Origin of the sequence: Actinomadura formosensis (assembly GCF_050948385.1) — a bacterium.
In the GTDB taxonomy this organism is placed as follows: domain Bacteria; phylum Actinomycetota; class Actinomycetes; order Streptosporangiales; family Streptosporangiaceae; genus Spirillospora; species Spirillospora formosensis.
In genome coordinates, this window is record NZ_CP192011.1 from 1,587,753 (window position 1) to 1,645,423 (window position 57,671).

Consider the following 57,671-nt stretch of genomic DNA (forward strand, 5'->3'; position numbering starts at 1 on the left):
CCGGCCGGCCCGAGCGGCTCCAGCGCCGCCGCGGCGCCGTCCGGCCAGGCCGCGTAGGGCGGGCCGGACGCGGTGCGCATCGCCTCCTGGAGCCGGTAGTGCAGCAGGTCGAACCCGTTCGGGACGCCGCGGGCGAAACGCTCCCAGTCCCACAGGCGCAGCACGCCGCGGTGCCAGGCCATGTTCCACGGGGTCCAGTCGCCGTGCCAGGCGCCGAAGTCGAGCGGCAGGTCGCCGTGCGCCTTGCCGATCGTCTCGACGACCTCGCCGAACGCGGCGCGCTGCCGCTCGTCCAGGACATCGGCGGGGCTCGCGGTCATCGCGTCCCAGAAGCCGCTGTCGCGCAGCGCCGTCCGCTCGACGCCGCCGACCTCGAACAGCGCCCGCATCTCGGCGACCGGGGCCCGCCCGCGCGGGCGCCAGCCGAGCGCGCTCGTCGGCAGCGGCTCCAGCACGAGCAGGTCGAGCCCGTGCCACGTCCCGTGGTGCAGCAGCTTCGGGACGTGCAGCCGCGCACCGGAGCCGGAGCCGGCCAGGTGCTCGTTCAGATAGGTGAGCGCGGCCGCCTCCCCGTCGAGCAGGCCGCGGGCCGTCCCGGTGTCGCCGACCTTGACGAACGCGACGGGCTCGCCGTGCGGCGACAGCACGTGCAGGATCGGCTTGCGGTTGGCGCGGGCGCTGCCGAGGCCCACGCTGACCACGACCGGACGGCTGAGCAGTTCGGCCAGCCGGTCCTCGATGGAGGGGCCGCCGCCGGTGATGCGGAGCCGGTCGCGCAGCGTCCGCTCCGGCAGCCCGGTGCGGACGGCCGCGGCGGTGAGGCCGCGTGAGACGCGCTGCTTGACGCCGAGGTCGTGGCTGTAGCGGCGCAGCGCGGCGGCGGCGGCGCGGGGCAGGCCCGCCGGGACCAGCAGCCGCGGGTGATCGGCGTCCGGCAGGAACGCCAGCTCGCGCCGCGCCCCCGCGGACCGTCCGGGGCCGACGGGCTCGACGCTCGCGTCCGGCCACAGCTCCCGGGCCGCCGCGATCCAGGCGGCCCGGGTCTCCGCCCCGCTCACTGGGCCGCCTCGGCGGTCAGGGCACGGACGCGGGCCTGCGGTGTCCGCACCCCGTCGGCGTCCCGCCTGGCCCGCCACATCAGGGCCACCGCGATCATCACCGTGTACAGCGGTACCTCCACCATGTCGTAGGTGATCATGAAAAGGGTGCAGGAGATCAGCACGCAGCAGCCCGCCAGCGAATAGGCGCCCCGATCGCGCCAATGGCGCAGGAACCGGATGGTGAAGAACGCGCAGAACGCGATCGTCCCCACGATGCCGTTGGCGAAGATGAGCAGCCACACGTGCCCCTGGGTGCCGAGCGGCGGCGAGCCGCACGCTTTGCAGCCCACCTTGTCACCGCCCGATACCTGGCCGAGGTCGCCCTGGACGTTACGGGTCGACCCGAAACCGACCAGCGGGGACCCGATGAGCGCGCTGCGGGTCGTCTCCTCGGCGAGCAGCGCGCGGCGGTTGTTGCTGTGCGGGTTGTCGAGCCGGTCCTGGACGAGGCCGGGCAGCGGCGACAGCGCCACGACGATCGCGCCGACGGCGGCCATCCCGGCCGTCCACGCGATCACCCGGGGCCCGCCGACCTGCAGGAGCTTGAGGACGCCGAACAGCCCGATCGCGCCGAGCGCCCCCCACAGGCCCCGGTTCAGCGAGTACACGACCGGCCACAGCGACGCGGCGAGGACGATCACCCCGAACACCCGGCGCCGCAGCCGGGCCCGGACGATCCAGGTCAGCAGGAAGTACGGCAGGAAGAACGCGTAGGCGGCGCCCCAGGTGTTGGCGTAGGCGAACGGCGCCATCGGCCGGGACTGCTCGAAGCCGAGGATCGCCTCGATCTCGGCGACCTTCGGGTGGACGATGTCGCGGATGAAGGAGTTGCTCGTCAGCCCGTGCGGCAGCACCATCTCCACCGGCGACGTCAGCTGGATCGAGGGGAAGAACGAGCCGACCAGGCCGCCGATCGTCGTGACGATGAACATGTAGCCGAGCAGCCGGCCGATCGCGCCGGACGGCAGTTCCCGCTCGCTCATGTTGCCGATGTAGAGCAGCACGATGGTGAACGACAGGTACCAGGCGAGCCGGTAGCCGTACACGAGCAGCCGGCTGAATCCGCCGCCGGGTTCGGCGAGCGGCGCGTCCGCCCACAGCACCAGCACGCCCAGCACGACCCAGACCAGGAAGAACAGCCACGCGCCGAACCCGCTCGGTGCGACGAGCGTGCCGCGGCGGCGCCACAGCGTCATCGCCATCGGCACGTTGACGAGCAGCAGCATCACGTTGGCCAGGCCGAGGATCCACCACAGCGGGAAGCCGAGCAGGGCGACGCTGAGCGGCCAGCCCGGCCGCAGCCGCCACGGCAGCAGCCGCGGTGGCGCGAGAGGCATGCTCCCCGCGATCCCTCGCATCCCGGCCAATCACCGCTCCGTTCCCCTGGACGCACCGTCGGGCGCGCGGACCGCGCCGCCCGGCCCCGGACGCACGCCGCACGGTGGAGGACGCCCGGCCGCCCGCCTGGGGCGACACCGGCCTGTGGCCACATCCGGCCACCGATTCTGGTCGTCCGCTACGGTCCCGGGGGCGTCCTTCCGAGGTGCGCAGCGTACCTCGCGGGGCGCGATGAACATGCCCCGTAGGCGCGCGAACCACGTCGAGACCGGCCTGATCCACACGCCGTTCGGTTTTCGAGACCGGAAAGTTAGCGATCAGATCAGCAGGTCAACCGGCCGCTGGCTACGATTGCCCGGCCCTGTGCGCCTTGGTGCGCACAATACGGTGGTTTTACGTCTACATGGCACGGAGGGGTCGATGGGCAGACGCAGGTGGGGGGCCTTGACCGCGGGAGCCGTCCTCGCCCTGGGCACGCTGACGGGGAGCCTCGCCGTCACGTCCTCGGCGAGCGCGGACCAGCGGGGGTCCGAGCCCGGACACGGCAAGATCGTCACCGCCGACCCGGCGAACTTCACGCCGAACGTCGTGGACGGCGAGGTCAAGTCGATCATCAAGATCGGCGGCAAGATCTACGTGGGCGGCTCCTTCACGCAGGTGAAGGAGGCGGGGGCCAACAAGCCCACACTGACCCGTAACCGGCTGTTCGCCTTCGACGCCTCCACCGGCGCGATCGACCCGAACTTCACCCCGAGCCTCAACAAGGGTGAGGCGAGCGTGCTGCTGCCCGCCCCCGACGGCCAGTCCATCTACGTCGGCGGCACCTTCAGCGAGATCAACGGCGCGCGCAACTTCGTCCTCGCCCGGATCAACGCGCAGACCGGCGCGCCGATCACCACCTTCAAGCCGCAGCTCGACGCCAGGGTCCGCGACCTGCGGCTCGCCGGCGGCCGGCTGTACGTCGCCGGCACCTTCACCACCGTCGGCGGCGCCCCCCGCGTGGCCCTCGCCACCGTCGACCCGGCCACCGGCGCCCGTGACGACTTCGTGGACGAGAACTTCGCCGGCACGCAGACCGGCGACGGTGTCACGACGGTCTACAAGCTGGACATCAGCCCCGACGGCTCCAAGCTCGTCGGCATCGGCAACTTCAACTCCGTCAACGGCAGCACCCGCCGGCAGATCGTCATGCTGGACCTGGGCGGCCAGTCCGCACAGCTCGCGAACTGGGACACCGTCCGCTACGCCGACCAGTGCTCGCAGTCGTTCGACACCTACATGCGGGACGTGGAGTTCTCCCCGGACGGCAAGTACTTCGTCGTCACCACCACCGGCGCCTACGGCGGCACGGCCAAGCTGTGCGACACCCAGGCCCGCTGGGAGAGCGCCACGACCGGCGGCGGCCAGCAGCCCACCTGGGTGAACTTCACCGGCGGTGACACCACCTACGCCGTCGAGATCACCGACACCGCCGTCTACGCCGGCGGCCACTTCCGCTGGGCCAACAACCCGTTCGCGGGCGACAAGCCCGGCCAGGGCGCCGTCGGCCGCGAGGGCATCGTCGCGCTCGACCCGGTCAGCGGCCTGCCGTTCAGCTGGAACCCCGGCCGCGACAAGGGCGTCGGCGTGTTCGACATGCTGGCCACCGACGAGGGCCTGTGGGTCGGCAGCGACACCGACAACATCGGCGGCGAGTTCCACCAGAAGCTCGCGCTGTTCCCCGTCACCGGCGGCACCGCCATCCCGGCGTACAGCACGGGTGAGCTGCCCGGCAACGTCTACTCCGGCGGCGGCATCGGCGCCGGCGCGACCAACTACCTGCGGCACCGCTCGTTCGACGGCACCACCACCGGCGCCGTGGTCAACGACGGCACCGGGGGCATCGACTGGCGGTCCGCGCGCGGCGCGTTCATGATCAACGGTGAGCTGTTCTACGGCGGCTCGGACGGCTCGTTCAACCGCCGCTCGTTCGACGGCACCGCGCTCGGCTCGATCACCAAGATCGACGCCGCCGACCAGCTGGTGAACATGACCACCTGGCACTCGCAGGTGCCGAACATCACCGGCATGTTCTTCGCCAAGGGCCGGGTCTACTACACGCGCGGCCAGTCCGCGCTGTACTACCGGACGTTCAACCCGGAGAGCAACGTCGTCGGCGCGCAGGAGTTCACCGCGGTGACCAACCTGCCCGGCATGTCGTGGAGCTCCGTCGGCGGCATGTTCGTCGACGGCGGCAGCCTCTACTACGTCAACAACGGCAACGGCCGGCTCTACAAGGTCGCGTTCTCCGCGGCCGGCGTGCCGTCCGGGGCGTCCACCGAGGTCAGCACCGCCGACTGGCGCGGCCGGACGGTGTTCCTGTACGCCGGGACGCCGAACCAGCCGCCGACCGCCGCCTTCACCAGCAACTGCGACGCCCTGAACTGCACGTTCAACGCGTCCGGCTCGGCCGACCCGGACGGCTCGATCGCCTCCTACGCGTGGGACTTCGGTGACGGCAAGACCGGTACCGGCGCCACGCCGCAGCACGCCTACGACCAGGACGGCACGTACACGGTCAAGCTGACGGTCACCGACAACCGCGGCGGGACGGGCACCAAGTCCCAGACCCTCACGGTGGCGCCGAACCAGGCGAACATCGCCTTCCGCGGCGGGTCGGGCGGAAACGCGAACGTCAAGACCGCGTACGCGCAGATCCCGCAGTCCGTCCAGCCGGGCGACGGCATGATCCTGGTGCTGACCTACAACGCCAGCACCGCGTCGATGACGACCCCGCCCCCCGGCTGGACCCAGGTCGACAACCAGGCCGCCGGCACCGCCTCGTCCATCGTCTGGAAGCGGGTCGCGCAGGCGGGTGACGCGGGCAAGCAGGTCGACATCGGGCTGAGCGACTACACCAAGGCCGACATCAGGCTGCTGGCCTACGAGGGCACCAACACGACCGACCCGGTCGCGGCGGTCGCCAAGGGCAGCGACCCCGGTTCGGTGACCGAGCACATCAGTCCGTCCGCGCAGGTCGGCGCCGCCGGCTCCTGGGCGGTCACGTACTGGGGCGACAAGTCGTCCAGCACCACCTCGTGGACGGCGCCCGCCGGCGTGACGACCCGCGGCACCGGCATCGGCTCCGGCAGCGGCCGGATCACCAGCCTGATCGTCGACAGCAACGGCGCGGTCGCGACCGGCACCTACGGCGCCAAGACGGCGACCACGGACGCCGCCAGCCGCGCCGGCATGTGGACCATCATCCTGGCCCGCAAGTAACCCTCCGCGGCATCACCCGAGCCCGCCCCCGCCGGACGTTCCGGCGGGGGCGGACTCATGTCCGCGGCCCTGCACCGGACTCATGCCCAGGGCATACACGGCCCCAGGGCATACAGGCAGGGTGTACGGCGGTCGTCATCAGGCCGTCACGCACGACGGAGGGCGCCGGTGCTGAACGACGTCGCGGGCAGGTGCTTCCCTCCGCCGGCTCGCCGGCCAGGTGACGGGAAGCCGGAGCCTACGCCGGGCCGGACGGCTTCAGCAGAACTCCTGCCAAGCCTTGCGGCTCTGGGCGTCCAGGAGACGGAAGTCGCCGGTGCTCCAGTCGAGGTCGAAGTAGGCGACCCACAGGGCGTGGCGCTTGGCGAGGTAGGCGTTGGTGGCGCGGAGCCAGGCGGCGCGCCTGTCGCCGTTGTCGCCGGCGACGAGGTAGCTGCCGGTCTCGGCGATGCCGAACGGCAGGTTCTCGCCCTTGCTGACGGCGACGACACGGTCGTACATGGCGGCCGGGTCGTCGTAGCGGCGCTTCTTCCAGCCGAGGTTGTAGACGTCCCAGCCGAGGACCTGGATGACGTCGCGGCCCGGGTAGTAGTCGCGCCAGTCACGCTTGGAGAGCGGGTCGAGGCTCCAGCCCATGAGGACGAGGGTGGCGTGCAGCCGCGAGTTCCCGGCCCTGTCGGCGAGGGAGCGCAGGCGCCGCCAGGCGGCCCGGTAGTCGGCGGCGGTGAACTCGCCGGTGGCGATGTTGTCCTCGGGCTCGTGGTAGTAGACCCAGTAGATGTCGCGGTCGCGGGGCGCGGTGGCGAACCAGTGGGCCATCGCCTTGTCGTACTTGCCGGCGAGGACGTCCTTGGGCGCCATCTTGAACGAGATGATCGGCGGGCGGTTCCCGAGGTTCGGGTTGCCGGGCCACGCCGGCGGGACGCCCCGGTAGAACAGCCGGACGGTCTCCAGGCCGCCGTACCTGCCGTCCAGGCGGGTCAGGGCCTTCTGGAAGGACTCGCCCGGCTGGAGTTCGAGGGAGAGGCCGCAGAGCGTCCTGCCGCCGCCCGGGGACGTCTCGGGAGGCTTCGTGGGCTGCGGCACCTGCCACGTCGGTTCGTCGCTCGGCTCGGGCGGCGCCGCGGTGGCGGACGGGGTCGGCGTCGGGGACGAGGACGTGGACGGGCTCGGCGCCGGCCCGCCGCGGCGGGTCTTCAGCACGAGGCGGGGGCCGTCGCCGCCCTCCCGGGAGCGCAGCGAGGCTCCCGACCGGAGGTTCTGGTTGGTGATGGCGAACGCGTAGCGGCCGGGGCCGGTCACGATCGAGCCGACGTCGAAGGAGATCCGGTCCTTGCCGGTGCCGGAGGTCGCGACGACGGCGCCGGCGGACGGACGGTTGCTCCAGGACGTGTCGTTCTCCGTCCACGAGCCGGGCAGCGTGCGCAGCTCGACCCGCCGCGGCCGGTTGGCGGGACTGTCGAAGACGACCTCGACCCGCGCCTTGGTGATCGCCGGGGTGCCGTGCGGCACGTCGAACGCGACATAGGCCTCGGTGTGCCAGTCGGGCCACACCGAGGCGGTGATCTTCTTGGCCTCGCCGAACCGCTGGCCCGGCCTCTCCCGTGCCACATAGGTGTCGGCCGAGGCGGGCACGACGGTGGCACCGCCGGCGGACGCCGTCCGGGCGTCGTGGCTCGGGCCGCCGCCCGACAGCGCGATCGCGCCGATGGACCCGCCGACGACGAGCAGCGTGCCCGCGGAGGTGAAGTAGAAGGCCGGCCGCGGCCCGCGGCGGCGCGCCCGCCCCCGTCCGCGCGGCCGGGCCGGCGGGACGGGCCGCGAGCTGCGCGCGTCGGGTCGGTGGTGGCCACCGCGGAACGGGTCTCCGGCTTGCTGGTCGCGCACGGACGGCCCCTCCTCTCGGATGGTCATGGCCCCCTTTATCTCACATCCGTCACAGGGGGATCACGGCATCGGGAACATTCCGATGCGGCCGTGGTACTCGTGGCCGAGCTGATCGGTGTCGCTGCCGACGAGCAGGCCCTTCGGGTGGGCGACGAGCGCCTCGACGCCGTGCCCGAGCGTCCGCGTCGGGTTCCATGCCAGCGCCTTGCCCGTCGCCGGGTTGAGCGCGCCGATGCCGGGACGCGACACGGCGCCGGGGCCGGCGGAGTCGTGCCCGTAGGGGTTGTCCAGCCACCGCTGGTGCCCGCCGACGTAGACGGCGGCGCCGGTCGCCGAGGTGGACAGCAGCGTGTCACCGCCCGTCCAGTTGACCCAGGTGGGCTTCTGCCCGGAGCCGGTGCGGGCCGCCTCCCAGCGCGCGGCGGAGTCGCACAGCGTGGTGCGGCCGTAGGGGCCGCCGGTGGTGACCGCGACGAAGTACTTGCCGTCGGGGGAGAAGTCCATGCCGCGCATGTAGGTGTCGAACGCGTTGAGGTTGCACGCGTCGGCGTACTCGGTGGTCGACCAGGTCGACAGCTTCGCGGTGCCCGTGCCCAGGGTGATCATCGCGATCTGGTAGCGGGTCTGCCCGTTCACCCGGGTGAACGTCCCGTTGATCACCATCCGGGTGTCGGCCGGGTCGACCGCGAGCTTGTAGACCTTGAGGGCGCCGGACCGCGGCGTGGTGACGCTGAAGTTGAAGGAGCTGTCGGCGACGCCGGTCACCGCGTCGAGCCGGGCGACGGCGGTGCGCGCCTTCCCGCCGGCCTTGGTGAACGAGCCGCCGATGTAGAGCCGGGAGCCGCGGCGCACCATCGTGGTGACGCGGTAGTTGACGTTGGGCTTGAAGCCGGTGTGCACCTGGTTGGTCGTGGTCTTGACCGCGGCGACCGTGCCGGTCTTGACGCCGTTGACGGTCTTGAACGTCCCGGCCAGGTAGACCCAGCCGCTCGTCCCGGCCTGGAGCGCGTGGACGGTCCCGTCCACCTTCGGGACGAAGGCCGTGCTGATCTTCCCGGTGCCCATGTCGTAGGCGAACAGGTTGTGCCGCTTGAGCGTCGGCTTGCCGCTGCCGGCTTCGCGCACCTCTTCGAAGTTGCCGCCGACGACGACCAGGTCACCCACGACGGCGATGGCGCGGACGGTGCCGTCCAGCACGTGCGGGGTGTTGTTCACCGGGTTCGCCGAGACCACCGTCGGCTGGGCGATGTCGGCGGACGCCGCGCCCGCCGTGGCCGACAGGGTGAACGCCGCGAGGGAGGTGGCTGTAAGGCAGGCGATGAAGGGGCGCATGAAGGTGCTCCGGGATGCTGCCGGGAATGGTGATGGCATCTTGTCCTACCACATTGGTGAGGGATGGGCAGCGGTTCCGGGGAACCGCCACCGGAAAGAGACGCCGCTCACGCGCCGGCGGCCTTGCCGTGCCGGAGCCGGTGCCACAGCACGCGGCCGAGGTAGGCGCCCAGTTCGACGGTGTAGCGGCGCCACAGCCGGCGGGGTTCGCGGGCCAGCCGGTACAGGAACCCGACGCGCAGCCTGAGCACCCAGGCCGGGTAGTACTCGCGCCGCTCGGCGAGGTGCTCGAAGTACGCGCCGCACGTGATGATCACGGGTGCGGTGAGCCGGTCGCGGTACTCGGTGACGAACCGCTGCTGCAGCGGGGTGCCGAGGCCGACGTGCAGGATGTCGGGGGCCGCGTCGTTGATCTCGGCGACGAGCCGCTCGGCGGTCTCGGCGGGGATGCGGCCCTGCTCGTCCGCCCAGTATCCGTGCTGGGTGCCCGCGATGTTCAGGCCCGGATACCAGGTGCGGACGTTCTCGGCGGCGGCCTCGGCGACGCCGGGCGCGTTGCCGAACAGGAAGACCCGCCAGCCCTGCTCGGCGGGCTGCCCGAACAGGTCGTCGGTGAGGTCGTCGTTGGCCATCCGCCCGGGGACGGGACGCCCGAAGATCTTCGCGGCGAGCACGACGCCCCAGCCGTCCGGCAGGTTGAGGTCGAAGCCGTTCATGAGGTCGCGCAGCCCGGCGTCCTTCTGCGCCTTGAGCACGTAGTCCGGGTTGGCGAACGTGATGGTCAGCTTCGTGCGGTCCTTGACCGCCGCCGCGGTGAACGAGCGGAGCCGCGTTACGTCGATGCGGCTGACCCGCACCCCGAGGACGTCGACGGTGTCATGCGGCCATCGTTGGTCCACGCTGCTCTCCTGGTGCGCCGGCCGGGCCGGGGACTGGGACGGGAGAAGGCAGCGTATCCCGGTTGCGGGCGGCGCGGCGGCGCAGCGCGAGCGAGGCGACCGCGCCGGCGGTCAGCACGACCATCGTCCAGGCGAGGGGGACGGCGGGCACGCCGAACATCTTCAGCGACGACGCGACCAGCACCAGGACCAGGACGGGGCGGATCAGGCCGCCGGGGGCGCGGGAGGAGATCCGGGAGCCGAGGTAGACGCCGGGGATGGAGCCGGCGAGCAGCGCGGCGGTGACCTCCAGCCGGAAGTCGCCGAACAGCAGATGGCCGATTGCGGCCGCGAGCACCAGCGGGACGGCCTGCAGCAGGTCGGTGCCGACGAGCTGGCCCGCCTTGAGCGTCGGGTAGAGGGCGAGCAGCGCGACGATGATCAGGGAGCCGGAACCGACCGAGGTGATGCCGACGACGAGCCCGCCGACGACGCCGACCAGCACGGTCGGGACGGGGCGCACCTTGATCTCGGATGCGGTGCCGCCCGGGGCGCCGCCCCGGCCCCGGCGGACCAGGCGGGAGCGCAGGACGAGCCCGGCGGCGGCGATCATCAGCGCGGCGCCCATCGCCTTGCTGATGAGGTTCTCGACGGAATCGCCGTGGCCGAGCGCCTTGGCCAGCAGGACTCCGGAGAACGCGGCGGGCACCGAGCCCGCGCACAGCCAGCCGACGATCCGCATGTCGATCGTGCCCCGCCGGTAGTGGACGGCGCTGCCGACGGGCTTCATCACGGCGGCGGCGACGAGGTCGCTGGACACGGCGGCGAGCGGGCTGACTCCGAAGAACGTCACCAGCATCGGGGTCATCAGGGCGCCGCCGCCCATGCCGGTCAGCCCGACGATGACGGCGACGAGGAACGAGCCCAGCGCCATCGTCCAATCGAAGTCCATCGGCATGACCTACCTGTCATGTAGGAAATATCGTGTATTACCCTAGAGGAGGCCGCCTCGGTTCGATAACCCGGATGCCGAACTACAAACGAGACAATTGGGACTCTTGAGCTATTCGGGACGTACCCAGCCGCCCTCCACCAGCAGGCCGAGGACCGCGCCGACGGCCTCGTCCGGGGTCATCCGGGACGTGTCGAGCGTCAGATCGGCGTCCTCCGGCACCTCGTAGGGGTCGGAGATGCCGGTGAACTCCGGGATCAGCCCCGCGCGCGCCTTGGCGTACAGGCCCTTGCGGTCGCGGCGCTCGCACTCCTCCAGGGGCGTCGCGACGTGCACCAGGATGAAGTCGCCGACCGCGGACACCATCCGCCGCACCTCCGCGCGGGTCGCCGCGTACGGGGCGATCGGCGCGCAGACGGCGGTGCCGCCGTGCCGGGTGATCTCGGACGCGACGAACCCGATCCGCCGGATGTTGAGGTCGCGGTCGGCGCGGGAGAACGTCAGGCCCGCCGACAGCATCCGCCGCACGACGTCGCCGTCCAGCAGCGTGACGGTCCGCCCGCCGCGCTCGATCAGCGCGTCGGCCAGGCCGCGCGCGACCGTGGACTTCCCGGACCCGGACAGCCCGGTGAAGAACACCGTGATGCCGCGCGAGCGCTTCGGCGGACGCGCCAGCGCCAGCTCGGCGGCGACGGCCGGCGGAGTGAACCAGTCGGGGATGGGCTCGCCCGCGTCCAGCAGCTCGTTCAGCCGCTCCTGGGTCAGCTCCGCCTGGACGTGGTCGGGCTCGATCCGGGCGACCGGCCGCCAGACCTCCACATCGGCGTCGTAGGCCCACGGCTCCGGCACGACCAGCGGGATCGGGGTGCCGTCCATCTCCGCGTCGGCGAGCAGGTGGGTGGCGCCGTACGCGGCGGCGACGTGCGCGCGGAGCAGGACGTCCCGCTCGCGGTCGCCGCGCGGGGGCAGCGGCACGGGGATGATCTGCGTCCCGTCCGGCAGTTCCCTGCGGACGCCGAGCAGCGCCCGGACGAGGGACTCGTCGTGCTCACCGCCGAGCAGCGGCAGGACCAGCACCCGGGCGCCGAGCCGCTCGGCGACCTGACGCAGCTGGCCCAGCTGCTTGCGGTGCAGCGGACCGGCGGTCGCCACACCCAGCGTGCCGCCCTCCGCGGGGGCGAGTTCGTCGGGGCGCCGCCGCAGGCGGTGAAACGGTCCGTGCGCGGGGGCGCGCAGCGCCTCCAGCGGTCCCGCGAGCCGCCACGCCTGGGTCGTCGGGTCCTGCCACGCCTCGGTGACCGTGAGCACCGCGAGCGGCACGCCCTCCGGGTCCTGCAGGACGATCCGCTCGTGGCCGGTCAGCTCCTTCGGCACGGTCAGCGTGACCGGTGCCGGCCATGGGGTGCCGTCCGCGAGCCGTCCGCCGGCGATCACCATCGCGGTGTCGAAGGAGCCGAGGAACCCGGTCAGGGGGCGGTACGCCCCGGCGAGGATCAGCTCCAGGTCGGCGAGCTCCACCGGGTTCGGGGTCCAGGCGGGCAGGTCGCGCAGCGTGTCGGGAAGGCCGGCTTCGGCGGTCACCGCGATCTCCGATCCTGCCCGGCGGCGGGGTGCCGGGCTCATCCGTGTCAGTGGGGTTCCGCAGGAAAAATACTTCGCCCGCGGGAACTCGCGCACGCCGGGTGCGCGGCGGCCCGGATCAGATGATGCGGGCGAAACGGTTCTCCGGCTTGCGGATGACCAGCGTGATATCGCTGTGGTCGGCGGTGAGGCGGCCCCGGGTGACCGTCGACACCAGCCGGCAGAGCAGCTCGGCGGGACCGCTTCCGGCCCCGAGCGCCTCGATGGCCCGCCGGGAGGTGTACTCCTGGGAGACGACCAGCCCGCGCATCACGCAGTACCAGTGCATGCCCGCCCGGGACGCGACCCGCTCGTAGAGCGCCGGCTCCGGCGGACCCGGGGCCCGTCCGCCCGCCGGATGCGGGACGCCGCGAGCGTGGGTGCCGCGCGGGTCCCGGCCGGACATGCGCAGCCACCGGGGCAGCATCCGGTCCAGAAACCCGAACGCCGTGTCGCGGTCGCGCAGCTGGACGAGCAGCAGCCCGCCGGGCTTGAGCGCGGCCACGAACCGGTCGAGCACCAGCTCGGCGTGCGGAACGCGCTCGATCAGGTACGCGGCGTGGACGATGTCGTAGGCGCGTGGCGGCAGCGGCACCGTGCGCAGGTCGCCGAGGTGCCAGGCGTCCAGATCGGCCCGCTCGCGGGTGTGGGCGCGCAGCTCCGGGGCGTCCAGGTCGATTCCCGTGACGTGGTGCTCGTGGTCGCCGAGGTCCAGGCCCGTGCCCCAGCCGCAGCCCGCCTCCAGGACGTGGATCCGCTGCAGGGGCTTCTCTAGGGCGTACTGCCGGGCGCGTTCTGAGAAGAGATCGCCGTCGTTCACCGGAGGCGTACGCAGATCGGTCATAATCCCGCAGAGTAATTACCTGACTGCTTTCCGTTGGCTATTTGTCCAATCTTTGTAACCGTCATGTCGTCATGCGTTGCGGCCGGGGTGGTTCGCGGGTTGCGGCGGCGTCTGAACGGCGGGTCCGGCGGGCGCGTACTCTTGTACGCGGTACCGGGGTCCGCGCGGATTCCGGCTTTTCGGGCTGCCCTGCCTCGGGGTGAACGGCGAAGTTGCGGGCGAAGATGACGCTTTCTGGACTTGTTGATCTTGCATGCACCGATCCCGGTCTGCAGCGTGCCCTCTCGCGGGCGCGTGCGGACCAGGAGGTCGTCGCACCCGCCGCGCTGTGGCCGATCATGGCCGCCGCGCTGAGCCGCGCCCTGGGCGCGGACGGCGGCGGCACGGTGCTGGCGGTGACCGCGACCGGCCGGGAGGCCGAGGACCTGACCGCCGCGCTGTCGAGCCTGCTCGACCCGGGCCGCGTCGCGCACTTCCCGGCGTGGGAGACGCTGCCGCACGAGAAGCTGTCGCCGCGCTCGGACACGGTCGGGCAGCGGCTCGCGGTGCTGCGCCGGCTCGGCCACCCGGACGCGGGCGGCCCGCCCACCGAGGAGGGGTTCACCGGCAAGGGCGGCGCGCTGGACGTCGTCGTGACCCCGATCCGCGCGGTGCTGCAGCCGATCGTCGCCGGGCTCGCCGACCTGGAGCCGGTGCGGCTCGTCTCCGGCGAGGACGCCGACATGGACGACGCCGTCCGCAGCCTGGTGGACGCCGGGTACCACCGCGTCGACCTGGTGGAGAAGCGCGGCGAGATCGCGGTGCGCGGCGGCATCCTGGACGTGTTCCCGCCGACCGAGGAGCACCCGCTGCGGGTGGAGTTCTGGGGCGACACCGTCGAGGAGATCCGCTACTTCAAGGCGGCCGACCAGCGCTCCCTGGAGGTCGCGCAGGGCGGGTTGTGGGCGCCGCCGTGCCGTGAGCTGCCGCTGACGGAGAAGGTGCGTGAGCGCGCCAAGCTGCTCGCCGGGGAGCACCCGGCTCTGGAGGAGGTCCTCGGCCGGATCGCCGACGGCGACACCGTCGAGGGCATGGAGGCGTTCTCGCCCGTCCTCGCCGACCGCATGGAACTGCTGACCGACCTGCTGCCGGACGGCTCGGCGCTGCTGGTGTGCGAGCCGGAGCGCATCCGCACCCGGTCGGCCGAGCTCGTCCGGACGAGCCAGGAGTTCCTGGAGGCGAGCTGGGTCAACGCCGCCGCCGGGGGAGAGGCGCCGATCGACCTCGGCGCCGCCGCGTTCCGCTCGCTGGAGGAGGTCCGCGAGCACAGCACCGAGCTGGGGCTGCCCCGGTGGAGCGTGACGGCCCTCAATCCCGAGGGTGACGCCCTCGACCTCGGTGCGCGGCCGGCGGAGGCGTACCGGGGCGACACGTCCCGCGTGGTCGGCGACCTGAAGGGCTGGATCGACGGCGGCTGGCGCGTCGTGATGGTCACCGCCGGGCACGGGCCCGCCGAGCGGCTCGTCCAGCTCGTCGGGGAGGAGGGCCTCGGCGCGCGGCGCACCGACCTCGCCGCGCCGCCCGAGCCGTCGGTCGTCAACGTGACGACCGGGCTGCTGGAGAACGGGTTCACCTGGGAGCCGGTCAAGCTCGCGGTGCTGACCGAGACCGACCTGTCCGGGCAGAGGTCGTCCACGAAGGACGCGCGGCGGATGCCGTCGCGGCGGCGCGGCGGCATCGACCCGCTGCGGCTCAAGCCCGGCGACTACGTGGTGCACGAGCAGCACGGCGTCGGACGGTACGTGGAGATGGTCAGCCGGACGGTGCAGGGCGCCACCCGCGAGTACCTGATCCTGGAGTACGCCAAGAGCGACCGGCTGTTCGTCCCGACCGACCAGCTCGAAGAGCTCACCCGCTACGTCGGCGGTGAGGCGCCGAGCCTGCACCGGCTCGGCGGCGCCGACTGGCAGAAGGCCAAGTCGCGCGCCCGCAAGGCCGTCAAGCAGATCGCCGGGGAGCTGATCCGGCTGTACTCGGCGCGGATGGCGAGCCCCGGCCACGCGTTCGCGCCCGACACGCCGTGGCAGCGCGAGCTGGAGGACGCGTTCCCCTACAACGAGACGCCCGACCAGCTCGCCGCCATCGACGAGGTCAAGGCCGACATGGAAAGGCCCGTCCCGATGGACCGGCTGATCTGCGGCGACGTCGGCTACGGCAAGACCGAGATCGCGGTGCGGGCGGCGTTCAAGGCCGTCCAGGACGGGCGGCAGGTCGCGGTCCTGGTCCCGACGACGCTGCTGGTGCAGCAGCACATGTCGACGTTCACCGAGCGGTTCGCGGCGTTCCCCGTCGTGGTGCGGCCGATCAGCCGGTTCCAGACCGACGGGGAGATCGATGAGACGCTGCGCGGCCTGTCCGAGGGCACCGTGGACATCGTCGTCGGCACGCACCGCATCCTGTCGTCGCAGACCCGGTTCAAGGATCTCGGTCTCGTCGTCATCGACGAGGAGCAGCGGTTCGGCGTCGAGCACAAGGAGGAGCTGAAGCGGCTCCGCACGCAGGTGGACGTGCTCGCCATGTCCGCGACACCGATCCCGCGCACGCTGGAGATGGGCCTGACCGGCATCCGGGAGATGTCGACGATCCTCACCCCGCCCGAGGAGCGCCACCCCGTCCTCACGTTCGTCGGCCCGTACGAGGAGAAGCAGATCGCCGCCGCGATCCGCCGCGAGCTGCTGCGCGAGGGCCAGGTGTTCTTCGTGCACAACCGGGTCCGCTCGATCAACAAGGTCGCGGCGAACCTGGCGCGGCTCGTCCCGGAGGCGCGGGTCGCCGTCGCGCACGGCCAGATGAACGAGAACGAGCTCGAAAAGGTCATGGTCGACTTCTGGGAGAAGAACTACGACGTTCTCGTCGCGACCACGATCGTGGAGTCCGGGCTGGACGTCCCGAACGCCAACACGCTCATCGTCGACCGGGCCGACATGTACGGGCTGTCGCAGCTCCACCAGCTGCGCGGCCGGGTCGGCCGCGGCCGGGAGCGCGCGTACGCGTACTTCCTCTACCAGCCGGAGCAGCCGCTGACCGAGACCGCGCACGAGCGGCTCGCGACGCTCGCGCAGCACACCGAGGTGGGCGCCGGCATGTACGTCGCGATGAAGGACCTGGAGATCCGCGGCGCGGGCAACATCCTGGGCGCCGAGCAGTCCGGGCACGTCGCGGGCGTCGGGTTCGACCTGTACGTCCGGATGGTCGGGGAGGCCGTGCGGGAGCTGAAGGACGGCGGCGGTGAGCCCGAGGCCGTGGAGACGAAGGTCGAGCTGCCCGTCGACGCGCACCTGCCGCACGAGTACGTGCCGGGGGAGCGGCTCCGGCTGGACGCCTACCGCCGCATCGCCGCGATCACGTCCGAGGAGGAGATCGGCGCCGTGCACGACGAGCTGAAGGACCGGTTCGGGCCGCTGCCCGTCCCGGTGCTGAACCTCCTGGAGGTCGCGCGGTTCCGGGCGAAGGCGCGCAAGGCCGGGCTCACCGACGTCACCGTCCAGGGCAACTTCATCAAGTTCACGCCGGTGGACCTGCCCGACTCCAGGCAGGTCAGGCTGCAGCGGCTCTACCCGAAGAGCATCCTGAAGCCGGCGACCGACACGCTGCTGGTGCCGGCGCCGAAGACCGCGCCGCTCGGCGGCCGGCCACTGCGTGACCAGGAACTGCTGAAGTGGGCGACGGACCTGGTCGAGGCCCTGTTCCTCGAACCCGCGACCACCGCGGGCAGGCGGTAATGTTCTGGGGGGACGATCCCCCGCGCCCGGGAAGGGCTTCTGGGACCGAGGCGCCCCCCACCCGATCCATGACGAGACGAGGATTCCGTGCCTGGTAAGTCCGTGAAGGCGGCGGTGGCGGTCGTGCTGGCGGCCGGCGCCCTCGCCGGCTGCGGCGGCTCCCCGAAGGTCGGCACCGCCGCCCTCGTCGGCGACGACCGCATCACCGTCACCGAGCTCAGCCAGACCGTCCGCGACTGGCGAACCCAGTTCCGCGCGGACCCGGCGGCCAATGAACTGCGCGCGAATCCCGCGGGCCCGGCGCCGCAGCTCGCCGGCGACTCCGAGTCCGACCTGCAGGGCGCGCTCACCCTGCTGATCAATTTCAGGGTCGCCGACAGGGTCGCGCGCAAGGCCGGCGTCACGGTCACGGGCGGTCAGGTGGACACCGCGGTCCAGGCGCTGAACCAGCAGGGCGGCGCCGGCTCGATCACGCTGGCGAGCGGGCTGCCCCGCGGGCACACCCGCGACCTGGCGCGTCTCATGGCGACGCAGATCGCGGTCATGCAGCGGTTCGGCGCGGACCTGACCAACCGGCTGAGCCCGGCGACCCAGCAGGCCGGCAGGCGGTGGAACGAGCTGTTCCAGAGCACCGCCGGCGACATGCACATCAAGGTCAACCCGCGCTACGGGAGCTACGACCCGGGCAAGTTCGGGGTGGGCCCGATCACCTACCGGCTGTCCAGCCCCGATTCGGGCATCTGAGGCGTATGAGCCTGACATTGCTCGCGACCACGCACCGGGTCGCGCCGGGCCTGCTGACGTGGCGGGCGTGGGACGCGCTCCGGTCGGCCTCCGCCGTGCGGCTCGCGGCCGGGCATCCGCTGCTGTCCTCGCTGCGCGACGCCGGGATCGCCGCACAGCCGGCCGAGGCGCCGGACGCGGCCCGGCTGGTCGCGGAGGCGCGGGACGCCGACGTCGTGTGGGTGGCCGCGCCGGAGGGCGACGAGGCGCTGATGCGCGAGATCGGCACGCTCGTCGTCGACGACCCGCTGGACGTCGAGGTCCTGCACGGCTCCTACGACCTGCCGGGCGCGCGGCTGCTCGATCTGGTGGCGGTGATGGACACGCTGCGCCGCGAATGCCCGTGGGACCGCAAGCAGACGCACGCCACGCTCGTCCCGTATCTGCTGGAGGAGGCGTACGAGGTCCTCGACACGATCGAGTCCGGCGACCTCGGTGCGCTTCGCGAGGAGCTGGGCGACGTCCTGATGCAGGTGGCGTTCCACTCGGTGGTGGCCGCCGAACGCGACGACGAGACCGCGTTCACCATCGACGACGTGGCGGGCGCGATCGTCGACAAGCTCGTCCGCCGCCATCCGCACGTGTTCGGGGACGTGACCGTCTCCGGCGCGGACGAGGTCAACGCCAACTGGGAGCAGATCAAGGCGGCCGAGCGGGCGGAGAAGAGCGGCGCTGAGGCGTCCGCGCTGGACGGCGTGCCGATGGGGCAGCCGGCACTGTCGCTGGCCGCCCAGCTCCAGCGGCGTGCCGCGCGGATGGACGCCCCGGCCGACCTGGCCGCCGGCCTCGCGCGGGACGCCGAGGCGGACAGCGGAACCGGCGCCGGAAGCGACGTCGGGGAGCGGCTTTTCGCGCTCGTCCGGGAGGCGGTGGAGCGGGGAGCCGATCCCGAAGCAGAGTTGCGCGCGGTTTCCCGGGTATTCCGCGATCGTGTCCGAGCGTGGGAACGACGGGGGCAGCGCGCCTGATTCGCGCGGAATCGACCGAAATATTGCTGACGGGGTAGTCCGGCCGGGGGCGCACGTTTACGCTGGGCGCGTGCCTGGCGGGGCTGGTGGTGTCACAGGGAATCGCGGTGCAGGGGGCGGCAGCCCGGCCGCGCCGCGCCGCACCGGCCGCCCGCGCCGCCCGCGCCGCGTCCTCAGCCCGTCCACGACCCGCGCCGAGAAGGCCCGCGCGCTGCGCGGGCTGGGCGCGCTCGGCGGTCTCGCCGGCGTCCTCGTCGCACTCATGCTGCTGCCCACCGCGTGCACGGCCGGGACCGGCGCCCGCGACGCGGCCGGCTGGTTCGACGGCGAGCCGGTGAACCTGACGACGTCCGGCGTCCCGCAGCGCTCCAGGATCCTCGCCGCGGACGGCTCCGTCATCGCGACGTTCTTCTACCAGAACCGGGTGGACGTCCCGCTGGACAGGATCGCCCCGGTCGCCCGCACGGCGGTGCTGGCGATCGAGGACAGCCGGTTCTACGAGCACGGCGCCATCGACGCCCAGGGCACGCTGCGGGCGCTCGCGAGCAACCTCAGCCACGGTCAGGTGACCCAGGGCGGCTCCGGCATCACCCAGCAGTACGTGAAGAACCTGCTGCTCACCCAGGCCGACAACGCCGAGGAGCGGGAGGCGGCCAACGAGGTCACCGCCGCCCGCAAGATACGCGAACTGCGGTACGCGGTGGCGATGGAGAAGAAGTTCAGCAAGGACGAGATCCTGCGCCGCTACCTCAACATCGCCTACTACGGGGACGGCGCCTACGGCATCGAGACCGCGTCCCGGCACTACTTCTCCAAGCACGCCTCCCAGCTGAACCTCGCCGAGGCGGCGCTGCTCGCCGGCATCATCCGCTACCCCTACGCCTACGATCCGATCCGGCATCCCGGCGAGGCGCGACAGCGCCGCGACACCGTCCTGGACCGGATGGCCGGCCTCGGCTGGGCCGACCCCGCCACGGTCGCGGAGACCAAGAAGCAGCCCATCAAGCTGGACGTCGACCGCGTGCGCAGCGGCTGCGTGACCAGTAAGGCGCCGTTCTTCTGCGACTACGTGCAGCGCGAGATCCTCACCAACCCGGTGTTCGGCAAGACGGCCGGGGAGCGGGAGAAGCTGCTCAAACGCGGCGGCCTCACGATCCGCACCACGATGGACCCGCGGGCGCAGAAGGCCGCGCAGCGCGCCGTGGACCGGCACGTCCCGCCGCGCAACTCCGCGCACAAGGCCGCCGCCGAGGCGATGGTGCAGCCGGGCACCGGCGAGATCAAGGCGATGGCCGTCGACCGCGCGCTCGGCCCCGACAAGGAGCGCGGCAAGACCTGGATCAACTTCGCCGCGGACGCCGGCCACGGCTCCAGCATCGGCATGCAGGCCGGGTCGACGTTCAAGGCGTTCACGCTGGCCGCCGCGCTGGACGAGGGACTGCCGTTCGGCACCCGGCTGATGGCGCCGCGCGCGTTCACGCCCGTCGGCTTCCGCAACTGCCGCGGTGAGCGGGTCGGCGATCCCGGCGCGTCGCTGCGCAACGCCGCCGACGGCGAGGGCGGCAAGGAGTTCAGCATCGTCACCGGGACGCACCACTCGGTCAACACGTTCTTCCTCGCCCTGGAGAAGAAGGTCGGCCTCTGCGACACGGTCAAGATGGCCGAACGGCTCGGGATGAAGCAGGCGACCGGCAAGCCGCTGGAGCAGTACCCGGCCTTCACGCTCGGCTTCAACCCCGTCTCCCCGCTGCGGCTCGCCGCCGCGTACGCGGCGTTCGGCGCCCGCGGCGAATACTGCGAGCCGATCGCGATCAAGGAGATCAAGGACGCGGGGGGCCACCGGCTGAAGGTGCCGGGCCGCGACTGCGCGCAGGTGATCGACCAGGGGGTCGCGGACGCCGTCAACTACGTGCTGCGCGGCGTCCTCACCAAGGGCACGGCGCGGGGGATGGGCATCGGCCGTCCCGCCGCCGGCAAGACCGGTACCGTCGACGACTTCTCCGCCGCCTGGTTCGCCGGCTACACCCCGGACCTGGCCGCGGCCGTCTGGGTCGGGGACCCGCGCGGCGGCTACCGGTACCCGATGGGCGACCTCTGCATGGACGGACGGTGCTACGGCCCCGTGTTCGGCGCGACCATCCCCGCGCCGATCTGGCAGCAGAGCATGAGCGGCGCGCTGCGGGGCACGGACCCCTCGCCGTTCCACCGGCCGCCGTCGCACTACTTCAGCAAGGGATCCGGTGAGGACCGCGCGAAGGTTCCCGACGTACGCGGCATGAAGCCGCGGAACGCCGTCGCCAGGCTCCGCGCCGCCGGCTTCAAGGTCGCCGTCGGCTCCCCGGTCGCGTCCCGCCGGTACCCGAAGGGCACGGTCGCCCGCATGTCCCCCGGCCCGGGTCCGGCCGAGCCCGGCACCACCATCACGTTGCGTATCAGCAAGGGCGGGAAGAAATCCGGCGAGACCGGGAGGAACAGGCCGCGTCCGCCGCTGCCCGGCGGTCCGGGGCGGTAGGCGCCCGCCTGACGCCCCCCGGTGCCGGGGCCGTCCGGCCCGCGCGTGTGATCATCCGGCCGGTCGGGTAGAGCAGTGCGGGGGGTGACCTCCGCGAGAGCCGATCGGGGGACGATCGTCATGCGAGCCATCGCCGTGTCCGAGTACGGCGCCACACCGGCGCTGATGAACCTGCCGCGTCCGGAGCCGGGACCCGGGGAGATCCGCGTGAAATTGATCGCGGCCGGGCTGAACCCGCTCGACTGGAAGATCGCCGACGGCATGCTCAAGGACTCCCTCGACGTGCCGTTCCCGCTCATCCTCGGCCAGGACGGCGCGGGCGTCGTGGACGCGGTCGGGGAGGGCGTGACCCGGCTGCGGCCAGGAGAGCAGGTCTACGGGTCCTTCTTCGGCGCGGAGCGCGGCCTCGGCAGCTACGCCGAGTACGCGATCGCCCGCGATGACGGGCCGGTCGCCAGGATGCCGGCGGGGATGATCTACACGCAGGCGGCGGCGGTGCCGACCGCGAGCATGACCGCGCTCGCCATGGTGGACCAGGCGCGCGTCGACACCGGGCAGACCGTCCTCGTCGTGGGTGCGACCGGCGGCGTCGGGCAGGGCGCGGTGCAACTCGCGTCCCGCGCGGGCGCCAAGGTCATCGCGACCGCCCTCGACGACATGGCAGGGACGATGCGGCGCCTCGGCGCGGACGAGACCGTCGACCACTCCAAGGGCGACCTCAACCGGCAGGTGCTCGCCGTCCACTCCGACGGGATCGACGTCGTGCTCGACATGGTCAGCGACACCGCCACGGCCGAGCACATCGCGCAGATGCTCCGTCCCGGCGGTACGTACATCAGCACGATCTGGGCGGTGAACCCCGACGCGATGGAGGCCAGGGGGCTGCGCGGCGTCAACTTCCAGGGCACGCCCTCGTCCGCGCTGCTGGAGCGGCTCTCCGCCCTCATCGACGCGAGCGCGTTCCGCGTCCGGGTCGAGCGCGAGGTGCCGCTCGCCGGGGCGGCCGGCGCGCTGGCCGGCAACCGGGCCGGCGGCGCCCGCGGCAAGACCGTGCTCCGCATCTGACCGCCGGACGAAGTGAAGACCGCCCGGTGCGGGGCATGCAGAGGCCGAGCCCGCGTGGGGCGGGCCCGCACTGACGGGAGGACACGATGGACCAGTCCGAGGACGAACGACGCACCCGGCTCCGCGAGCTCGAGGAGTCCCTCGCCCGGCTCCGCGCCGACCTGCCCGCGCCGCCCGCCGACGCGGGCGACTTCGTCGACTCCGGGCAGTACCTCGCCCAGCGGGAGGAACTGCAGGGCCAGATCGAGGTGCTGGAGGCCGAACGCGAACGCCTCCGCGACTCCCTCGGCCTCGGCTGACCGCCGGCCGGGGACCCCGCGGGAACAAAGGCCGGGTGCCCCCGGTTGTGGGTGGTGCCAAGCAACCGAGGGGAGGCGCGGTATGACCACCTACGAGCAGTTCGAGCGCGCGACGCTGTTCTTCGACGCCAAGGACTACACCGGCGCGGCGCGCCTGCTGGTCCCGATCGTCCAGGACGCTCCCGGCAACCGCGCCGCCGTCGAGCTGCTGGGCCGCGCCTACTTCCACAGCGCCCAGCTCGGCCGCGCCGAGACGACCTTCCGCCGGCTCGTCGACCTCGACCCCTGCAACGGCTGGGCCCACGAGGCGCTGGCCCGCACCCTGGAGCGGCGGGGCCGCGCGGACGAGGCGGTCGTCTTCCGCAAGCTCGCCCAGGCCATGGGCGTCGCCCCCGCCCCGGGAGCCGAGGTCTCCGTGACCGCCCCCGACCGCTGTCCCGCCGCCCCCGAGCGGGGCTAGCAGCTGGGAAGGCGCAGGACGAAGCGGGCGCCGGAGCGGCCGTCCACCCGGTCGGTGAGGATCAGCGACCCGCGATGCGCCCTGGCGATGTCCCGGGAGATCGCGAGGCCGAGGCCGGTGCCGCCGGCGTCGCGGTGCCGGGCCTCGGCCAGCCGGGTGAACCGCTCGAACACCCGCTCGCGGTCCTCCGGCGCGATGCCGGTCCCGTCGTCGATCACCTCGACGACCGCGGTCGCGGGCGGCTCCCTGCGCAGGATCACCGTCACCTCGGACGTGGCGTGCCGGTCGGCGTTGTCGAGCAGGTTGGTCAGCAGCCTGGCCAGCTCGCTGCGCCCCCCGTGCACCGTCACCGGCCCCTCCGACAGGATGGTCACCCGGGTGCGGCGGGGGCGGCGCAGAACCTCCTCGTCCGTCAGCGCGGTCAGGTCCACGCGCTCGCGCTGGAAGGTCCGGTCGGCCTCCAGCCGGGCCAGCGCCAGCAGGTCGTCCACCACCGCCGACAGGCGCTCGGTGTTGTTCAGGATGGTCCGCAGCGTCTCCGGCACGTCCGTCTCGTCCGGCTCCGCGAGCGCCAGTTCCAGTTCCATCCGCAGCGCGGTGAGCGGACTGCGCAGCTCGTGCGACACGTCGGAGACGAACGCCCGCTGCCGCGCGACCGCCTGCTCCAGCCGGTCGAGGGTCGCGTTCACGCTCTCGGCGAGCCGCCCCACCTCGTCGCGGCGGCCCGGCGCCGGTACCCGGCGCTCCAGGTCGGTGGCGGCGATCTCGTCCAGCTTCCGGCGGATCTCGTCGACCGGCCGCAGCGTGCGGCTCGCCGACAGCCACGTCCCGTAGCCGACGAGGCCGGTGATGAGCGGGATGCCGAGCGCGAGCAGCGCCGCCGGCAGCGGGCGGGGCAGCAGCCCGGGCTTCGGGGCCAGCGCTTTGACGAACAGCGCGGACTGCCCGATGCCCTCCTGGAATTCGACGATCAGGTAGCAGCCGTTCCCCGGGGCGTCGACGCCGCACACGGTGCCCTCGCGGCGGGTCGCGTCCCTCGGCGGCGCGGGGAAGCGCACCGCCGGGCGCCCCTGCATCGCCGACGTGGCCGCGAGCACCCGGCCCTGCCGGTCCGTCACCTGGACGAGGTCGCCCGGGGCCCCCGAGAGCGGGTTCCGCAGCCTCCCGATCTCTATCACGAACGAGGTCCGGCCCGCCTGGCGCGTCAGCTCGTTGAGGGTCGTGCGGGACGCGTCCTGCGCGAGCAGGAGCAGCATCGCCGCCCACAGCGCGGTCGACAGCACCAAGGCGACCAGCGAGGCCGTCACCGTCACCCGGACCCGGATCTCCGGGTGACGCAGGACGGTCCGCCAGATCCAGTGACTCGGCCCCGTGAGCGGACGGCGGGGGCGGACGCGTATGGGAGACCTCCCGGGTACGTTCCTCCAGTACCTGAAATCCTTGCCTGAATAGCGCAAACGCCACCGTCGCGGACGGGTAAAACCCTGTCATGGCGCGTCCGCGCCCCCGCGCCGCCGCACGGCGCCGTCCGCGACCCGCGCGCCGCCGGTCCGAACCCTTCCTCGCGGGCCGCCCCCGGAGAACGGCGAGCCCGTTGGGCGGCCCGAGACCGACGTGGATAGGCTCGGAGATCGCACCAGACCAATCCGTACTATCAGGGGGTTCCCCGTGTCGTCGATCGAGGCCGTACTCGCCCGGGAGATCCTGGACTCCCGCGGCAATCCGACCGTCGAGGTCGAGGTCCTGCTCGCCGATGGGACCGAGGCGCACGCCGCCGTGCCGAGCGGGGCCTCCACCGGCCAGTTCGAGGCCGTGGAACTGCGCGACGGCGGGGAGCGCTACGGGGGCAAGGGCGTCCGGGGCGCGGTCAAGGCCGTCAACGAGACCATCGACGAGAAGCTCGTCGGCTACCCGGCGTCCGACCAGCGGCTGATCGACCAGCTCCTGATCGACCTGGACGGCACCCCCGCCAAGTCCGCGCTCGGCGCCAACGCGATCCTCGGCGTCAGCCTGGCCGTCGCCAAGGCCGCCGCCGACTCCGCGGGCCTGCCGCTGTTCCGCTACGTGGGCGGGCCGAACGCGCACCTGCTGCCCGTCCCGATGATGAACATCCTGAACGGCGGCGCGCACGCCGACACCAACGTCGACATCCAGGAGTTCATGATCGCCCCGATCGGCGCGGCCACCTTCGCCGAGGCGCTGCGCTGGGGTGCCGAGACCTACCACGCGCTCAAGTCGGTGCTGAAGTCCAAGGGCCTGAACACCGGCCTCGGCGACGAGGGCGGTTTCGCGCCCGACCTGCCGAGCAACCGGGACGCGCTCGACCTCATCCTGGAGGCGATCCGCAAGGCCGGCTTCACCCCCGGCCGCGACATCGCGCTCGCCCTGGACGTCGCCGCCACCGAGTTCCACGCCGACGGCCGGTACACGTTCGAGGGCGCCAAGCGGTCCGCCGACGACATGGCCGCCTACTACGGCGAGCTGCTCGGCAACTACCCGCTCGTGTCGATCGAGGACCCGCTGGACGAGGAGGACTGGGCCGGCTGGGAGGGCCTCACCGCCGCCGTCGGCGACCGCGTCCAGCTCGTCGGCGACGACCTGTTCGTCACCAACCCCGAGCGGCTCGGCCGCGGCATCAGGTCCGGCGCCGCGAACGCGCTGCTGGTCAAGGTCAACCAGATCGGCACGCTCACCGAGACCCTCGACGCCGTCTCGCTCGCGCAGACCAGCGGCTACCGCTGCATGATGAGCCACCGGTCCGGCGAGACCGAGGACACCACGATCGCCGACCTGGCCGTGGCGACCAACTGCGGCCAGATCAAGACCGGCGCCCCGGCCCGCAGCGACCGTGTCGCCAAGTACAACCAGCTGCTGCGCATCGAGGAACTGCTGGACGACGCCGCCCGCTACGCCGGCGCCGCCGCGTTCCCGCGCTTCGACGCGCAGGGCTGACCAGCCGGGGAGTGCGACCGGCGGCCGGGGCGACGTTCCGGCCGCCGGAAGACCGGGCCACAGGCAGGGGACACGATGGCGCAACGTGAGGACCGGGCGGGCCACGACGACCAGGACGACCACGACGACCACGGGGCGCATCGCGGCAATCCGGCGTTGACCAGCCGCGCCGCCATCCTCGCGGTCGTGGTGTGCGCGATCGCGCTGAGTCTCGCCTACCCCGTCCGGGAGTACATCGCCCAGCGCAAGGAGATCGCCGACCTGCGGCGCAAGGAGGCGGTGGCCCGCCGCCAGGTGGAGATTCTTGCCCAACGTAAACAACAATTGGGTGATAAGTCATACATTGAGCGTGAGGCGACGCGAAGGCTCCATTACTGTCGTCCTGACGTAAAGTGCTACATCGTGCTGGACGGCGGCGGTGGTACGGACCAGCAGACCCACAAGGGCGGACCACCGAGCAAGCCGCCCTGGTACGAGACGCTGTGGCGGTCGGTGGAGGCCGCCGACCGGCGGCGCTGATCCCCCCGGGGGCGGCGCGGCCGCCGGCCACGGCGACGCAGCAGAACGGATCACCGATCCGCAGGTGGGGAGATGATCGAAGCAGGTGACATGGCCGCTGTCGCGGCCCAACTCGGGCGGGAGCCGCGCGGCGTCCGCGCGGTGGCGAGCCGCTGCCCGTGCGGGCGGCCCGCGGTGATCGAGACCGCGCCGCGGCTCGCGGACGGGACGCCGTTTCCCACGCTGTTCTACCTGACGTGCCCGAAGGCCGCCTCGGCCATCGGGACGCTGGAGGGCAGCGGCGTCATGCGCGAGATGCAGGCCAGGCTCGCCGAAGACCCCTCCCTCAGGGAGAAGTACGCCGCCGCCCACGAGGACTACCTGCACCGCAGGGACGAGGCGGCCCGCGACGAGGGCATCGAGCCGCTGCCCGCGGGCACGCAGAGCGCGGGCGGGATGCCCGACCGCGTCAAGTGCCTGCACGCGCTCATCGCGCACGAGCTGGCGGTCCCCGGCGTGAACCCGTTCGGCCGTGAGGCGCTGGAGGCGCTCCCGGAATGGTGGCGGTCCGGCCCCTGCGTCCAGGCGGGGCCGTCCGTCCAGGCGGTGCCCGAACCGGGGGAGCCCGAACCGGGGGAGGCGCGGTGACGCGCGTCGCGGCCATCGACTGCGGGACGAACGCGGTCCGCCTGCTGATCGCCGACATCGTGCCCGGCGAGGACGGCGGCTCGCTGACCGACGTCGAACGCCGGATGGAGATCGTCCGGCTGGGCGAGGGCGTCGACGAGACCGGCCGGCTGTCGCCCGCCGCGCTGGAGCGGACGTTCACCGCGATGCGCGGCTACGCCGAGCTGATCGAGCGGCACGGCAGCGGCGCCGGGCGCGACCCGATCAAGACCCGGGTGGTGGCGACCAGCGCGACCCGTGACGCCGCGAACCGGGCCGACTTCGTCCGCGGCGTCGTCGACATCTTCGGCGTCGTGCCCGAGGTGATCAGCGGGGACGAGGAAGCCGAGCTGTCGTTCAGCGGCGCCACCCGGGAGCTGGCGGCGCTGCGTCCCGCCCGCCCCTACCTGGTCGTCGACATCGGCGGCGGCTCCACCGAGTTCGTGCTCGGCAGCTCGTCGGCCGGCGCGGCCTCCTCGATCGACATCGGCTGCGTGCGGATGACCGAACGGCACCTGGCGGACGATCCGCCCTCACCGCAGCAGATCTCGCACGCCGTCGCCGACATCGACACCGCGCTCGCCGCCGTCCGGGAGCGGGTGCCGGTGGACGAGGCGCGCACGCTCGTCGGGCTCGCCGGGTCCGTCACCACCGTCGCCGGGATCGCGCTCGACCTGCCGGAGTACGACTCGTCCCGCATCCACCTGTCGCGCATCACCGCCACGCAGGTGCACGAGGTGACGCGCCGGCTGCTGCACGCCACCCGGGCCGAGCGCGCCCGGTTCGGCGTCATGCATCCCGGCCGCGTCGACGTGATCGGCGCGGGCGCGCTGATCCTCGACCGCATCATGCGGGAGTACGGGTTCGGCGCCGTCGTCGTCAGCGAACACGACATCCTGGACGGCGCCGCCTGGTCGCTCGTCTGACGCTCGCCAGAGCCTCAGCGTCCGAGCTGTGCCAGCAACGCGGGGATCAGCACCGCGTTCGGGTTCTGCTGCGGGACGTAGAGGCTCGGCGAGTTGCTGCCGGTCTGCTGGATCCACACCCGTCCCCGGTCGACGGTCGCGCCGGAGAGCGACGACCAGCTCAGCGACACCCGGCTGCCGCGCACACCGCCCGGATGGACGGTCAGGCCCTGCGCCACGTCGATCGACTCGCCCGCCCGGACGCGCCGCACCAGCTCGGCGACGAGCCGCCGCTCGGCGTGCTCCTGGCACAGCTGGATCAGCCGCCCCCAGATGCGCTCGGGCTCGGCGTCCCGGGCCGGCAGGGCGTCCGCCTCGATCACCACCTCGACGCGCGGGCCGCCGCGGAACGGGAACCGGCCCGCCTGGAAGATCCACTGCGTGCCGGGGACGCGGCCGGATCCGGCTGGGCGCTCCGCCGCCCAGTACGCCACCCACTCCACCCGCGCCCAGGTGAGCGACGCGCTCCCGTACGCGACGCCCCGGTCATCGGCGTACAGGTGCAGGCCGCGCACGCGCACGTCCAGCGGACTGACGGACGGGGCGTGCTCCCAGGCCGGCTGCTGTACGTGCGGGGCCGCATGCGGGCTCGCGGGCTCCGCGCCCGCCGCGGACCGTTTCGGCCGCGGCGGCCGCGGCCGGGGCGGGCGGTCCGGCTCGGGGTTGAGCCGCTCGGTCCAGTTCCGCCCGTCCCACCAGCGCAGGCTCCCGGTGCCGTACGGATCGGGGTACCAGCCCGGTTGCGACACTCCTGCCTCCCGCTTCGCCCGATGGCAGTGCCGGACACCCCGCCCCCCAACCGGCGAACGCATCGTACCGACCGGACCCCGCTCCGCACCGGTCATGGGCGCATCCCGGCCACCGCCTGTGGCGTGGGACGATCGGTGGTATGCCGACCGCCAACGCCCCCTTCGTGCCGCCCGGGTCGGGCTGGCCGGGGGACCCCGCGACACCGGACACCCCCGTCGCCCGCGGCACTGGCGAGGTCGTCGAACTGGCCGCCAAGGCGCCGGACCTGGACGAGCTGTGCGCCCGCCAGTCGGTGTGCCGCGCATGCGACCGGCTCGTGGCGTGGCGGGAGAAGGTCGCCGTCCAGCGCCGCCGCGCGTTCGCGGACGAGGAGTACTGGGGACGCCCCATCGCCGGGTGGGGCGACCCGGAGCCGCGCATCCTGATCGTCGGGCTCGCCCCCGCCGCGCACGGCGGCAACCGCACCGGGCGCATCTTCACCGGCGACCGGTCGGGCGACTGGCTGTTCGCGTCCCTGCACCGGGTGGGGCTCGCCACGCGGCCCACGAGCGTCCATGCGGGCGACGGGCAGCGGCTGATCGGCGCGCGGATGGCGGCGACCGTCCGGTGCGCGCCGCCGGACAACAAGCCGACGCCGCTGGAACGCACGACCTGCCTGCCGTGGCTGGCCCGCGAGGTCGAGATGGTCGCGCCGAGCGTCCGCTGCGTCCTGTGCCTCGGCGGGTTCGCCTGGCAGGGCGTGTGGCCGGCGCTCAAGCAGGCCGGCTACGGGGTGCCGCGCCCCCGGCCGAAGTTCGGCCACGGCGCGGAGGTCGAACTGGTGCCGCCGCCTTCGGCGGCCCGGCGCGACCCGGTCCTGATGCTGGGCTGCTACCACCCGAGCCAGCAGAACACCTTCACCGGCCGGGTCACCGAAGACATGCTGGACGCGGTCCTCACCCGCGCCCGCGACCACCGCTAGCGGGGCTCCGGGTTCGTCGTGCCGGGCCCGAGACGAAACCGCGGCTGCGGAGAGCGGCGGCGGCCGACGGCGGGGCAGGGCCTGGACCAAGCGGCCGAGGCGCGGTGACCGCCCCTGTCCCGGTCTGCCGCCCGCGGCCGCTTGGCGCCCCCGTTCGGCCCTGACCCGCCGTCTGCTTTCTGGTGGTACATCCGGTGAGATGCCAGAAGAGGGCAGGAAGTTCGCGAGCCGGGCAGGCGGGTAACGCTTCCGATATGCCTTCTACAACTGTCTCGGAGGGCGCCCCTTCGGGCCGTCCGGCGAACGCTCCGGGGACCGCGAAGCGGATCGTGATCGTCGGCGGTGGGTACGTCGGCATGTACACGGCCCTGCGCCTGCAGAAGAAGCTCCGCCGCGAGCTGCGCCGCGGCGAGGTCACCGTCACCGTCATCGATCCCCAGTCGTACATGACCTACCAGCCGTTCCTGCCCGAGGCGGCGGCGGGAAACCTGGAGCCACGGCACGTCGTCGCGCCGCTGCGCAAGGTCCTCGGACGCTGCCGGATCGTGAACGGGTACGTCACCCGGATCGACCACGCGTCCCGGCGGGTCACCCTCTGCCCGGCCGGGACACGGACCGACGGCGCCGCCGAACGCGACATCGGCTACGACATGCTCGTCGTCGCGGTCGGCTCCATCTCGCGCACCCTGCCCATCCCGGGACTCGCCGAATGCGGGATCGGCTTCAAAACCGTCGAAGAGGCGATCTACCTGCGCAACCACGTCCTGCACCAGCTCGACATCGCCGCGGCCAACCCCGACGACGAGCAGATCAGGAAGCGGGCACTGACCTTCGTGTTCGTCGGAGCCGGATTCGCGGGCGTCGAGGCCATGGCCGAACTGGAGGACATGGCGCGGGACGCGTGCAAGTGGTACCCGTCGATCGACCCGCGTGAGATGCGCTGGATGATGGTGGAGGCGACCGACCGCATCCTGCCCGAGGTGGGCCCGGAGATGGGCCGCTGGACCGCCGACGCCCTGCGCCGCCGCGGCATCGAGGTCAAGCTGAAGACGCTGCTGAAATCCGCCGAGAAACGGCACATCGTGCTGAGCGACGGCGAGGAGTTCGACGCCGGCACCCTCGTCTGGACGGCCGGCGTGAAACCGCACCCCGTCCTCCAGGCCAGCGATCTGCCCCTGGACGACAAGGGACGCCTCAAGGCGACCGCCGAGCTGACCGTCGAAGGGCTGGAGCACGTGTACACGGCGGGCGACAACGCCGCCGTCCCCGACCTCAGCGGAAAAGGCGAGTTCACCGCGCCCAACGCCCAGCATGCCGTCCGGCAGGCCAAACGGCTCGGCGACAACATCGCCGCGGATGTGCGCGGCGAACCGAGGAAGCCCTACGAACACGCCTACGTCGGCTCGGTGGCGAGCCTCGGCCTGCACAAGGGCGTCGCGAACGTCTACGGCGTCCAACTGCGCGGCCTCCCCGCCTGGTTCATGCACCGCACCTACCACCTGTCACGGATGCCGACCGTCAACCGCAAGTTCCGGATCACCATGGACTGGACGCTCGCGCTCTTCTTCCACCGCGAGATCGTCTCCCTGGCCGAACTGGAGCGGCCGCGCCAGGAATTCGAGCTCGCCGCCGGCCGCACCCGGGAGAACGCGACCGCCTGACCCGTCCACCGAGGTAAGCCCCCGGTCACGGGCATCCGGGGGTCTCTTGACTGACGCTGTGAAACTGGCCGGACCCGGCCGTGCTCGTCTAACCCAGGAAAGGAAGCGCGTGTCCCGGACCCTGACTCGATATGATGACGCCGCCCCTGTAGCCCAATGGCAGAGGCGGGCTCCCTAAAAGAGCCAATGTGTCGGTTCGAGTCCGACCAGGGGCACGCGCCGGTCGACCCTGCTCGCCGGCCTTCGGTCGGCTTCGCCGGGGGCCCGCAGTGTTGGCCCAGGGGGGCGACCCCCTGGAACCCCCGGTGCGAGGGCTTCGCCCTCGCGGGGTGGGTGGCTGGGGTTGGTGCGGGGCTTTCGGTGGGTGCAGTGAGGTGCTCGCCGACCTTTCGGTCGGCTTGCAGTGTTGGCTCAGGGGGCGACCCTTTGGGGCTCCCGGTGCGAGGCTTCGCCCTCGTGGGTGGGTGGCTGGGGGTGGTGTGGGTCTTTCGGCGGGTGCGGCTTGGTGAACTGAGCGTGGTTTGGGCTGATCATGCGGGGGTTTCGCGCTTACACTGGGGGGCCACGTCGGCCGAAAGTGGAGACTCTGATGGAGAGCAGAAACCCCGCGTTCCGGGGGAACGCCTTCGACCAGCGGGCCGGAGGGCCGGGCTACGGTCCGCCCGGCCATGGAGCACAGCCGTACGGGGCGCCGCAGTACGGGGCCGCGCCCGGCTACGCGCCACCGGCCACCCGACCGATGACCATGGACGACGTCGTCGTCCGCGGATTCCTGACCCTGGCCACCCTCGTGATCACCGCGGCGCTGGCGTGGGTGCTGGTGCCCACCGAACTCGCCGCCCCCGTGCTCGTCCTGGCGCTCGTCGCCGAGATCGGGATCTGGGCGTTCATCACGTTCGGCCGCAAGGCCAACGCGCCGCTGGTGCTGGCGTTCGCGGGCGTCTACGGCGTCGTGGTCGGCATCATCAGCCACGCCTACAACGACCTCTACCACGGCGTGGTCTTCCAGGCCGTGATCGGGACGGCGCTCGCGTTCGGCGCCACCCTCGCCGTCTACGCGCTGCGCATCGTCCGTGTCACGCCCAAGTTCGCCAAGTTCGTCATCGCCGCCGGTGCCGCGCTCATCGGGCTGATGATCATCAACCTGGTGGTGCACCTGTTCGGCGGCGACCAGGGCATCGGCATCCGCGACCCGGGCAGCCCGCTCGCCTACATCTTCAGCGTCGTCGCGATCCTGGTCGGCTGCTTCTTCCTGCTGCTGGACTTCGACTCCATCGAGCAGGGCGTCCGGCGGCAGGCCCCGGAGAAGTTCGCCTGGTACTGCGCGTTCGGCCTGGTGCTGAGCCTCGTGTGGATCTACCTGGAGATTCTCCGCCTGCTCAGCTACTTCAGCGGACGCGACTAGCCGCCAACGCAGTGATCAGCCCCGCGCCAGGCGGTGCGGGGCTGATCCGTGTGGGATCTCTGCGCCAGAGTCGTGTCGGCTCAGCCGCACGATGGCGGGGGCATCCGCTGGCGGGATCCCACCGGGTCCGTGTGAGATTCGCTTGGTGCTGCCATCAGTAGTGGCGCGCGCGGCGCGTGCGCTCGTGCTCGCGCACCAGTGCCGCGGCGTAGCCGTGTGAGAGGTTGTGCTCCTCGGCCAGCCAGGAGCTGCGTTCCTCGCAGCGGGTGAACGAGGGGCCGTTCTCGATGGCGGTGAACCACTCGGGGATGTCACGTCCGGTGACTTGCGGGATGCGGGCGATCAGCTTGCTGTGCGTCTCCGGCGAGTGGTTCAGTGACAATTGGCACCTCCAGGTCGCGGGGCTCTTCCTGCTGACTCTGCAACACCTCTCCGCATGTGACAAGACCCTAACGGGGACCTATCTTTTGCGTTACGTAGATCATTTATAGCGGGGATATTCCCCGGAAACGCGCAGGTGGCCCGCATGAAGGCGGCACGGGGCGCTCTCATGCGGGCCACCGCCCGAAAAATCAGGAAAGGCGCTCCAGGACCATCGCCATGCCCTGGCCGCCGCCCACGCACATCGTCTCCAGCCCGAACTGCTTGTCGTGGAACTTCAGGCTGTTGAGGAGCGTGGAGGTGATGCGGGCGCCGGTCATGCCGAACGGGTGACCGACCGCGATCGCGCCGCCGTTGACGTTCAGCTTGTCGAGGTCGATGCCGAGATCCTCGGCGGACGGCAGCACCTGCGCCGCGAACGCCTCGTTGATCTCGACGAGGTCGATGTCATCGATGGTCATGCCGGCCTTGGCGAGCGCCCTGCGGGACGCCTCCACCGGGCCGAGGCCCATGATCTCCGGGGACAGGCCGGTGACGCCGGTCGACACGATCCGGGCCAGCGGGGTGATGCCGAGCTCGGCGGCCTTGGTGTCGCTCATGATGACGACCGCGGCGGCGCCGTCGTTCAGCGGGCAGCAGTTGCCGGCGGTGACCGTCCCGTCCGGGCGGAACACCGGCTGCAACTGCGACACCTTCTCGTAGGTGGTGCCGGGCCGGGGGCCGTCGTCCTTGGACACGACGGTGCCGTCCGGCAGGGTCACCGGGGTGATGTCCTTCTCCCAGAAGCCGTTGGCGAGCGCCTTCTCGGCGAGGTTCTGCGAGCGGACGCCGAACTCGTCCTGCGCCTGCCGGGACACACCGCGCAGCCCCGCCACGTTCTCGGCGGTCTGGCCCATCGCGATGTAGATGTCGGGGACCTTGCCGCCCTCGCGCGGGTCGTGCCACACCGGTGCGCCGCCCTCGGCCGCCTTCGCGGTACGGGCCTGCGCCTCCTCGAACGTCGGGTTCTGGGTGTCGGGCAGGCCGTCGCTGCTGCCCTTGGCGAACCGGCTGACGGTCTCCACACCCGCCGAGACGATCACGTCCGCCTCGCCCGCCTTGATCGCGTGCAGCGCCATCCGGGTCGTCTGGAGCGAGGACGAGCAGTACCGCGTGATGGTGGCGCCGGGCACGTTGTCCCAGCCCAGCAGGACGGACACGACGCGCCCCATGTTGTAGCCCTGCTCACCGCCGGGCAGCCCGCAGCCGAGCAGCAGGTCGTCGATCTGGTCCGGCCCGAGCTGCGGCACCTTCGCCATCGCGGCGGTGACCATCTGGGCGGTGAGGTCGTCGGGCCGGATGTCCTTCAGCGACCCCTTGAAGGCGCGGCCGATCGGCGAGCGCGCGGTGGCGACGATGACTGCCTCGGGCATTGCGGGTCTCCTGTCTCAGCGGCCAAAACGGTGCAACTTACTCACCGGTCACCTGGTCAATCTAATCGCTGGCCTCCCGCCCCGTACACGCCGCCCCCCGGACTCCATCGACGGCGAGTCGAATAAGTACGGGTTTATCCGGTGGTAGGGGAATCCCGGCGCCGTGATGACGGCCGCCCCATGTGCCCGGGACGTCGGGCGCCCCACGCTGAGACCCACGCCACCGGCCGGCCGCCGTGAGCGCGGACGGAAGGCCGGCCGGCGGGCGCCCAGGTCGGCCGTGGGCCCGTCCTCTGGTGACCGGACGGGTCCCGGTCCTTCTGCGCTCAGCCGTCGGCCTCGGGGGCCGGCGACCGCCAGCGCTGCGAGCGCGTCCGAAGGCGGTTTCGGGCCTGCGAGAAACCGGTCGCGCAGTGAGCCGCCAGGCGGACCGGAGCGAGTCCCGCGACTGCCGCCTCCTTCAGGAGAGAAGGACGCCCCAGCGCCCGGCGCCAAGGGCGGCGCAACGGATACCGCAGGGTGGCCCAGCGCCCGCGGGGGCCGCGGTCGTGGCCGGCCACGGAGGCGCCGCTGACCTCGGTGCCGGCCTGCTCGGCGGCTTCGGCGGCGGCCAAGGACACGGGGAGAGCGACCTCGCCGGCCGGCTCCGGTTCCAGGCCGAGGGCGGACGCCACCGACGGGAGGACGGCGGCGGCCGCGGCGGCGTAGCCGCGGGCGGACGGATGGTAGCGGTCCTCGCTGAACATCGACAGCGGGTCGGCGGCGAACTCGCGGCCGAGCAGGTCGCCGAGGGACACCGACCGGCCGCCGTGCTCGACGACGGCGATCGTCTGCGCGGCGGCGAGCTGGCGGCAGGCGCGCCGCGCGAACCACCGCAGCGGCTGCAACAGCGGCTCGACCGAGCCGAGGTCGGGGCAGGTGCCGACGACGACATGGCTGCCGGCGGCGCGCAGCCGCTCGACGGCGTCCGCGAGATGCCGGACGGACTCGCCGGGGGAGACCCGGCCGATCACGTCGTTCGCGCCGATCATGATGACGGCCATGTCGGGACGGGTCTGCAGGGCCTGCTCGACCTGGCCGCCGAGGGCCTGCGACCGGGAGCCGGAGCGGGCCACGTTCGTCAGCCGGACGGGGCGGTCCGCCATCGCGGAGAGCCCGGTCGCAAGGACGGCGGCGGGTGTCTCCTCCGGCGAGTGGACCCCGAGACCGGCCGCGGTCGAGTCACCCAGCATGACCAGTGACATCGGTGCGCCGCCGAACGTCTCGCCGTACAGACCGTCCGCCACGGGCGGGGCGCCGTTGGGCGTCGCCTGGATGATCCTGCGGGCGAGCTTCGCCTCCGCCACGATGAGGCCGAAGGTGATACCGCCGAGGGCCGTGACGCCTCCGCCGCCGTACGCCGCGGCGGCCGCGATCCGGCGCGCGGTGAATGCTCTCAACATACTGGCTTGACCCTCCGTGATTAAGTTCCTACCCCGGTGTAAAGCCGTTGATGCCTGCGGGTACCGATCTCGGCTACCGTCAGAAACGGGAAACCTTCCGGACCCGCGTCCGTTCCCGCGCGTCAATGGCTGCGGAACAAGGACGGCACACGCATATCAACACACTGGACAAGGAAGTCGCGGTGCACGTACACGACTCGCTCGTCGAACTGATGGGCAACACCCCGCTGGTTCGGCTGCGCAAGGTCACCAGTGGCCTGCGGCCGCAGGTGCTCGCCAAGGTGGAGTACTTCAACCCCGGAGGATCGGTGAAGGACCGCATCGCGGTCCGGATGATCGACGCGGCCGAGAAGTCCGGTGAGCTGCGGCCGGGCGGGACGATCGTCGAGCCGACGTCCGGCAACACCGGGGTGGGGCTCGCCATCGTCGCGCAGGAGCGCGGCTACCGCTGCGTCTTCGTCTGCCCCGACAAGGTCGGCAAGGACAAGATCGACGTGCTGCGCGCGTACGGCGCCGAGGTCGTCGTCTGCCCGACGGCGGTCAACCCCGACCACCCCGACTCCTACTACTCGGTGTCGGACCGGCTCGCCGCCGAGATCCCCGGCGCGTGGAAGCCGAACCAGTACACCAACCCGCAGAACCCCCGGTCCCACTACGAGACGACCGGCCCGGAGCTGTGGGAGCAGACCGAGGGCCGCATCACCCACTTCGTCGCGGGCATCGGCACCGGCGGGACGATCAGCGGCACCGGCAGGTACCTCAAGGAGGTGTCCGGGGGCCGGGTGCAGGTCATCGGCGCCGACCCGGAGGGGTCCGTCTACTCCGGCGGCAGCGGGCGTCCCTATCTGACCGAGGGCGTCGGCGAGGACATCTGGCCCGACACCTACGACCGCGACATCTGCGACGACGTCATCGCGGTGTCCGACAAGGACTCGTTCCTCATGACGCGGCGGCTCGCCCGCGAGGAGGCGCTGCTCGTCGGCGGGTCCTGCGGGATGGCGGTGGTCGCGGCACTGCGGGTCGCCGAGAAGGCCGACCCGGACGCGGTCATCGTCGTGCTGCTGCCGGACAGCGGCCGCGGCTACCTCGGCAAGATCTTCAACGACGGCTGGATGGCGGACTACGGCTTCCTCACCCCGAACACCGAGGAGGCGTGCGTCGGCGAGGTGCTCACCCGCAAGGGCGCCACGCTGCCGGAGTTCGTGCACGTCCACCCGCACGAGACCGTGCAGACCGCGATCTCCATCATGCGCGAGTACGAGGTGTCGCAGGTCCCGGTGATGAAGGAGGAACCGCCGGTCATGGCCGCCGAGGTCGTCGGCTCGGTGGGGGAGAGCGACCTGCTCGACATCATGGTGAAGGGCCGGGCGAAGATGTCCGAGCCGGTCGAGCTGCACATGTCGCCGCCGCTGCCGACGCTCGGGTACGGCGAGCCGGTGAGCAAGGCCGTCGGCGTGCTGGAGAAGTCGGGGGCGGCGGTCGTCCTCGTGGACGGCAAGCCGAAGGGCCTCGTCACCCGCCAGGACCTGCTGGCGTTCCTGGCGGCGTCCACCACCTGACGAGCGGCGGAGGGCCCGGAGATCGCGATGATCTCCGGGCCCTCCGTGTGACGAGGTGCCGTGCCCGAGAAGGTGCCGGGTTGCGGAGCGCCGGCCGGTGGGCGGCGTTTCTGACCGGGCTCCGCAACCCGACGTTCGGGTGGGTGCCGCTAGGCGCGGTACCCGCTCGGGGCGAAGTCCTCCCGCGTGTCGGTGGCGAGGGGCCGCTTCTTCGGCTCGTCCCCGTGCCCCGGCCACCAGGCCCGGTGGCCCAGCATCGCGGTGATGCCCGGCACCAGGAACGTCGACATGACGAACGCCGACAGCGCGATGCCGATCGCGACGGAGAAGCCCATCTGCTGGAGCATCGAGACCGGCGCGAGCATCATCACCGAGAAGGTGCCGGCGAGGATGAGGCCCGCCGCGGCGACGGTCGGGCCGCCGTGCTGGACGGCCAGCGCCGCGGCCGTCCGCGGGTCGTGCCCCTCCTTCGCCTCCTCGCGCAGCCGCGCGGTCATCAGGATGTTGTAGTCGGTCCCGATGGCCAGCACGAACAGGTAGAGGACGATCGGCAGCTGGAAGGTGACGCCGGGTTCGCCCATCGCGCCCTGGAAGACGTACACCGCGGAGCCGAGCGTCGCGGCGAAGCCCAGCAGGACGGCGATGACCAGGTAGACGGGCGCGACGGCCGACCGCAGCAGCAGGGCCAGGATGAGCGCGATCAGCACCGCCGCCACCGGCAGGATGACCGACAGGTCGCGGTTGTTGACGGCGTTGATGTCGGCGAAGATCGCCGTCTGGCCGCCGACGTAGGCGCGGGTGCCCGCCGGGGCGGCCTTGTGCACGGCCGGCGCCAGCTTGTCCTTGACCAGGCTGATCGACTCGTTGGACGCCGGGTTGGTCTTCAGCACCAGGTCGACGCGGGCCACGGACTTGTCCCGGCCGGGGACGGGCTGCTGCACCCTGCCGACGCCCGGCGCGCTCTTGGCGGCCGCGCTGAAGGACGCGAGCTGCTCCTGGGTGACCGGCTGCCCGTTCTCAGACTTGATGAACACCTGCACCGGGGTGGTCAGGCCGGGCGGGAAGCCCTTCTCCATGTCCTTGGTCGCCCGAGCCGACTCGGTGTCCTGCGGGAAGCCCGCGGCGAAGTCGTAGTCGGCCTTGAACCCGAGCGAGCCGAGTGCCAGCACGACCAGCACGAGACCGGACGCGGCGGCGGCGACCGCCGGACGCTTGCCGACGGCGCGGCCGATGGCCGTGGAGACCGAGCCCTTCGGTTGCTTCTTCCACGCCTTGGACGGCCAGAACACGGCGGTGCCGAGCAGCGACACGAGCGCCGGGAACAGCGTGAGCGAGGTGATGCCCATGACGACGACGGCGATCGCGAGGGACGGGCCCCAGGCGCTGAACACGCCGAACGTCGCGAGCAGCAGCACCAGGAACGTGACGGCGATGGCGGCGGCGGCCGAGGAGATGACCTCGCCGACCCGCTCCACCGCGGTGATCATCGCGGTCTTCTTGTCGTCGCCGGCGCGCAGCCGCTCCCGGAACCGGAACATCAGGAACAGGTAGTAGTCGGCGCCGATGCCGAAGAGCACGATCAGGATGATGGTGCTGAGGCTGTCGTCGCCGGAGAAGCCGAAGACCTTCGAGGCGGCGCCGATCAGGCCCATCGCGACCTGCATCGTCACCATGATCACGATGATCGGCAGCACCGCCGCCAGCGGGGCCCGGAAGATCAGCAGGATCAGGCCGATGATCAGCACGAAGGTGGCGATGCCGACGATCTCGAAGGACTTGTTGAAGGAGTCCTCGTTGTCGACGAAGCCGGCCACGTTACCGCCGACCTTGGCCTCCAGCCCGCTGCCCTTCAGCAGCGCCGGCAGGTCCTTGCGGATCTCCTTGACCGCCTCGCCCTGCTTCTTGCTGTCGGCCTGCGAGGTGCCCTTCATCGGCACCATGATCACCTGGACGGCCTTGTTCGGCGCGACGGCCTGCGGGCCGGTGAGGAAGTTCAGCACCGTCGGTGGCTTGGCGGAGTTCAGGGACGTGGCGGCCTCGTTGACCTTCGCGGTGTCCGGCGCGGTCAGCGGCCCGCCGTCGGTCCGCTTCACGACGATCAGCGAGGAGGTGTCCTCCTGCGCCGGGAACGCCTTCTCGGCGATTTTGATCGCCTGCACCGACTCGTACTTCGAGGGCAGGAAGTCGCCCTGGTCGGACTCGGTGGTGAGCTTGGGAGAGAAGGCGATGATCAATGCCGCGGCCACGAGCCACGCCACGATCGTCCACCACGGGTGTCTCACGACGAAGCGCGCGAGCCGAGCGAACATGGGACTTCCTTAATCAGGGTCGTTGGGATACCTGTAAAACGGTAGAGATCACATGGGGCTTTGAGGTCACCCCCAGCGCCGAAATAGCGGCTGATACCTGCGGGGGAGTACCTCCTCCTCTAGGAGGGGCGAGGGGTGGATAGCCTCGTACCCATGGACAACGAGGTTCAGCAGGGGTTCGAGACCCTGGCCATCCACGCGGGGCAGGAGCCCGACCCCACGACGGGGGCGGTCGTCCCGCCGATCTACCAGGTCTCCACCTACAAGCAGGACGGCATCGGCGGGCTGCGCGGCGGCTACGAGTACTCCCGGTCGGCCAACCCGACCCGTACCGCGCTTGAAGTATGCCTGGCGGAGACGGAGGGCGGCGCCCGCGGGCTCGCGTTCGCGTCGGGGCTCGCCGCCGAGGACGCGCTCCTGCGCACGGTCTGCCGGCCCGGCGATCACGTCATCATCCCGAATGACGCCTACGGCGGCACCTACCGGCTGTTCGCGAAGGTCGCCGAGCCGTGGGGCGTCGCGTTCGACCCGGTTCCGCTGGGCGACATCGCCGCGGTGCGGGCCGCGGTCCGTCCCGAAACGAAGATCATCTGGGTGGAGACGCCGACGAACCCGCTGCTCGGCATCGCCGACATCGCCGCGCTCGCCGCCGTCGCGCACGAGGCGGGCGCGCTGCTCGCCGTCGACAACACCTTCGCCTCGCCGTATCTGCAGCGTCCGCTGCAACTCGGCGCGGACGTGGTCGTCCACTCGACCACCAAGTACATCGGCGGGCACTCCGACGTCGTCGGCGGTGCGCTGATCGCGGCGGACCCGGGACTGGGCGAGCGGCTGGCGTTCCACCAGAACGCGATGGGCGCCGTCGCGGGTCCGTTCGACTCCTGGCTCACCCTGCGCGGGATCAAGACGCTCGGCGTGCGGATGGACCGGCACTGCGCGAACGCCGAGAAGATCGTCGAGATGCTCACGCGGCACCGGTCGGTCCGGCAGGTCCTCTACCCGGGGCTGCCCGACCATCCGGGCCACGACGTCGCCGCCAAGCAGATGAAGGCGTTCGGCGGCATGGTCTCGTTCCGCATGGAGTCGGCGGAGGCCGCCGTCCGGGTGTGCGAGCGGACGAAGCTGTTCACGCTCGGCGAGTCACTCGGCGGCGTGGAATCGCTGATCGAGCACCCGGGCCGGATGACGCACGCGTCGGCCGCCGGATCGCCGCTGGAGGTGCCGTCTGACCTGGTCAGGCTGTCCGTCGGCATCGAGGACGTGGACGACCTGCGCCGTGACCTCAAGCAGGCGCTCGGGTGAAAATCAGCTGACCATTCCCCACCGGACTTGATCAAAACATCTATACTCGGCGCGCCAGGTTCGTAAAGGAGGGGCCCGGGTGCGCAAGGTACTGGTCTGTGGGGCGGCGTTCGCCGCGACATGTCTGGCCGCCGTGGCGGTTCCCGTGGGCGCCCACGCGGCCCCCCCGGTGCCGGGGGCGTCGTCCGGCCCGTCCGCGCCGCCGGCCGGGGAGCCCGGGACGGCGGCTCCCTCCGGCGAACCGCAGACCGGCGACTCCGGCTCGCAGTCGCCGTCGGCGTCCGCCACGACCCTGCCCGGGAACGGGCGGCCGGGCGCGGACGGTGAGCCGGACGGCACCGCCACGGCGCGGGCCGTCATGGTCACCCCGCAGCTGCCGAAGTTCCGCACCTACGCCTACGGCAAGGACGCCGCGCAGAAGATCGACGCCTACTGGCGGCAGGACGCGCGGCAGGCCGGGCCGCGCCCCGTGGTGCTGATCCTGCACGGCGGCTACTGGCTGCAGGGCGACAAGGGCGGCGGCTGGAAGTACTTCGCGCGGCGGCTGACCGAGGAGGGCTTCGTCGTCCTGTCGGCGAACTACCGGCTCTCACCCAAGGCGCACTGGCCCGCGCAGCGGGACGACTCCCTGGCCGCGCTCGCCTTCATCAAGAAGTACGCCCGGGTGTGGAACGCCGACCCGGCGCGCGTCGCCGTCGTCGGGTCGTCGGCCGGCGGCCAGCTCGCGACCCAGCTCGGCACGCTCGGCACGGGCACCCGGCAGGTGCGCGGCGTGGTCGCGCTGTCGCCGCCGAACAACCCGTACCTCGCCTACCAGGACGGCGCGAAGCCCGGCGCCACGCCCGGACAGCGCAAGCTGCGGCGGGCCGTGGTCGACCTGATGAACTGCGAACCCGGCGTCACGGTCGGCGCCGAGCCCGATCCCGAGACCGGTGCCGAGCCCGAACCCGGCACCGTGACGGGCGAGGTCTGCCTGCCCCTGCTGGACGACGCCAGCACCGTCACGCACGTCTCGCCCGGCGACGCGCCGATGCTGCTCATGCACGCGACCGGCGACTTCGTCCCGGTCACGCAGAGCACCGGGCTGGCGGCCGCGCTGCGCGCCGCGGGCGTCCAGGCGACCGTGAAGACGGTCGAGGGGCACATGCACGCGACGGACATGCTGAGCGACGAGCAGACCTACCCGACGATCGTCGGCTGGCTCAAGGGCCACCTGAAGCCGGGCGAGTAGCCCCGGCCCACGGGCGGGCGAGGCTCAGCCGTTCCAGACCATCAGGACGAGGATCGTCAGCCAGATCAGCGAGACGACGCCGGACATCGCCGCCAGCCGCCCGCGTTCCACCTGCGCGATCTCCGCGCCGGAGGCGGGGGCGGGCGGGGCCTGCGCGGTCTCGGTCTTCTCCGCGCCCTCGGCCGTCCGCGCGGCGGCGGGACGGGCCGGGACCGCCGCGCGTCCCTCCTCGGCCGCCGCGACCTCCAGCAGATGCGCGGCCTTGCGCTGGTCGCGCTCGATGATCAGCAGCAGCGCCAGCGCGACGACGAACAGCGTCATCGACACCGTCAGCCATATCTCCGCCAGATCGCCCTTGGCCAGTGCCAGCCCGAACAGGAAGATCCCGAGCGTGGCGAGGCCGTAGATCTGGGTGGTCCGGTGCAGGTACCGCACGACCGTGACGTTGCGGTTGCGGATGTAGCGGGGGGTGGACATGGTCGCGGCCGTCAGCGGCCCCAGCGTGAAGATCGCGAACCCGATGTGCAGGAACAGCAGCAGGCGGTCGGAAGTCGACATGCCCCGACCCTAGCCGCCTCCGGCGATGGATGCTCAGCGGCCGCGGCGCACCCGCAGATAGTCGCTCACCACGTACTCGCCGAGCCGTTCGGCGTCGGGCGCGAACACCCGGCCGCCGTTGCGCCGCGCGACCTCCTCCACGAACGACACGAGCCGCCGGTCCTCGGCGAGCATGAAGAAGTTCATGCAGGCGCCGCGCCGCGTCATCTTGTCGACCTCGGCGAGGGTGAGCACGAGCGTGTCGGTGGACGGCGGGTAGTCGAACAGCGAGCGGCCGTCCGGGCGCAGGTGCGCGGTCGGCTCCCCGTCGGTGACGACCAGGACGATCGGCTCGAAGTCGGGGTGCCGGTCCAGATGCCGTCCCGCGATCATCAGCGCGTGGTGCAGGTTGGTGCCCTGCACCATGTCCCAGTCGAGACCGGCCATCTCCTCGGGGTGCAGCACCCGCGCATAGTTGGAGAACCCGATGATCTGGATCGCGTCCTGCGGGAACTTGCTGGTCACGAGCGTGTGCAGGGCGAGGGTGGTCTGCTTGGCGACGGCCCACGTTCCGCGCAGCACCATCGAGTACGACAGGTCGACCAGCAGGCAGACGGCCGCGCCGGTGCGCCGCTCGGTCTCGTGCACCTCGAAGTCGTCCACGCCCAGCTTCACCCCGCCGGACGGCACCCCGGCGGGCCGCGGCACGCCGGTGATCTCGGTGACGTCGGCCGTGCCCGGCTCCGCGGCCTGCGCCGCCGCCGGACGGGGCACGAGCCCCGCGCCGCCTTCCATCGCGCCGCGGCGGATCGCGTTGCTCACCGTCCGGACGACGTCGAGCGGCTGCTCGTCCCCGAACCGCCACTCCCGGCTCGCCCCGGTCAGCTCCCCGGCCTGGCCCGCGTCCCGCTGGTCGTGGTCGCCCTGCCGGCCGGAGGTGAGCTGGGAGAACACCCGGCGCAGCGCGGTCTCGCCGAGCCGCCGCACCGCCTTCGGGGTCAGCTCCAGCTTGCCGCGGTTGCGCCGCAGGTAGCCCTGGCGTTCCAGTTCCTTCTCGACGCGGCGCAGCGCCTCCAGGTCGTCGACGGCCTGCCGGCCGAGCGCCCGCCGGACGGCGTCCTCGTCGATGTCGTCGAGCCGCGCGCCCGGATAGTCCTGGCCGAGCGCCGCCTCCAGTTCGCTCAGGTCGGCCAGTTCCGCGAGCGCGGTCGTGGCGTCGCCCATGCCGAGCGGGTCGTCGCCGGTCATCTGCTCGGGCCGGCCCCAGCCGAGGTCGGGACGGCGGGCACGCAGCGCGTCCCCGAGCCGGGTCATCTCCATGGCGAGGCCCGCGTCCTGCATGGCCTGCTCCATCAGCCCGGCCAGCTCGGCGCGCTGCTCCGGGCTGAGCGAGGCGAGCAGCCGGTCCATCGCGGCGGCGCGGCGGGCGAGGGAGTCGACCAGTTCCTCCAGGTCCTGCGGATCGTCGGGGAACATGTCCCCGTACTGGTCCATGAACCGGTCGAAGTCGTCCTGGGTGTGCTCGCCGCGCGCGTCGCGTTCCAGCATCTCGTTGAGCGCGGCCATCATGTCCTTGACCCGCCGCATGGCGGCCGGGTCCTGGTTCTCCAGGGCCTGCTTCATGCCCTGGAACTGCGCGTCCAGCACTTCGCCGCGCAGCAGGTCCTTCAGCTGCTCGAAGGTGCGGCGGGCCGCGCCGGACCGCCAGTCGTAGTCCGACAGCCGGCGGATCGCCTGGGAGGTGTCGGACGGCAGCGTGTCCAGCTCCGCCTCGCGCAGCCGCGCGTCATCGCCCGGATCGGGGAACAGCTCGGCCCGTTCCTGCCCGATCGCGGTGTCCAGCAGCGCGCGGGCCCGCTCCAGCGTGCCGTCCAGCCGGCCCCGGTCGCGCACCGCGCGGCGCCGCTCGCGCACCTGGCGGAGCATGTCGTCGAGCCCGCGGTGGCCCTGCGCGCCCGGCAGGCCGCGGCGCAGCAGCTCGCGCAGCGCGTCGTCCGGGCGGGTGCCGTCCAGCACCGCGTCGCCCACCGCGTCCAGGGCGTCGCGGACGTCATAGGGCGGGGCGAGCGGGTCGGGCCCGTCCTCGTAGGCCCCGTAGCGATATCGGCTCATCGAACCTCCTTGCGCGTGGAGACCGCACGTCCGGGCATCAGGTCCGGTAGGTGGCCGTCCCGTCGGAGCGTCCCTCGGCGACGTCCTTGGAGAGCCGCCGGGTGAGGAACAGCCCCTCCAGGGCGAACTCCAGCGCGGCCGCGGCCTGCCCGGGGGACTCCCCGCTCAGGCCGAGCCGTTCCATGATCTTGGCGAGGCCGGGGACCCGGCCGACGCGGCGCAGCAGCTCGGTCGCCGAGACCAGCTCGCCCGACTCGACGCGCTCGCCGGAGTCGAACTTGTCGAGCAGCCCGGACAGGTCGACGGGGCCCAGCGTCCGCCGGTAGGTTTCGGCGGTCGCGCGGCGCAGCAGATGCTCCAGCACCTCCTGCTCGCGGCCCTCTTCGCTGACCTCGAACTCCACCTTGCCCATCAGCGACGGCACGATCGCGGGCAGGTCGCAGACCCGCGCGACCGCGTGCTCCTCGCCGGTGATCGCGGCGCGGCGCACCGCGCCCGCCGCGACGGTCTCCGCGCCCGCGAGCGCGAACCGCGCCGACACGCCGGACCGCGCGTCCACCGCCGTCGAGTCCCGGACGAGCCGGGTGAACCGCCCGATCACCTCGATCAGGTGCTCGGGCACTTCGGCGGGCAGCCCGGCGAGGTCGGCGAAGTCGGACTCCTGCTTGATCAGCGCCAGCTCGGCGTCCAGTTCGAGGGGATAGTGGGTGCGGATCTCGGCGCCGAACCGGTCCTTCAGCGGGGTGATGATCCGGCCGCGGTTGGTGTAGTCCTCCGGGTTGGCGGACGCGACGAGCAGCACGTCCAGCGGCAGCCGCAGCGCATAGCCGCGGATCTGCACGTCCCGCTCCTCCAGCACGTTCAGCAGCGCCACCTGGATCCGCTCGGCGAGGTCGGGCAGCTCGTTGATGGAGAAGATGCCGCGGTTGGTGCGCGGGACGAGCCCGAAGTGCACGGTCTCCGGGTCGCCGAGCGTGCGGCCCTCGGCCACCTTGATCGGGTCGACGTCGCCGATGAGGTCGCCGACGCTCGTGTCGGGTGTGGCGAGCTTTTCGCCGTACCGGTCGTCGCGGTGCCGCCATTCGACCGGCAGGTCGTCGGCGAGCTCGGCGGCCAGCCGGCGGCAGCGCACGCACACCGGCGCGTACGGGTGGTCGTTGATCTCGCAGCCGGCGACCACCGGAGTCCACTCGTCCAGCAGCCCGGTGAGGGTGCGGATCAGCCGCGTCTTGCCCTGCCCGCGTTCGCCCAGCAGCACCAGGTCGTGCCCGGCGAGCAGGGCGCGCTCCAGGTGCGGCAGGACGGTGTCGTCGAACCCGAGGATGCCGGGGAAGCGCGGCTCGCCGGATCTCAGCCGGGCGAGCAGGTTCCGGCGGATCTCGGCCTTCACGGAGAGCCGGACGTGACCCGCGGTGCGCAGTTCGCCCAGAGTGGATTCACGTGGTGTGGATGGACGCACGCGATCGACACTACGTCGCCGGTGCGCCGAATCGCACCCTCCGGCCGCGGATTCGTGTGCGCCCGGAATTTCGCCCGTCTTGCCAGTTTTGCCGGTTTTCGACCCGTCTTGCCGGTGTTTGGGTGGACGGCGTACCGCGGGGGAGACTGGAAGTGTGAACGCAGCCGGTGAACGCAGTGAGGGAGGCGGTGCCGATGGCGCGATTCGGTGATGGCCTGGCCCTCGGACCCGATCTGTCCAGCGCCGCCACGTCGGCGGTCGAGCAGGCGCTCGCCCCGCTCAGCGCGGCGCCCGATCTGGTGTGCGTGTTCGTCACCGGGGACGACCCCGACGAGATCGAGGCGGCGGTGCTGGCCGCGGAGCAGGCGGCCGGGCCCACGATGCTGCTCGGCTGCAGCGCGTCCGGGGTGATCGGCGCCGGCCGCGGGGTGGAGGAGCGCGGCGCGGTCAGCGCGTGGGCGGCGGTGCTGCCGGGCGCGCGACTCGACGCGTTCCGGCTGGAGGCGCTCAAGGCCGACGACCGCCTCATCGTGGTCGGCATGCCGGAGGGGCAGGACGACGACGTCGTCGGCGTGCTGCTGGCCGACCCGTACACCTTCCCGATCGACGCGTTCGTCGAACGGTCCGACGAGGCACTGCCGGGGCTGCCGCTGGTCGGCGGGCTCGCCGAGGGCAGTGGCGCCGCCGAGGGCGGGCGCGGCGAGGCGCGGCTGTTCGTCGGCGGCGAGATCTACCGGGACGGCGCGGTCGGCGTGGTCATCGGCGGGCCCGTCGCCGCCGCCACGGTGGTCAGCCAGGGTGCCCGCCCGATCGGGCCCGACATGGTGGTGACGAAGGCGGAGGAGAACGTCCTCTACGAGCTGGCGGGCGTCCCCGCGCTGGAGAAGCTGGAGCAGATCGTCCTCGGGCTGCCGGAGGAGGAGCAGGAGCTCGCCGGCCGCGGCCTGCTGATCGGCGTCGCGATGGACGAGTACGCCCACGAGCACGAGCGCGGCGACTTCCTCGTCCGCGGGGTGGTGGGCGCCGACACCGACAGCGGCGCCATCGCGATCGGCGACGTGGTGGACGTGGGCCGCACCGTCCGGTTCCAGGTCCGGGACGCGGGCGCCGCCGAGGAGGACCTCACCGCGCTGCTGGAGCGGTTCGATCTCGTGCCGGTCGAGGGTGCGCTGCTGTTCTCCTGCAACGGGCGCGGGCAGGCGATGTTCCCCGACTCCGACCATGACGCGAAGGTCCTCGACCGCGCGTTCGGCCCGGCCGGGGTGGGCGGGTTCTTCGCCGCCGGCGAGATCGGCCCGGTCGCCGGGCGCAACCATGTGCACGGATACACCGCGTCCATCCTCGCGTTCGGCCGGGCCGGGGACGCTTCTTGAGCGCGTCCCCCGTCCTCGCCGTGGACATCGGCGGGACGAAGCTCGCCGCCGCACTGGTCGATCCCCGCGGGTGCGTCACCGCCGCCGGCCGCGTCCCGACCCCGAACCGGCCGGGTGTGGACGGTGAGGAGCTGTGGCGGGCGCTGGAGGCGCTGCTCGGCGATCTCGTCGCGGGCGCCGGTGACCCGCCGCTCGCGGGCGTCGGGGTGGGCTGCGGCGGGCCGATGACATGGCCCGCCGCCGAGGTGTCCCCGCTGAACATCCCGGCGTGGCGGGGCTTCCCGCTGCGGGAGCGGCTCCGCGCCCGGCACCCCGGCCTGCCCGTCCGCATCCACAACGACGCGATCTGCGTGGCGGTGGCGGAGCACTGGCTCGGTGCGGGACGCGGGCACGGCAACGTCCTCGGCATGGTCGTGTCGACGGGCGTCGGCGGCGGACTCATCCTCGGCGGGCACCTGGTCAACGGCGCCAGCGGCAACGCCGGGCACATCGGGCACATCGTCGTCGAGCCGGACGGGCCGCCGTGCGGCTGCGGCGGCCGCGGCTGCCTGGAGGCGATCGCACGCGGCCCGGGGCTGGTCGCCTGGGCGCGGGAACAGGGCTGGCGGCCCGGCGCCCGCGGCGCGACCGGTGTCGAACTGGCCGCCGACGCCCGCCGCGGCGATCCGGTCGCCGGTGCGGCGCTGCGCCGCGCCGGCCGCGCGATCGGCATCGCGATCGCGTCGGCGACGCACCTGTGCGATCTGGAGATCGCCGCGATCGGCGGCGGCCTCTCCCAGGCGGGCCCGCTGCTGTTCGACCCGCTGGAGGAGGCGTTCCGCACGCACGCCCGGATGGAGTTCGCGCGCCGCACCCGCATCGTCCCCGCCGCCCTCGGCCAGCAGGCCGGGCTCGTCGGCGCCGCCGCCCTCGTGCACGCCCAGGACCGCTACTGGAGTGCGGGGTGAGCGCGGCGGGTGCGAGGATCGGGGAATGCAGGATCCACGCATGACCTCCGTCACCGTCGACGACGTCCGCGCCGCCCGCGAGCTGCTCCGCGCGGTGGCCGTCACCACCCCCCTCCTCGCCTCCCGGGTCCTGTCCGAGCAGATCGGCGGCCCGGTCCTGCTGAAGTGCGAGAACCTGCAGCGCACCGGCTCGTTCAAGACCCGCGGCGCGTACGTGCGGATCGCCCGGCTGAGCGAGGCCGAGCGGGCCGGCGGCGTCGTCGCCGCCAGCGCCGGCAACCACGCCCAGGGAGTCGCGCTCGCCGCGTCCATGCTCGGCTGCAAGGCCACCGTGTTCATGCCGGTCGGCGCCCCGCTCCCCAAGATCGCCGCGACCCGGGGCTACGGGGCCGAGGTCGTGTTCCCCGGCCCGACCGTGGACGACTGCCTCATCGCCGCGCAGAAGCACGCGGACGAGTGCGGTGCCGTGTTCATCCATCCGTTCGACCATCCCGACGTCGTCGCCGGGCAGGGCACGATCGGGCTGGAGATCCTGGAGCAGTGCCCGGACGTCCGGACGATCGTCGCGCCGGTCGGCGGGGGCGGCCTGATGTCCGGCGTCGCGGCGGCGGCGAAGGGCGCGGTGCGGGAGACCGGTGACCGGGAGATCAAGCTGCTCGGCGTGCAGGCCAAGCGCGCGGCGGCCTTCCCGGTCTCGCTCGCGGCCGGGAGGCCCACGCAGGTCGAGATCGAGCCGACCATGGCGGACGGGATCGCGGTCGGCCGTCCCGGCGAGCTGACCTACGCGATGTTCACCGAACTGGTCGACGCCGTCGTGACGGTGACCGAGGAGTCCATCTCGCAGGCGCTGCTGCTCTGCCTCGAACGCGCCAAGCAGGTCGTCGAGCCCGCCGGCGCGGCCGGGGTCGCGGCGCTGCTGGAGCACTCGTACGCGGTCGAGCCGCCCGTGGTGGTGCTGCTGTCGGGCGGCAACATCGACCCGCTGCTGCTGTCGAAGGTGCTGAGGCACGGGCTCGCGGGCGCCGGACGGTACCTCGTCGTCCGCTGCCGGCTGAAGGACCGTCCGGGCGCCCTCGTGACCCTGCTCGGCGAACTCGCCGACCTGGGCGTCAACGTCCTGGACGTGATGCACGAGCGCGTCGCGGCCCGGCTGCACGTCGAGGAGGCCGAAGTCCTCATGCACCTGGAGACGCGCGGCGCCGACCACTCCGAAGACGTGATCGGACGCCTGCGCGAGAAGGGCTACACCCTCACCCTGAGCTGACCGTCACAGGGACGGCTTGCCCTCGGAGTAGAGCCACGCCTTGGCCCAGTCGTCCAGGTCCTTGTGCGAGAGACGCTCGGCGAAGCGGACGAAGTCCGCCGTCGACGCGTTGCCGTAGCGGTAGGCGGCCGGCCACTCCTTCAGCAGCCGGTGGAAGGCCGCGTCGCCGATCGTCTTGCGCAGGACGTGGACGGCCATCGCGCCGCGGTCGTAGACGAGCCCGTCGAAGATGTGGTCACGGCCCGGGTCGGCGACCTGTCCCTTCCACAGGCCGTCGCCCGCCGGGGTCGCGTACACCTCGTCGAAGCTCTGCTGGACGGGTGTGCCGTCGGCGTGCTCCGCCCACAGCCATTCGGAGTACGTCGCGAAGCCCTCGTTCAGCCAGATGTCGGCCCACTTCGCCGGCGACACCGCGTCCCCGAACCACTGGTGACCCAGCTCGTGTGCGAGGAGCCCGGCGCGCGGGATGGCGCCCGGCCGGCGTCCGAGGTCGTACACCGGACGGCCCTGCGTCTCCAGCGCGTAGCCGACGCCCGCCTTGACCACGATCCCGCCCGTCGAGGTGAACGGGTAGCGGCCGTAGACCGACGACTGGAAGTCGGTGACCTCACCGGTCTGGTCGTGGAACTTCTTCGCGTCGTCCGGCTTGATGGCCATCGCCTGGTCGGTGGCCGTCAGGTTCGGGATGCCCGACTCGGTCCGCCCGGCGCGGACGTCGTACCTGCCGATCGCGAGCATGGCGAGTTCGCTGGCCATCGGGTTGCGGACGTCCCAGCGCGTGGTCGTCCAGCCCCGCAGGGTCCGCTTGCCGCGCAGGTCGCCGTTGGCGAGCGTGGTCAGACCCTGGGGCGCCGTGAGCGTGAACGTGTACGTCGCCTTGTCGGTCGGGTGGTCGTTCACCGGGTAGACGGTGGCGGCGCCGAACGGCTGGTTCAGCATCACCGCGCCGTCGGGCGTCGGCACCCAGCCGGACGTGCCCAGCGTCGCGTCGTCGATCGTCTGCGGGACGCCCGAGTACGCGACCGTCACCGTGAAGGTCCGGTCCTTCCGCAGCCCCGTGCGCGGAGTGATCACGAGCTCCTGGGCGCCGGTCCGCGTGTAGGACGCCCCGTGCCCGTCCACCCGCAGCGAGGAGATCTTCAGCGGCCCGAGGAAGTCCAGGTTGAACCGGGACAGGTTCTGCGTCGCCCGTGCCCTGATCTTGGTGACGGCCTGGATCCCCTTGGTGCCGGGGTCGTATTTCAGGCCGATGTCGTAGTGGGCGACGTCGTAGCCGCCGTTGCCCATGTCGGGGAAGTAGGGATCGCCGGCGCCGGGCGCGCCGGGGGTGAACGTCGCGGTGGTGGCGCCCGCGGGCGCGGCGGTCACCGCCAGGCTCGCGGTGACGCCCAGCGACACGGCGGCCAGGACTCGTGGTGCTCTGCTCATCGACCTCGTCCTCGGTTACCTCGGTAAGCCGTCACTACCGTGATCAAGACTTTCCTGTGAGCCGGGGTCGGTACAAGCGCGATTTGGTATCGAATTTGTTCGACCGAAAGCTTTTCGTGACCCGCGGCCACCGAGGACGGACGATCAGACGGTCATTTGGCCGGACGGCCCCTCTTATACAGCCAGGCGTCGAAGAAGCCGTCGAGGTTCTTGCCCGACACCTTGTTCGCCAGCGCGATGAACTGTTCCGTCGTCCCGCTGGAGTGCCGGCGCTCCTTCGTCCACGCCTGGAGGATCCGGTAGAAGGCGGCCTCGCCGACCCGGCCGCGCAGCGCGACGAGCGTCATGCCGCCCCGGTCGTACACCGAGCGGCCGAACATCTGCCTGCGTCCCGGATTGCCCGGCGGGACGTCCCACAGCTCCCGTCCGCCCAGCGAGCCGTACGCCTCGTCGAAGTGCTCCTGGACGGTCTGGCCGCCGGACTTCTCGTCCCACAGCCACTCGGCGTAGGTCGCGAACCCCTCGTTCAGCCAGATGTCCTGCCACCGGGTGAGGCCGACGCTGTCGCCGAACCACTGGTGCGCGAGCTCGTGCGCGACGATCGTCGGCTGCAGGCCGAACGCCCCGTACACCGGGCGGGTCTGCGTCTCCAGCGCGAAACCGACGTCGGCGTTGTCGATCAGCCCGCCGGTGGAGGAGAACGGGTACGGGCCGAACAGCTTCGACCACTGCTCGGTGATGTCGGCGTTCAGCCGGTGGAACTGGTCGAGGTCCACGGCGGGCACCGACGGGTCGACCGCGGTGATGACCGGGACGCCGCTCGGCGTCTTGCCCGTCCGCACCCCGAACCGGCCGACGTCGACCGTCGCCAGATAGGTGGACATCGGGCTCTTGACGCGCCACTTCGACGTCGTCATGCCGCGCTGCGCGACGGGGACGATCCCCGGGCCGTCCGTGGCCGGGCCTCCGGTGGGCGGCGTGCCCGGCGGCAGCGGCGTCCCGCCTCCGGTCCCCTCCAGCGGTGTCTCGGGCTCCCCGTTGGCGATCACCGTCAGCCCCTGCGGGACCGTGATCTCGAAGTCGAACGTGGCCTTGTCGCTCGGATGGTCGTTGCTCGGGAACCAGGTGTGCGCGCCGCTCGGCTGGCACGCCACGAACACGCCGTCGGAGGTGCGGATCCAGCCGTACCGGCCGAGCACCGGGTCGGACACCGGCCGCGGCGTCCCCGAATACTCGATCACCGCGGTGAACTTCGCGCCCTTGCGCAGGGGCTTGGCCGGGGCGACCTCCAGTTCGCTGCCGCCACGCTGCTGCCGCGCCGGCCGGCCGTCCACCTTGATGGACGTGACGTCCAGGCCGGTCAGGTCCAGGTTGAAGCGGGCGAGCTGCTCGGTCGCGGTCGCGGTGATCGTCGCGGTGCCGGCGAGCTGGTTCGCGCCGTCCGGGGTGATGGTGAGCTTCAGCCCGTAGTGCTGGACGTCGTAACCGCCGTTGCCGTCACCCGGCACGTAGGCGTCGCCCGCGGTCGTCGGTCCCGCCGGCCCGGTCACCGCGCCCTTCGGCGATTCGCCGGGGCCGTTCGGGTCGTCGTCGCCGAGGGGGACCTGGCAGGCCGCGGTCAGCGAACCCGCGACGGCGAGGGCGGCCAGCCCCGCGACACCACGGACGGCCCGCGGACCGTGCGGGCGGGGACTGGGGAGGTTTCCGGCCATATGCACCCGCCCAGCCTGCCCGGACCGAGCCCCGCGGGCAACTCGGATGCCGGCCGGCTCCCGGGTCAGCGGTAGTCGTAGGGGTTGGGGAGCCGGGGGTCGGCGGTGACGACCACGGTGTGCGCCACCTTGCAGTGGAGGGCCTGCTTACGCGGGTCCCAGAGGATCCACGCGATGTCGATAAGGCCGATGCAGCCGCAAATGCCGCCCAGGACGCCGTAGAACGCCGCGCGTCCGAGGGCCTGGCCGTTGGTGATCGCCTGCCCGTTGTCGTCGCGGACGACGCGGATGCGCAGCAGCATCTTGCCGAGCGTCTGCCCCCACTTGGCGTGCATCAGCCAGAAGTAGAGGAACGCCAGGACGATGCTGATCGCGTTCGTTCCCACCTGGGCGCCGCTGTACATCGAAGTGCCGGGCTCCGGGTTGATGACGCGGTTCCAGTTGACGAACGGGATCGAGATGAGGCCCGTCACGATCCCGATGATGATCAGGTCGATGACGCCGGCGCCCAGCCGCGCCCAGCGTCCGGCGAGCACGGCGGAGGGAGCGCCGTATCCGGGCCGACCTCCGTACGGCTGCTGCCCATAGGGCTGCCCGTAAGGCTGCTGCTGCCCGTAAGGGGGTTCGCCGTAGGACGGCCAGCCGCCGTAGGGCTGCCCTTCGTGCGGTCCCGGCCGGTTCTCCTCCGGCTCTCCCCCGGACGCGGGGTCTCTCGGCGGTTGCGTCATGTCGTCAAGGTGGCCATGCCGCCGCCGTCCAAACCTCGCCGCGCCCGGGAGGACAGAAATGCTCACCCGCGGGTGATCAGAACTTGCCGGGGTCGCCAGGGCCGGGCGCGGGGGCGTACGGGTTCGGCGTCCAGGGCGTCGCCTTCACCACCATCGTCTTGGCCACCTTGTCGTGCAGGGACTGGCGCCGCTCGTCCCACAGGATCCAGGCGTTGTCGATCAGGCCGACGAGCCCGAGGATGCCGGCGGCGGGCGTCAGGAAGTTGAGTACGACCGTGACGATGGTGATGGCGTACACGAACGCCTGCCTGGCGATCGCCTGACCCCACGTCACCGCGGAGTAGTCGGCGGCCTTCACCAGCCGGATGCCGAACGCCTTCTTGCCGAGCGTCTGGCCCCATTTGGCGTGCAGGACGGTGAAGTACGCGAAGCCCAGCACGAAGACGATCAGATACCCGGTCAGCAGCCGCGGGATGTCGTACAGCTCCAGCGGGTCGGTGATCGGCTCGCCGGACGAGACGGACTCCTCCATCTTGTCCCAGCGGATGGAGAACAGCGCGGCCGGCACGGCGGCGATGCTGAGGAGGACGCTGTCCAGGATGGCGGCGCCGAGGCGGGCGGGGCGGCCGGCCACCGCGTCCTGCGGGCCGCCGGGGACGCCGTAGCCGGGCAGCGGCGGCGCCATGGGCAGGGGACCTCCCGGCCGGCCGTACCCGGCCGCGGGCGGGGGACCGCCGTAACTGCCCTGGTACGGCGGCGGACGTTCGGGTGAGGCGGGCGCCTCGGCGGCGGGGGCCTGCGGGGCGGGGGCCTCCTGGGCGGGGGTGTCCCGGCCGGTGACCCGGGGGTCGGGGGCCTGCCATTCGCCGTCCGGGGGCCGGGGGGTGTGGGGCGGTTCGCTCATGCCCCCACAGTGTGCCGGTAACCTGCCGCGGCCGGTGAGCCGGAAGGCGTCCGGCCTCGGACGCGGGCCGCGTCCGAGGCCGGATCCCGGGGTCCGGGCGGGCGTCACAGGTTCCCGCGCCGCTCCTGCTCCCGCTCGATCGCCTCGAACAGGGCCTTGAAGTTGCCCTTGCCGAAGCCCAGCGAGCCGTGCCGCTCGATCAGCTCGAAGAACACGGTCGGCCGGTCCTGGACGGGCTTGGTGAAGATCTGCAGCAGGTAGCCGTCCTCGTCCCGGTCGACGAGGATGCGCCGCTTCTGCAGCTCCTCAATCGGCACCCGCACCTCGCCGATGCGCTCGCGCAGCTCGGGGTCCTCGTAGTACGAGTCGGGGCTCTCCAGGAACTCCACGCCCGCGGCCCGCATCCGGTCGACCGAGGCCAGGATGTCGCCGGTGGCGAGCGCGATGTGCTGGACGCCCGGACCGCCGTAGAACTCCAGATACTCGTCGATCTGCGACTTGCGCCTGCTCTCCGCCGGCTCGTTCAGCGGGAACTTCACCTTGCGGGTGCCGTCCGCGACGACCTTGGACATCAGCGCCGAGTACTCGGTCGCGATGTCGTCGCCGACGAACTCCGCCATGTCGGTGAAGCCCATGACCCGGTGGTAGTAGTCGGCCCACTCGTCCATGCGCTCGACGTTGCCGACGCAGTGGTCGACGGCCTGGAAGAACCGCTTCTGCGGCGGCTCCACGATCGGGCCGGCCGGCTCGAACCCCGGCAGGTAGGGGCCGGTGTAGTGGGCGCGGTCGACCAGCGAGTGCCGCGTCTCGCCGTAGGTGGCGATCGCCGCGATGGTCACCTTGCCGTGCTCGTCCTCCAGGACGTGCGGCTCCTCCAGGCCCGTGGCCCCGTTCGCGAGCGCGTGCCGGTAGGCGTGCTCCACGTCGGGGACCTCGATCGCGAGGTCGACCACCCCGTCACCGTGCTCGGCGATGTGCCGGCCGATCTCGGTGCCCGCCTTCACCGGGCCGCGGAACACGAACCGGGCGCTGCCCGACTCCAGCACGTGCACCGCCTCGTCGGGGCTGCCGTTCTCCGGGCCCCGGTAGGCGACCCTGCGCATCCCGAACGCGGTCGAGTAGTAGTGGGCGGCCTGTGCGGCGTTGCCGACGGCGAAGACGACTGCGTCCATACCCTTGACCGGAAACTCATCCATGCCACCCAATCTCGACATACGGCTACAAGCTGCGCAAGAGCGGCGTAAAATGCTGAACAATCTGTACAGTAGAAGTTGGCATGGACCCGTATTCCGGTACAACGTGACCACGGTCACGGGAGGTGGCGTGGCGATCGACGACCTGGACGCCCGGCTGATCGAGATGTTCGCCGCCGAACCGCGGGTCGGCGTCCTGGAGGCGTCCCGGCGGCTCGGCGTCGCGCGCGGCACCGTCCAGGCGCGGCTCGACCGGCTGGCCCGCGACGGCGTCGTGTCCGGCTTCGGCCCGGAGATCGACCCGGCGGCCCTCGGCTACGGCGTGACCGCGTTCGTCACCCTGCAACTGCGCCAGGCCGGCGGGCACGACCCGGTCGCCGCCCGCCTCGCGCAGGTCCCCGAGGTGATCGAGGCCCACACCATCACCGGCCCGGGCGACATGCTGTGCCGCGTCGTCGCCCGCAGCAACACCGACCTCCAGCGCGTCATCGACGTGCTCGTGGACGTGGCGGGCGTCGAACGCGCGTCCTCGGTGATCTCCCTCGCCACCCAGATCCCCTACCGCACGCTCCCCCTGGTCAAAGCCGCCGCCACCGGCTAGCACGAAAAAACCGCCGGACGGGCCGAGACCCGTCCGGCGGTTCACTCTTCCGCGGCTACCTCAGCCACGCGACAACCTGAAGGCACGCTGTCTTTAACCCCAGCCGCCCGACAACCCGGGCGTTGCGATCGCGTCCGAAGGCAGGTTCAAGCGGAGCGGGAACCTGATCGCGCAGCGAGCCCCCAGGCGAGCCGGAGCGATGCCAGCGATCGCCGCGTTGCCCGTTGAAGGAGGGCCCCCAGGGCCCGACGCCGAGGGCGACGCAATCAATACAGCCGAGGGCTACGCCGTTCCGTACGCCGTCGCGTCGAGGATTTCCACGGTCATGGCGCGGCCGTTGGGGAGGTTGTAGGTGGCCTTCTCGCCGACCTTCTTGCCGTTGATGGCGGCGCCGAGGGGCGACTTGGGCGAGTAGACGTCGATGGGGGCGCCGACCTCCTCGCGGGAGGCGAGCAGGAAGGTGACCTCCTCGTCGTCGCCCTCGAAGGAGATCGTGACGGTCATACCGGGGCCGACGACGCCATCGGTGCGCGGAGCTTCCCCGACGCGCGCGTTCTCCAGGATGCTCTGGAGCTGGAGGATCCGGCCCTCGATCTTGCCCTGTTCTTCCTTGGCCGCGTGGTAGCCGCCGTTCTCGCGCAGGTCGCCCTCCTCCCGCGCCGCCTCGATCTTCTGAGCGATCTCGATGCGGCCCGGGCCCGACAGGTGCTCCAGCTCAGCCTTGAGCCGGTCGTACGCCTCCTGCGTCAGCCAGGTGACGTTGTCAGCGCGGGTCTCGGTCACGGGTACTCCTCATCCACATGGTGCGATCCTCACCCGCCCACGCGGGTGGGTGTCACATCGACATGAAGTGCGGCCG

Annotated in this window: 45 protein-coding genes and 1 tRNA gene (1 of these 46 only partly in view); 23 read left to right on the top strand and 23 right to left on the bottom strand. The window is 72.1% G+C overall.

From position 1 onward, the window contains the following. Together ACQP1N_RS07510 and ACQP1N_RS07515 are read right to left on the bottom strand one after the other, a co-directional pair. A protein-coding gene (locus ACQP1N_RS07510; protein ID WP_067806747.1) for a hypothetical protein crosses the window boundary here: on the bottom strand, positions 1 to 1,058 show its 5' portion. It extends 151 nt beyond the left edge of the window; the window shows 1,058 of its 1,209 coding nt (coding positions 1-1,058); the start codon lies at positions 1,056 to 1,058; the stop codon falls past the left edge of the window. Beyond that, positions 1,055 to 2,437 carry a hypothetical protein gene (locus ACQP1N_RS07515; RefSeq protein ID WP_242609019.1) on the bottom strand — a complete coding sequence of 461 codons (1,383 nt, stop codon included), beginning with the start codon at positions 2,435 to 2,437 and terminating at the stop codon, positions 1,055 to 1,057. Before ACQP1N_RS07515 ends, ACQP1N_RS07510 begins: the two co-directional genes overlap by 4 nt. A 445-nt stretch (positions 2,438 to 2,882) precedes the next feature. On the opposite strand from ACQP1N_RS07515, the gene ACQP1N_RS07520 reads away from it, so the two are divergent. Continuing rightward, a complete protein-coding gene (locus ACQP1N_RS07520; RefSeq protein ID WP_433229934.1) occupies positions 2,883 to 5,699 on the top strand; it encodes a PKD domain-containing protein in 2,817 nt (938 codons plus the stop codon). A 258-nt stretch (positions 5,700 to 5,957) separates the two neighbouring features. Here ACQP1N_RS07520 and ACQP1N_RS07525 read toward each other — a convergent pair whose 3' ends face one another. The 6 genes from ACQP1N_RS07525 to ACQP1N_RS07550 form a co-directional block, all read right to left on the bottom strand. After that, positions 5,958 to 7,613 (bottom strand): CBM96 family carbohydrate-binding protein, encoded by a 1,656-nt coding sequence (locus tag ACQP1N_RS07525; protein ID WP_131732977.1) that lies wholly within the window; start codon positions 7,611 to 7,613, stop codon positions 5,958 to 5,960. 33 nt (positions 7,614 to 7,646) lie between these two features. Further along, positions 7,647 to 8,918, bottom strand: a complete 1,272-nt coding sequence (locus ACQP1N_RS07530) for a hypothetical protein (protein WP_084263465.1) — start codon at positions 8,916 to 8,918, stop codon at positions 7,647 to 7,649. A gap of 107 nt (positions 8,919 to 9,025) precedes the next feature. Further along, complete coding sequence (locus tag ACQP1N_RS07535; RefSeq protein WP_067806787.1) at positions 9,026 to 9,817, bottom strand: WecB/TagA/CpsF family glycosyltransferase; 792 nt, start codon at positions 9,815 to 9,817, stop codon at positions 9,026 to 9,028. Beyond that, a complete protein-coding gene (locus ACQP1N_RS07540) occupies positions 9,795 to 10,748 on the bottom strand; it encodes a sulfite exporter TauE/SafE family protein (RefSeq protein ID WP_433229939.1) in 954 nt (317 codons plus the stop codon). Before ACQP1N_RS07540 ends, ACQP1N_RS07535 begins: the two co-directional genes overlap by 23 nt. A 111-nt stretch (positions 10,749 to 10,859) precedes the next feature. Then, a complete protein-coding gene (gene cysC, locus ACQP1N_RS07545) occupies positions 10,860 to 12,329 on the bottom strand; it encodes an adenylyl-sulfate kinase (protein ID WP_207394217.1) in 1,470 nt (489 codons plus the stop codon). 118 nt (positions 12,330 to 12,447) lie between these two features. Further along, positions 12,448 to 13,212: a class I SAM-dependent methyltransferase gene (locus ACQP1N_RS07550; protein WP_067806796.1), complete on the bottom strand. Its 765-nt coding sequence runs from the start codon at positions 13,210 to 13,212 to the stop codon at positions 12,448 to 12,450. A 224-nt stretch (positions 13,213 to 13,436) separates the two neighbouring features. Between ACQP1N_RS07550 and mfd the strand changes: the two genes are divergently transcribed. From mfd to ACQP1N_RS07585, 7 genes are all read left to right on the top strand, one after another. Beyond that, positions 13,437 to 16,973 (top strand): transcription-repair coupling factor, encoded by a 3,537-nt coding sequence (gene mfd / locus ACQP1N_RS07555; protein WP_433229944.1) that lies wholly within the window; start codon positions 13,437 to 13,439, stop codon positions 16,971 to 16,973. Positions 16,974 to 17,060: 87 nt separating this feature from the next. Continuing rightward, positions 17,061 to 17,717, top strand: coding sequence for a hypothetical protein (locus ACQP1N_RS07560; RefSeq protein WP_131732978.1), 657 nt, complete (start codon positions 17,061 to 17,063; stop codon positions 17,715 to 17,717). 5 nt (positions 17,718 to 17,722) lie between these two features. Continuing rightward, positions 17,723 to 18,724 carry a nucleoside triphosphate pyrophosphohydrolase gene (mazG, locus tag ACQP1N_RS07565; RefSeq protein WP_433229949.1) on the top strand — a complete coding sequence of 334 codons (1,002 nt, stop codon included), beginning with the start codon at positions 17,723 to 17,725 and terminating at the stop codon, positions 18,722 to 18,724. A 70-nt stretch (positions 18,725 to 18,794) separates the two neighbouring features. Further along, positions 18,795 to 21,236 (top strand): penicillin-binding protein, encoded by a 2,442-nt coding sequence (locus ACQP1N_RS07570; protein WP_433229952.1) that lies wholly within the window; start codon positions 18,795 to 18,797, stop codon positions 21,234 to 21,236. A 120-nt stretch (positions 21,237 to 21,356) separates the two neighbouring features. After that, entirely contained in the window at positions 21,357 to 22,301 is a 945-nt protein-coding gene (locus ACQP1N_RS07575) for an NADP-dependent oxidoreductase (RefSeq protein WP_433229955.1), read from the top strand. Between the two features lie 86 nt (positions 22,302 to 22,387). Further along, entirely contained in the window at positions 22,388 to 22,600 is a 213-nt protein-coding gene (locus tag ACQP1N_RS07580; protein ID WP_433229958.1) for a hypothetical protein, read from the top strand. Positions 22,601 to 22,682: 82 nt separating this feature from the next. Then, positions 22,683 to 23,060: a tetratricopeptide repeat protein gene (locus tag ACQP1N_RS07585; protein ID WP_067799953.1), complete on the top strand. Its 378-nt coding sequence runs from the start codon at positions 22,683 to 22,685 to the stop codon at positions 23,058 to 23,060. On the opposite strand, the gene ACQP1N_RS07590 is transcribed toward ACQP1N_RS07585, so the two are convergent. Next, on the bottom strand, positions 23,057 to 24,373 hold the full coding sequence (locus ACQP1N_RS07590; protein ID WP_242608815.1) for a sensor histidine kinase: 1,317 nt from the start codon (positions 24,371 to 24,373) through the stop codon (positions 23,057 to 23,059). The two genes, ACQP1N_RS07585 and ACQP1N_RS07590, sit on opposite strands and share 4 nt — an antisense overlap. A gap of 355 nt (positions 24,374 to 24,728) precedes the next feature. Here ACQP1N_RS07590 and eno point away from each other — a divergent pair, with 355 nt between their 5' ends. The 4 genes from eno to ACQP1N_RS07610 all read left to right on the top strand — a co-directional run bounded on the left by eno (position 24,729) and on the right by ACQP1N_RS07610 (position 28,102). After that, positions 24,729 to 26,012 carry a phosphopyruvate hydratase gene (gene eno / locus ACQP1N_RS07595; protein ID WP_067799950.1) on the top strand — a complete coding sequence of 428 codons (1,284 nt, stop codon included), beginning with the start codon at positions 24,729 to 24,731 and terminating at the stop codon, positions 26,010 to 26,012. Positions 26,013 to 26,087: 75 nt separating this feature from the next. Further along, positions 26,088 to 26,531 carry an FtsB family cell division protein gene (locus tag ACQP1N_RS07600; protein ID WP_067799947.1) on the top strand — a complete coding sequence of 148 codons (444 nt, stop codon included), beginning with the start codon at positions 26,088 to 26,090 and terminating at the stop codon, positions 26,529 to 26,531. Between the two features lie 72 nt (positions 26,532 to 26,603). Next, positions 26,604 to 27,158, top strand: coding sequence for a DUF501 domain-containing protein (locus tag ACQP1N_RS07605; protein ID WP_433229965.1), 555 nt, complete (start codon positions 26,604 to 26,606; stop codon positions 27,156 to 27,158). Further along, on the top strand, positions 27,155 to 28,102 hold the full coding sequence (locus ACQP1N_RS07610; RefSeq protein ID WP_067799940.1) for a Ppx/GppA phosphatase family protein: 948 nt from the start codon (positions 27,155 to 27,157) through the stop codon (positions 28,100 to 28,102). The genes ACQP1N_RS07605 and ACQP1N_RS07610 overlap by 4 nt, the downstream gene beginning before the upstream one ends. A 14-nt stretch (positions 28,103 to 28,116) precedes the next feature. Here the strand turns inward: ACQP1N_RS07610 and ACQP1N_RS07615 are convergent, their stop codons facing one another. Then, positions 28,117 to 28,890: a DUF2510 domain-containing protein gene (locus ACQP1N_RS07615; protein ID WP_433229969.1), complete on the bottom strand. Its 774-nt coding sequence runs from the start codon at positions 28,888 to 28,890 to the stop codon at positions 28,117 to 28,119. Between the two features lie 140 nt (positions 28,891 to 29,030). Here ACQP1N_RS07615 and ACQP1N_RS07620 point away from each other — a divergent pair, with 140 nt between their 5' ends. The 4 genes from ACQP1N_RS07620 (at position 29,031) to ACQP1N_RS07635 (ending at position 32,918) form a co-directional block, all read left to right on the top strand. Then, on the top strand, positions 29,031 to 29,852 hold the full coding sequence (locus tag ACQP1N_RS07620) for a uracil-DNA glycosylase (protein ID WP_067799934.1): 822 nt from the start codon (positions 29,031 to 29,033) through the stop codon (positions 29,850 to 29,852). 356 nt (positions 29,853 to 30,208) lie between these two features. Further along, on the top strand, positions 30,209 to 31,513 hold the full coding sequence (locus tag ACQP1N_RS07625) for an NAD(P)/FAD-dependent oxidoreductase (protein ID WP_067799972.1): 1,305 nt from the start codon (positions 30,209 to 30,211) through the stop codon (positions 31,511 to 31,513). A 142-nt stretch (positions 31,514 to 31,655) separates the two neighbouring features. After that, positions 31,656 to 31,728 (top strand) — tRNA-Leu (locus tag ACQP1N_RS07630). A 374-nt stretch (positions 31,729 to 32,102) separates the two neighbouring features. After that, positions 32,103 to 32,918: a Bax inhibitor-1/YccA family protein gene (locus ACQP1N_RS07635; RefSeq protein WP_067799932.1), complete on the top strand. Its 816-nt coding sequence runs from the start codon at positions 32,103 to 32,105 to the stop codon at positions 32,916 to 32,918. Positions 32,919 to 33,072: 154 nt separating this feature from the next. Here ACQP1N_RS07635 and ACQP1N_RS07640 read toward each other — a convergent pair whose 3' ends face one another. From ACQP1N_RS07640 to ACQP1N_RS07650, 3 genes are all read right to left on the bottom strand, one after another. Then, on the bottom strand, positions 33,073 to 33,300 hold the full coding sequence (locus ACQP1N_RS07640) for a DUF4287 domain-containing protein (RefSeq protein WP_067799929.1): 228 nt from the start codon (positions 33,298 to 33,300) through the stop codon (positions 33,073 to 33,075). 190 nt (positions 33,301 to 33,490) lie between these two features. Then, positions 33,491 to 34,711: an acetyl-CoA C-acetyltransferase gene (locus tag ACQP1N_RS07645; protein WP_433229974.1), complete on the bottom strand. Its 1,221-nt coding sequence runs from the start codon at positions 34,709 to 34,711 to the stop codon at positions 33,491 to 33,493. Between the two features lie 326 nt (positions 34,712 to 35,037). Beyond that, positions 35,038 to 36,153, bottom strand: coding sequence for an SGNH/GDSL hydrolase family protein (locus tag ACQP1N_RS07650; RefSeq protein ID WP_084263048.1), 1,116 nt, complete (start codon positions 36,151 to 36,153; stop codon positions 35,038 to 35,040). A gap of 182 nt (positions 36,154 to 36,335) precedes the next feature. Here ACQP1N_RS07650 and ACQP1N_RS07655 point away from each other — a divergent pair, with 182 nt between their 5' ends. Continuing rightward, the gene (locus tag ACQP1N_RS07655; protein ID WP_067799923.1) at positions 36,336 to 37,712 is read left to right on the top strand and encodes a cystathionine beta-synthase; all 1,377 of its coding nucleotides are present in this window, start codon (positions 36,336 to 36,338) and stop codon (positions 37,710 to 37,712) included. 149 nt (positions 37,713 to 37,861) lie between these two features. On the opposite strand, the gene ACQP1N_RS07660 is transcribed toward ACQP1N_RS07655, so the two are convergent. Continuing rightward, a complete protein-coding gene (locus ACQP1N_RS07660; RefSeq protein WP_433229979.1) occupies positions 37,862 to 40,021 on the bottom strand; it encodes an MMPL family transporter in 2,160 nt (719 codons plus the stop codon). Between the two features lie 153 nt (positions 40,022 to 40,174). Here ACQP1N_RS07660 and ACQP1N_RS07665 point away from each other — a divergent pair, with 153 nt between their 5' ends. Next, on the top strand, positions 40,175 to 41,323 hold the full coding sequence (locus ACQP1N_RS07665; protein ID WP_067799915.1) for a cystathionine gamma-synthase: 1,149 nt from the start codon (positions 40,175 to 40,177) through the stop codon (positions 41,321 to 41,323). Positions 41,324 to 41,402: 79 nt separating this feature from the next. Continuing rightward, positions 41,403 to 42,554, top strand: a complete 1,152-nt coding sequence (locus tag ACQP1N_RS07670; RefSeq protein ID WP_433229982.1) for an alpha/beta fold hydrolase — start codon at positions 41,403 to 41,405, stop codon at positions 42,552 to 42,554. 24 nt (positions 42,555 to 42,578) lie between these two features. On the opposite strand, the gene ACQP1N_RS07675 is transcribed toward ACQP1N_RS07670, so the two are convergent. The 3 genes from ACQP1N_RS07675 to ACQP1N_RS07685 are packed head-to-tail and all read right to left on the bottom strand — an operon-like array spanning position 42,579 to position 46,662. Next, on the bottom strand, positions 42,579 to 43,112 hold the full coding sequence (locus ACQP1N_RS07675; RefSeq protein ID WP_433229985.1) for a hypothetical protein: 534 nt from the start codon (positions 43,110 to 43,112) through the stop codon (positions 42,579 to 42,581). Positions 43,113 to 43,145: 33 nt separating this feature from the next. After that, entirely contained in the window at positions 43,146 to 45,203 is a 2,058-nt protein-coding gene (locus ACQP1N_RS07680) for a vWA domain-containing protein (RefSeq protein ID WP_067799909.1), read from the bottom strand. Between the two features lie 37 nt (positions 45,204 to 45,240). Then, positions 45,241 to 46,662, bottom strand: a complete 1,422-nt coding sequence (locus tag ACQP1N_RS07685; RefSeq protein ID WP_174548861.1) for a sigma 54-interacting transcriptional regulator — start codon at positions 46,660 to 46,662, stop codon at positions 45,241 to 45,243. A 194-nt stretch (positions 46,663 to 46,856) separates the two neighbouring features. Here ACQP1N_RS07685 and ACQP1N_RS07690 point away from each other — a divergent pair, with 194 nt between their 5' ends. From ACQP1N_RS07690 to ilvA, 3 genes are read left to right on the top strand one after another with little or no spacing between them, the layout of a single operon-like run. Further along, on the top strand, positions 46,857 to 48,035 hold the full coding sequence (locus ACQP1N_RS07690; RefSeq protein ID WP_067799906.1) for an FIST signal transduction protein: 1,179 nt from the start codon (positions 46,857 to 46,859) through the stop codon (positions 48,033 to 48,035). After that, positions 48,032 to 48,982, top strand: coding sequence for an ROK family protein (locus tag ACQP1N_RS07695; RefSeq protein WP_433229990.1), 951 nt, complete (start codon positions 48,032 to 48,034; stop codon positions 48,980 to 48,982). Before ACQP1N_RS07690 ends, ACQP1N_RS07695 begins: the two co-directional genes overlap by 4 nt. A gap of 40 nt (positions 48,983 to 49,022) precedes the next feature. Then, positions 49,023 to 50,246: a threonine ammonia-lyase gene (gene ilvA / locus ACQP1N_RS07700; RefSeq protein WP_067799900.1), complete on the top strand. Its 1,224-nt coding sequence runs from the start codon at positions 49,023 to 49,025 to the stop codon at positions 50,244 to 50,246. A gap of 3 nt (positions 50,247 to 50,249) precedes the next feature. On the opposite strand, the gene ACQP1N_RS07705 is transcribed toward ilvA, so the two are convergent. The 5 genes from ACQP1N_RS07705 to hppD all read right to left on the bottom strand — a co-directional run bounded on the left by ACQP1N_RS07705 (position 50,250) and on the right by hppD (position 56,190). Continuing rightward, on the bottom strand, positions 50,250 to 51,674 hold the full coding sequence (locus ACQP1N_RS07705; RefSeq protein ID WP_433229994.1) for a M1 family metallopeptidase: 1,425 nt from the start codon (positions 51,672 to 51,674) through the stop codon (positions 50,250 to 50,252). Between the two features lie 152 nt (positions 51,675 to 51,826). After that, a complete protein-coding gene (locus ACQP1N_RS07710; protein WP_067799894.1) occupies positions 51,827 to 53,386 on the bottom strand; it encodes a M1 family metallopeptidase in 1,560 nt (519 codons plus the stop codon). Positions 53,387 to 53,451: 65 nt separating this feature from the next. Then, positions 53,452 to 54,114: an RDD family protein gene (locus tag ACQP1N_RS07715; protein WP_433229998.1), complete on the bottom strand. Its 663-nt coding sequence runs from the start codon at positions 54,112 to 54,114 to the stop codon at positions 53,452 to 53,454. A gap of 76 nt (positions 54,115 to 54,190) precedes the next feature. After that, entirely contained in the window at positions 54,191 to 55,018 is an 828-nt protein-coding gene (locus tag ACQP1N_RS07720; protein WP_433230001.1) for an RDD family protein, read from the bottom strand. Between the two features lie 104 nt (positions 55,019 to 55,122). Continuing rightward, entirely contained in the window at positions 55,123 to 56,190 is a 1,068-nt protein-coding gene (hppD, locus tag ACQP1N_RS07725; RefSeq protein ID WP_433230004.1) for a 4-hydroxyphenylpyruvate dioxygenase, read from the bottom strand. A 151-nt stretch (positions 56,191 to 56,341) separates the two neighbouring features. On the opposite strand from hppD, the gene ACQP1N_RS07730 reads away from it, so the two are divergent. Continuing rightward, positions 56,342 to 56,812, top strand: a complete 471-nt coding sequence (locus tag ACQP1N_RS07730) for an Lrp/AsnC family transcriptional regulator (protein WP_207394048.1) — start codon at positions 56,342 to 56,344, stop codon at positions 56,810 to 56,812. 282 nt (positions 56,813 to 57,094) lie between these two features. Here the strand turns inward: ACQP1N_RS07730 and greA are convergent, their stop codons facing one another. Then, on the bottom strand, positions 57,095 to 57,595 hold the full coding sequence (gene greA, locus ACQP1N_RS07735; RefSeq protein ID WP_067798978.1) for a transcription elongation factor GreA: 501 nt from the start codon (positions 57,593 to 57,595) through the stop codon (positions 57,095 to 57,097). Between the last annotated feature and the right edge of the window lie 76 nt (positions 57,596 to 57,671).

Excerpts from the sequence above, each read along its gene's own strand:
- ACQP1N_RS07515 (WP_242609019.1), bottom strand. The coding sequence starts at position 2,437 with ATGCCTCTCGCGCCACCGCGGCTGCTGCCGTGGCGGCTGCGGCCGGGC.
- ACQP1N_RS07525 (WP_131732977.1), bottom strand. The coding sequence starts at position 7,613 with ATGACCATCCGAGAGGAGGGGCCGTCCGTGCGCGACCAGCAAGCCGGA.
- ACQP1N_RS07530 (WP_084263465.1), bottom strand. The coding sequence starts at position 8,918 with ATGCGCCCCTTCATCGCCTGCCTTACAGCCACCTCCCTCGCGGCGTTC.
- ACQP1N_RS07540 (WP_433229939.1), bottom strand. The coding sequence starts at position 10,748 with ATGGACTTCGATTGGACGATGGCGCTGGGCTCGTTCCTCGTCGCCGTC.
- ACQP1N_RS07550 (WP_067806796.1), bottom strand. The coding sequence starts at position 13,212 with ATGACCGATCTGCGTACGCCTCCGGTGAACGACGGCGATCTCTTCTCA.
- mfd (WP_433229944.1), top strand. The coding sequence starts at position 13,437 with ATGACGCTTTCTGGACTTGTTGATCTTGCATGCACCGATCCCGGTCTG.
- mazG (WP_433229949.1), top strand. The coding sequence starts at position 17,723 with ATGAGCCTGACATTGCTCGCGACCACGCACCGGGTCGCGCCGGGCCTG.
- ACQP1N_RS07575 (WP_433229955.1), top strand. The coding sequence starts at position 21,357 with ATGCGAGCCATCGCCGTGTCCGAGTACGGCGCCACACCGGCGCTGATG.
- ACQP1N_RS07580 (WP_433229958.1), top strand. The coding sequence starts at position 22,388 with ATGGACCAGTCCGAGGACGAACGACGCACCCGGCTCCGCGAGCTCGAG.
- ACQP1N_RS07585 (WP_067799953.1), top strand. The coding sequence starts at position 22,683 with ATGACCACCTACGAGCAGTTCGAGCGCGCGACGCTGTTCTTCGACGCC.
- ACQP1N_RS07600 (WP_067799947.1), top strand. The coding sequence starts at position 26,088 with ATGGCGCAACGTGAGGACCGGGCGGGCCACGACGACCAGGACGACCAC.
- ACQP1N_RS07605 (WP_433229965.1), top strand. The coding sequence starts at position 26,604 with ATGATCGAAGCAGGTGACATGGCCGCTGTCGCGGCCCAACTCGGGCGG.
- ACQP1N_RS07620 (WP_067799934.1), top strand. The coding sequence starts at position 29,031 with ATGCCGACCGCCAACGCCCCCTTCGTGCCGCCCGGGTCGGGCTGGCCG.
- ACQP1N_RS07625 (WP_067799972.1), top strand. The coding sequence starts at position 30,209 with ATGTACACGGCCCTGCGCCTGCAGAAGAAGCTCCGCCGCGAGCTGCGC.
- ACQP1N_RS07635 (WP_067799932.1), top strand. The coding sequence starts at position 32,103 with ATGGAGAGCAGAAACCCCGCGTTCCGGGGGAACGCCTTCGACCAGCGG.
- ACQP1N_RS07645 (WP_433229974.1), bottom strand. The coding sequence starts at position 34,711 with ATGCCCGAGGCAGTCATCGTCGCCACCGCGCGCTCGCCGATCGGCCGC.
- ACQP1N_RS07650 (WP_084263048.1), bottom strand. The coding sequence starts at position 36,153 with ATGTTGAGAGCATTCACCGCGCGCCGGATCGCGGCCGCCGCGGCGTAC.
- ACQP1N_RS07660 (WP_433229979.1), bottom strand. The coding sequence starts at position 40,021 with ATGTTCGCTCGGCTCGCGCGCTTCGTCGTGAGACACCCGTGGTGGACG.
- ACQP1N_RS07665 (WP_067799915.1), top strand. The coding sequence starts at position 40,175 with ATGGACAACGAGGTTCAGCAGGGGTTCGAGACCCTGGCCATCCACGCG.
- ACQP1N_RS07675 (WP_433229985.1), bottom strand. The coding sequence starts at position 43,112 with ATGTCGACTTCCGACCGCCTGCTGCTGTTCCTGCACATCGGGTTCGCG.
- ACQP1N_RS07680 (WP_067799909.1), bottom strand. The coding sequence starts at position 45,203 with ATGAGCCGATATCGCTACGGGGCCTACGAGGACGGGCCCGACCCGCTC.
- ACQP1N_RS07690 (WP_067799906.1), top strand. The coding sequence starts at position 46,857 with ATGGCGCGATTCGGTGATGGCCTGGCCCTCGGACCCGATCTGTCCAGC.
- ilvA (WP_067799900.1), top strand. The coding sequence starts at position 49,023 with ATGACCTCCGTCACCGTCGACGACGTCCGCGCCGCCCGCGAGCTGCTC.
- ACQP1N_RS07705 (WP_433229994.1), bottom strand. The coding sequence starts at position 51,674 with ATGAGCAGAGCACCACGAGTCCTGGCCGCCGTGTCGCTGGGCGTCACC.
- ACQP1N_RS07710 (WP_067799894.1), bottom strand. The coding sequence starts at position 53,386 with ATGGCCGGAAACCTCCCCAGTCCCCGCCCGCACGGTCCGCGGGCCGTC.
- ACQP1N_RS07715 (WP_433229998.1), bottom strand. The coding sequence starts at position 54,114 with ATGACGCAACCGCCGAGAGACCCCGCGTCCGGGGGAGAGCCGGAGGAG.
- ACQP1N_RS07720 (WP_433230001.1), bottom strand. The coding sequence starts at position 55,018 with ATGAGCGAACCGCCCCACACCCCCCGGCCCCCGGACGGCGAATGGCAG.
- hppD (WP_433230004.1), bottom strand. The coding sequence starts at position 56,190 with ATGGACGCAGTCGTCTTCGCCGTCGGCAACGCCGCACAGGCCGCCCAC.